48 protein-coding genes, 1 tRNA gene, 1 pseudogene and 1 riboswitch (2 of these 51 cut by a window edge) are annotated in these 57671 nt (G+C 71.3%); of the genes and pseudogenes, 27 read left to right on the plus strand and 23 right to left on the minus strand.

Annotation, left to right across the window (positions count from 1 at the left end; genetic code table 11):
* Positions 1-140, plus strand: the 3' portion of a protein-coding gene (locus tag ACFV5H_RS02245) for an MFS transporter (protein ID WP_385047070.1). 1093 nt of this gene lie to the left of the window's left edge; only the last 140 of its 1233 coding nucleotides appear in the window; its start codon lies beyond the left edge, outside the window; its stop codon occupies positions 138-140.
* 103 nt (positions 141-243) lie between these two features.
* Here ACFV5H_RS02245 and ACFV5H_RS02250 read toward each other — a convergent pair whose 3' ends face one another.
* The 3 genes from ACFV5H_RS02250 to ACFV5H_RS02260 form a co-directional block, all read right to left on the minus strand.
* Positions 244-1899: a long-chain fatty acid--CoA ligase gene (locus tag ACFV5H_RS02250; RefSeq protein ID WP_385047067.1), complete on the minus strand. Its 1656-nt coding sequence runs from the start codon at positions 1897-1899 to the stop codon at positions 244-246.
* Positions 1900-2026: 127 nt separating this feature from the next.
* The gene (locus ACFV5H_RS02255; protein ID WP_085571229.1) at positions 2027-2593 is read right to left on the minus strand and encodes a SigE family RNA polymerase sigma factor; all 567 of its coding nucleotides are present in this window, start codon (positions 2591-2593) and stop codon (positions 2027-2029) included.
* A 240-nt stretch (positions 2594-2833) separates the two neighbouring features.
* The gene (locus tag ACFV5H_RS02260) at positions 2834-3157 is read right to left on the minus strand and encodes a hypothetical protein (protein ID WP_385047065.1); all 324 of its coding nucleotides are present in this window, start codon (positions 3155-3157) and stop codon (positions 2834-2836) included.
* 372 nt (positions 3158-3529) lie between these two features.
* Here ACFV5H_RS02260 and ACFV5H_RS02265 point away from each other — a divergent pair, with 372 nt between their 5' ends.
* The 4 genes and pseudogenes from ACFV5H_RS02265 (at position 3530) to ACFV5H_RS02280 (ending at position 7056) form a co-directional block, all read left to right on the plus strand.
* Positions 3530-4402 carry a bifunctional DNA primase/polymerase gene (locus ACFV5H_RS02265; RefSeq protein WP_385192340.1) on the plus strand — a complete coding sequence of 291 codons (873 nt, stop codon included), beginning with the start codon at positions 3530-3532 and terminating at the stop codon, positions 4400-4402.
* 73 nt (positions 4403-4475) lie between these two features.
* Positions 4476-4904: pseudogene (locus ACFV5H_RS02270) on the plus strand (hypothetical protein); the annotation flags it as partial.
* A gap of 446 nt (positions 4905-5350) precedes the next feature.
* On the plus strand, positions 5351-6529 hold the full coding sequence (locus ACFV5H_RS02275; RefSeq protein WP_385192342.1) for a hypothetical protein: 1179 nt from the start codon (positions 5351-5353) through the stop codon (positions 6527-6529).
* A gap of 47 nt (positions 6530-6576) precedes the next feature.
* Positions 6577-7056 carry a hypothetical protein gene (locus ACFV5H_RS02280; RefSeq protein WP_385047056.1) on the plus strand — a complete coding sequence of 160 codons (480 nt, stop codon included), beginning with the start codon at positions 6577-6579 and terminating at the stop codon, positions 7054-7056.
* A 77-nt stretch (positions 7057-7133) separates the two neighbouring features.
* Here the strand turns inward: ACFV5H_RS02280 and ACFV5H_RS02285 are convergent.
* Positions 7134-7220: transfer RNA gene (locus tag ACFV5H_RS02285), tRNA-Ser, on the minus strand.
* A 64-nt stretch (positions 7221-7284) separates the two neighbouring features.
* Positions 7285-8817, minus strand: a complete 1533-nt coding sequence (locus tag ACFV5H_RS02290; RefSeq protein WP_385192345.1) for a S1C family serine protease — start codon at positions 8815-8817, stop codon at positions 7285-7287.
* Between the two features lie 288 nt (positions 8818-9105).
* Here ACFV5H_RS02290 and ACFV5H_RS02295 point away from each other — a divergent pair, with 288 nt between their 5' ends.
* The 3 genes from ACFV5H_RS02295 (at position 9106) to ACFV5H_RS02305 (ending at position 11864) form a co-directional block, all read left to right on the plus strand.
* Positions 9106-9936: a glycerophosphodiester phosphodiesterase gene (locus ACFV5H_RS02295; protein WP_385047050.1), complete on the plus strand. Its 831-nt coding sequence runs from the start codon at positions 9106-9108 to the stop codon at positions 9934-9936.
* A gap of 166 nt (positions 9937-10102) precedes the next feature.
* Positions 10103-10747 carry an ATP-binding protein gene (locus ACFV5H_RS02300; protein WP_073933392.1) on the plus strand — a complete coding sequence of 215 codons (645 nt, stop codon included), beginning with the start codon at positions 10103-10105 and terminating at the stop codon, positions 10745-10747.
* A 151-nt stretch (positions 10748-10898) separates the two neighbouring features.
* On the plus strand, positions 10899-11864 hold the full coding sequence (locus tag ACFV5H_RS02305; protein ID WP_385047047.1) for a DUF5926 family protein: 966 nt from the start codon (positions 10899-10901) through the stop codon (positions 11862-11864).
* Between the two features lie 817 nt (positions 11865-12681).
* Here the strand turns inward: ACFV5H_RS02305 and ACFV5H_RS02310 are convergent.
* A complete protein-coding gene (locus tag ACFV5H_RS02310; protein ID WP_385047044.1) occupies positions 12682-13347 on the minus strand; it encodes a bifunctional DNA primase/polymerase in 666 nt (221 codons plus the stop codon).
* A 504-nt stretch (positions 13348-13851) separates the two neighbouring features.
* Between ACFV5H_RS02310 and ACFV5H_RS02315 the strand changes: the two genes are divergently transcribed.
* Together ACFV5H_RS02315 and ACFV5H_RS02320 are read left to right on the plus strand one after the other, a co-directional pair.
* On the plus strand, positions 13852-15366 hold the full coding sequence (locus ACFV5H_RS02315) for a PP2C family protein-serine/threonine phosphatase (RefSeq protein WP_385192348.1): 1515 nt from the start codon (positions 13852-13854) through the stop codon (positions 15364-15366).
* A 100-nt stretch (positions 15367-15466) separates the two neighbouring features.
* Entirely contained in the window at positions 15467-16924 is a 1458-nt protein-coding gene (locus ACFV5H_RS02320; RefSeq protein ID WP_385047038.1) for an aminopeptidase P family protein, read from the plus strand.
* A 79-nt stretch (positions 16925-17003) separates the two neighbouring features.
* Here ACFV5H_RS02320 and ACFV5H_RS02325 read toward each other — a convergent pair whose 3' ends face one another.
* Complete coding sequence (locus tag ACFV5H_RS02325) at positions 17004-17468, minus strand: ATP-binding protein (protein ID WP_385047035.1); 465 nt, start codon at positions 17466-17468, stop codon at positions 17004-17006.
* 220 nt (positions 17469-17688) lie between these two features.
* On the opposite strand from ACFV5H_RS02325, the gene ACFV5H_RS02330 reads away from it, so the two are divergent.
* From ACFV5H_RS02330 to ACFV5H_RS02370, 9 genes are all read left to right on the plus strand, one after another.
* Positions 17689-18486 carry a hypothetical protein gene (locus ACFV5H_RS02330; RefSeq protein ID WP_385047032.1) on the plus strand — a complete coding sequence of 266 codons (798 nt, stop codon included), beginning with the start codon at positions 17689-17691 and terminating at the stop codon, positions 18484-18486.
* A gap of 181 nt (positions 18487-18667) precedes the next feature.
* The gene (locus tag ACFV5H_RS02335; RefSeq protein WP_385047030.1) at positions 18668-19423 is read left to right on the plus strand and encodes a YcnI family protein; all 756 of its coding nucleotides are present in this window, start codon (positions 18668-18670) and stop codon (positions 19421-19423) included.
* A 93-nt stretch (positions 19424-19516) separates the two neighbouring features.
* Positions 19517-20173, plus strand: a complete 657-nt coding sequence (locus ACFV5H_RS02340) for an SCO family protein (RefSeq protein WP_385047027.1) — start codon at positions 19517-19519, stop codon at positions 20171-20173.
* Positions 20170-20619, plus strand: coding sequence for a copper chaperone PCu(A)C (locus tag ACFV5H_RS02345; protein WP_385047024.1), 450 nt, complete (start codon positions 20170-20172; stop codon positions 20617-20619). The genes ACFV5H_RS02340 and ACFV5H_RS02345 overlap by 4 nt, the downstream gene beginning before the upstream one ends.
* Positions 20620-20632: 13 nt before the next feature.
* A complete protein-coding gene (locus ACFV5H_RS02350) occupies positions 20633-22537 on the plus strand; it encodes a copper resistance CopC/CopD family protein (RefSeq protein WP_385192351.1) in 1905 nt (634 codons plus the stop codon).
* Positions 22538-22543: 6 nt separating this feature from the next.
* Positions 22544-23830 (plus strand): iron uptake transporter deferrochelatase/peroxidase subunit, encoded by a 1287-nt coding sequence (efeB, locus tag ACFV5H_RS02355; protein ID WP_385192354.1) that lies wholly within the window; start codon positions 22544-22546, stop codon positions 23828-23830.
* 70 nt (positions 23831-23900) lie between these two features.
* Positions 23901-24833 (plus strand): prephenate dehydratase, encoded by a 933-nt coding sequence (gene pheA, locus ACFV5H_RS02360; protein ID WP_385047015.1) that lies wholly within the window; start codon positions 23901-23903, stop codon positions 24831-24833.
* Positions 24834-25370: 537 nt separating this feature from the next.
* Complete coding sequence (gene serS, locus ACFV5H_RS02365; RefSeq protein ID WP_385047012.1) at positions 25371-26648, plus strand: serine--tRNA ligase; 1278 nt, start codon at positions 25371-25373, stop codon at positions 26646-26648.
* Positions 26645-27457 carry an HAD family hydrolase gene (locus ACFV5H_RS02370; protein ID WP_385047009.1) on the plus strand — a complete coding sequence of 271 codons (813 nt, stop codon included), beginning with the start codon at positions 26645-26647 and terminating at the stop codon, positions 27455-27457. Before serS ends, ACFV5H_RS02370 begins: the two co-directional genes overlap by 4 nt.
* 445 nt (positions 27458-27902) lie before the next feature.
* On the opposite strand, the gene ACFV5H_RS02375 is transcribed toward ACFV5H_RS02370, so the two are convergent.
* Genes ACFV5H_RS02375 through ACFV5H_RS02390 form a run of 4 tightly spaced genes read right to left on the minus strand, consistent with a single transcriptional unit; the run spans position 27903 to position 31428 of the window.
* The gene (locus ACFV5H_RS02375; RefSeq protein WP_073933376.1) at positions 27903-28622 is read right to left on the minus strand and encodes an ABC transporter permease subunit; all 720 of its coding nucleotides are present in this window, start codon (positions 28620-28622) and stop codon (positions 27903-27905) included.
* A gap of 10 nt (positions 28623-28632) precedes the next feature.
* Positions 28633-29544, minus strand: a complete 912-nt coding sequence (locus ACFV5H_RS02380) for an ABC transporter ATP-binding protein (protein WP_385047006.1) — start codon at positions 29542-29544, stop codon at positions 28633-28635.
* Positions 29541-30455, minus strand: a complete 915-nt coding sequence (locus ACFV5H_RS02385) for an ABC transporter permease (RefSeq protein WP_385047003.1) — start codon at positions 30453-30455, stop codon at positions 29541-29543. The genes ACFV5H_RS02380 and ACFV5H_RS02385 overlap by 4 nt, the downstream gene beginning before the upstream one ends.
* Positions 30445-31428, minus strand: coding sequence for an ABC transporter ATP-binding protein (locus tag ACFV5H_RS02390; RefSeq protein WP_385047000.1), 984 nt, complete (start codon positions 31426-31428; stop codon positions 30445-30447). Before ACFV5H_RS02390 ends, ACFV5H_RS02385 begins: the two co-directional genes overlap by 11 nt.
* A 158-nt stretch (positions 31429-31586) precedes the next feature.
* On the opposite strand from ACFV5H_RS02390, the gene ACFV5H_RS02395 reads away from it, so the two are divergent.
* The 4 genes from ACFV5H_RS02395 (at position 31587) to ACFV5H_RS02410 (ending at position 35969) form a co-directional block, all read left to right on the plus strand.
* Positions 31587-33347, plus strand: a complete 1761-nt coding sequence (locus tag ACFV5H_RS02395) for an SDR family oxidoreductase (protein WP_385192357.1) — start codon at positions 31587-31589, stop codon at positions 33345-33347.
* A gap of 132 nt (positions 33348-33479) precedes the next feature.
* Entirely contained in the window at positions 33480-34028 is a 549-nt protein-coding gene (locus ACFV5H_RS02400) for an RNA 2'-phosphotransferase (RefSeq protein WP_385046994.1), read from the plus strand.
* Between the two features lie 63 nt (positions 34029-34091).
* Entirely contained in the window at positions 34092-34994 is a 903-nt protein-coding gene (locus tag ACFV5H_RS02405) for an LLM class flavin-dependent oxidoreductase (RefSeq protein WP_385046991.1), read from the plus strand.
* Positions 34995-35081: 87 nt separating this feature from the next.
* Entirely contained in the window at positions 35082-35969 is an 888-nt protein-coding gene (locus ACFV5H_RS02410; protein ID WP_385046988.1) for an HAD hydrolase family protein, read from the plus strand.
* 1 nt (position 35970) lies between these two features.
* Here the strand turns inward: ACFV5H_RS02410 and ACFV5H_RS02415 are convergent, their stop codons facing one another.
* From ACFV5H_RS02415 to hisC, 5 genes are all read right to left on the minus strand, one after another.
* The gene (locus ACFV5H_RS02415; protein ID WP_385046985.1) at positions 35971-37023 is read right to left on the minus strand and encodes a M23 family metallopeptidase; all 1053 of its coding nucleotides are present in this window, start codon (positions 37021-37023) and stop codon (positions 35971-35973) included.
* 150 nt (positions 37024-37173) lie between these two features.
* The gene (gene cydD, locus ACFV5H_RS02420) at positions 37174-40668 is read right to left on the minus strand and encodes a thiol reductant ABC exporter subunit CydD (protein ID WP_385046982.1); all 3495 of its coding nucleotides are present in this window, start codon (positions 40666-40668) and stop codon (positions 37174-37176) included.
* Positions 40669-40680: 12 nt separating this feature from the next.
* Entirely contained in the window at positions 40681-41685 is a 1005-nt protein-coding gene (gene cydB, locus ACFV5H_RS02425; protein WP_385046980.1) for a cytochrome d ubiquinol oxidase subunit II, read from the minus strand.
* Positions 41686-41705: 20 nt separating this feature from the next.
* The gene (locus ACFV5H_RS02430) at positions 41706-43211 is read right to left on the minus strand and encodes a cytochrome ubiquinol oxidase subunit I (RefSeq protein ID WP_385046977.1); all 1506 of its coding nucleotides are present in this window, start codon (positions 43209-43211) and stop codon (positions 41706-41708) included.
* Positions 43212-43450: 239 nt separating this feature from the next.
* On the minus strand, positions 43451-44530 hold the full coding sequence (gene hisC, locus ACFV5H_RS02435) for a histidinol-phosphate transaminase (protein WP_385192359.1): 1080 nt from the start codon (positions 44528-44530) through the stop codon (positions 43451-43453).
* A gap of 441 nt (positions 44531-44971) precedes the next feature.
* Here hisC and ACFV5H_RS02440 point away from each other — a divergent pair, with 441 nt between their 5' ends.
* From ACFV5H_RS02440 to ACFV5H_RS02450, 3 genes are all read left to right on the plus strand, one after another.
* Positions 44972-46084 carry a LacI family DNA-binding transcriptional regulator gene (locus tag ACFV5H_RS02440; RefSeq protein WP_385046970.1) on the plus strand — a complete coding sequence of 371 codons (1113 nt, stop codon included), beginning with the start codon at positions 44972-44974 and terminating at the stop codon, positions 46082-46084.
* Between the two features lie 553 nt (positions 46085-46637).
* On the plus strand, positions 46638-47729 hold the full coding sequence (locus ACFV5H_RS02445; RefSeq protein ID WP_385046967.1) for a metallophosphoesterase: 1092 nt from the start codon (positions 46638-46640) through the stop codon (positions 47727-47729).
* 183 nt (positions 47730-47912) lie between these two features.
* Complete coding sequence (locus tag ACFV5H_RS02450; RefSeq protein WP_385046965.1) at positions 47913-48782, plus strand: hypothetical protein; 870 nt, start codon at positions 47913-47915, stop codon at positions 48780-48782.
* Positions 48783-48875: 93 nt separating this feature from the next.
* Here ACFV5H_RS02450 and ACFV5H_RS02455 read toward each other — a convergent pair whose 3' ends face one another.
* The 3 genes from ACFV5H_RS02455 to thiC form a co-directional block, all read right to left on the minus strand.
* Complete coding sequence (locus ACFV5H_RS02455; RefSeq protein WP_385192362.1) at positions 48876-50336, minus strand: VWA domain-containing protein; 1461 nt, start codon at positions 50334-50336, stop codon at positions 48876-48878.
* Between the two features lie 266 nt (positions 50337-50602).
* Complete coding sequence (locus ACFV5H_RS02460; RefSeq protein WP_385046959.1) at positions 50603-51706, minus strand: hypothetical protein; 1104 nt, start codon at positions 51704-51706, stop codon at positions 50603-50605.
* Between the two features lie 283 nt (positions 51707-51989).
* Positions 51990-53801: a phosphomethylpyrimidine synthase ThiC gene (thiC, locus tag ACFV5H_RS02465; protein WP_385192365.1), complete on the minus strand. Its 1812-nt coding sequence runs from the start codon at positions 53799-53801 to the stop codon at positions 51990-51992.
* A riboswitch (TPP riboswitch) is annotated at positions 53794-53983 on the minus strand. (Overlaps the previous gene by 8 nt.)
* 72 nt (positions 53984-54055) lie before the next feature.
* Here thiC and ACFV5H_RS02470 point away from each other — a divergent pair.
* Positions 54056-55486: a YibE/F family protein gene (locus tag ACFV5H_RS02470; RefSeq protein WP_385192367.1), complete on the plus strand. Its 1431-nt coding sequence runs from the start codon at positions 54056-54058 to the stop codon at positions 55484-55486.
* A gap of 67 nt (positions 55487-55553) precedes the next feature.
* On the opposite strand, the gene ACFV5H_RS02475 is transcribed toward ACFV5H_RS02470, so the two are convergent.
* The 4 genes from ACFV5H_RS02475 to ACFV5H_RS02490 form a co-directional block, all read right to left on the minus strand.
* The gene (locus ACFV5H_RS02475; RefSeq protein ID WP_189557243.1) at positions 55554-55988 is read right to left on the minus strand and encodes an SsgA family sporulation/cell division regulator; all 435 of its coding nucleotides are present in this window, start codon (positions 55986-55988) and stop codon (positions 55554-55556) included.
* Positions 55989-56086: 98 nt separating this feature from the next.
* Positions 56087-56917 carry an IclR family transcriptional regulator gene (locus ACFV5H_RS02480; protein ID WP_385192369.1) on the minus strand — a complete coding sequence of 277 codons (831 nt, stop codon included), beginning with the start codon at positions 56915-56917 and terminating at the stop codon, positions 56087-56089.
* A gap of 193 nt (positions 56918-57110) precedes the next feature.
* Entirely contained in the window at positions 57111-57323 is a 213-nt protein-coding gene (locus ACFV5H_RS02485) for a DUF5326 family protein (RefSeq protein ID WP_361746897.1), read from the minus strand.
* Between the two features lie 149 nt (positions 57324-57472).
* Positions 57473-57671 carry the 3' portion of a cupin domain-containing protein gene (locus ACFV5H_RS02490; RefSeq protein ID WP_385046948.1) on the minus strand. Its footprint extends 119 nt past the window's final position, so 199 of the gene's 318 nt are visible here — the last part of the coding sequence; its start codon lies off the right edge, out of view — the gene reads right to left on this strand; it ends in the stop codon at positions 57473-57475.

Here is a 57671-nt window from a genome sequence, read left to right on the forward strand (position 1 = left end):
TCGTCTCCGGCTTCGCCGGCGGCGCCACCGCCTCGGCCCTCGCGGGCACCGCCTTCACCCACTTCGGCTGGGGCGGGGTGTCGGCGGTGGCGGCGGTCTGGCTGGCGCTGGGGTGGGGGAGCACGGCGGTACGGCGGTGACAGCCGTCGTCGTACGACTCACCCGTCCACCGGTGGCGGAGCCGCACGCCGCCGGGTAGTGAGGTTCCGCCTCACCGCCCGGCGCATCCGGCGTACGCCGGTGTCAGAGCCGGGTGACGTCCAGCTCCCCGGCGGCGTACTGCCTGCGCAGCACCTTCTTGTCGAACTTGCCGACGCTGGTCTTCGGCACCGACGTGATCACCGTCCAGCGCTCCGGAAGCTGCCACTTGGCGATCCTGCCCTCCTCCAGGAGGAAGGCCCGCAGGGTGGTGAAGTCGGCGGTGGAGCCCTCCTTGAGGACGACCGTGGCCAGCGGGCGCTCGCCCCACTTGTCGTCCGGGACGGCGACGACGGCGGCCTCGGCGACGTCCGGGTGGGACATCAGCGCGTTCTCCAGCTCGACCGAGGAGATCCACTCGCCGCCGGACTTGATGACGTCCTTGGCGCGGTCGGTGAGGGTGAGGAAACCGTCGGCGGAGATCGTCCCGACGTCACCCGTCTTCAGCCAGCCGTCCTCGCTGAACTTGTCGGCGGGGCGCAGGGGCTCGGCGTCGGGGCCGTTGTAGTAGGCGCCGGCGATCCACGCGCCGCGCACCTCCAGCTCGCCCGCGGACTCGCCGTCCCAGGGGAGGCGTTCGCCGCCGGGGCCGGTGAGGCGGGCCTCGACGCCGGCCGGGAAGCGGCCCTGGGTCAGCCGGTAGGCGAACTCCTCCTCGGTGCCCACGGCGTGGGCCGGCGGGCGGGCGATGGTGCCGAGCGGGGAGGTCTCCGTCATGCCCCAGGCGTGGCAGACCCGCATGCCCAGCTTGTCGAACGCCTCCATCAGGGAGGGCGGGCAGGCGGAGCCGCCGATGGTGACCTGGGTGAGGGAGGAGACGTCCCGGGGCTTGGCGGTCAGCTCGGCGAGCAGCCCCTGCCAGATGGTGGGGACGGCGGCGGCGTGGGTCGGCTTCTCGCCCTCGATCATCTCGGCGAGCGGGGCGGGCTGCAGGAAGCGGTCCGGCATCAGCATGTTGACGCCGGTCATGAAGGTGGCGTGCGGCAGGCCCCAGGCGTTGACGTGGAACTGCGGGACCACGACCAGCGAGGTGTCCTGGTCGGTCAGGCCCATCGACTGCGCCATGTTGACCTGCATGGAGTGCAGGTAGATGGAGCGGTGGCTGTAGATCACGCCCTTGGGGTCGCCGGTGGTGCCGGAGGTGTAGCACATGGCGGCGGCGGCGCGCTCGTCCAGCTCCGGCCAGTCGTAGGCGACGGGATGCCCGGCGAGCAGGTCCTCGTACTCGTGCACCCGCGCGGTGGTGTCCGCCAGCGCGGAACGGTCGCCGGGGCCGGAGACGACCACGTGCTCGACCGTCTTCAGGTGCGGCAGCAGCGGCGCGAGAAGGGGGATCAGCGAACCGTTGACGATGACCACCCGGTCGGCGGCGTGGTTGACGATCCACGCGAGCTGCTCGGCCGGGAGGCGGAGGTTCAGGGTGTGGAGGACGGCGCCCATGGAGGGGATCGCGAAGTACGCCTCGACATGCTCGGCGTTGTTCCACATGAGGGTGGCGACCCGGTCGTCGCCGGTGACACCGAGCTCGTCGCGCAGGGCGTGGGCCAGCTGGGCCGCCCGGGCGCCGATCTCCGCGTAGGAACGGCGGTGCGGTTCGCCCTCGCCGGTCCAGGTGGTCACCTGTGAGGTGCCGTGGATCGTCGACCCGTGGGTCAGGATCCTCGAGATCAGCAGCGGTACGTCCTGCATGGTGCTCAGCACGGGGCGTCCTCCTGGGCGACATTGCCTGCGCGGGGGTAAGGGTTGCGCTGATTCTGCGCACATACCGCGCGGTATGTCACTAGGGGAGCGAATGATCGATCACACCGCGTCGGCGGACCGGCGCGCGTCAGCCGCGGACGAGCCCCAGTTCGGCGTCCTCACGGAGCTTGCCGAGCGCCCTCGACACGGCCGACTTCACCGTGCCCACCGAGACGCCGAGCACCTCGGCCGTCTGCACCTCGCTGAGGTCCTCGTAGTACCGCAGCACGACCATCGCCCGCTGCCGGGCGGGCAGCCGCATGATCGCCCGCCACATCGCGTCGCGCAGCGCCTGCTGCTCGGCCGGGTCGTCGCCGCCGGGCACCGGGTCGGGCTCGGGCAGCTCGTCGCAGGCGAACTCGTCGACCTTGCGCTTGCGCCACTGCGAGGTGCGCGTGTTCAGCAGCGCCCTGCGCACATAACCGTCGAGCGCCCGGTGGTCCTCTATGCGCTCCCAGGCGACGTACGTCTTGGTGAGCGCGGTCTGCAGCAGGTCCTCCGCGTCGCTCGGATTCCCGGTCAGCGACCGGGCGGTACGCAGGAGCACCGGCTGGCGAGCCCTCATGTACGACGAGAACGACGGGTACGGGAGGGTCTGCGCCGCTGTCGCTGGAGTGGCGGCTTTCGAAGCGCTGGTGCAGACGGGTGTGGTCATGGCTCAACGCTATGAGCGGGGCCGGTCCGGCGGATCGCCCGCAGGTCCCGAAGGCACGTCCCCCTCAGGTTGTAGGGGTGGGGCCGGCTGCACCTCCTGGAGGTGGACCAGCGGGTGAGGGGTACTGCGGGTCGGCCCCTGAGGGACCGCCCCCGGAACGTCCGGGCGACGGCACCGAAGCACCGCCGTCCGGACGCCCCCCACCCCACGAAGCACACCCGCACGGTCAGGGCGCCGGCCTCACCACAGCGGGGTGAAGCCGATGACCACGTTGTCGTTGCCCTGGTTGACGGTCGTGAAGGCGGAGCCGGTGACCTGGGCGGTGTTGTTCTGGTTCGTGGCGCCGGATCCGGTGGCCTGCTGCTGCGAGGTGGCCGAGTTGCCGAAGTTGTCGCCGCCGACACCGCTGCCGAGGGCGTCGGCCTCGGAGCTCGTGGCCGTCGCGTTCGATCCGTCGTCCGCGAGGGCACCGCTGTCCGCCACCGCGACGCCGCTGAAGAGGGCGGCCGCGAGCGGCAGGGCGGAGACCGCGGCGATGACGCGGGCGGTACGGATGCTTGCCATGTTGTGTTCCCTCCAGAACAAGGACGCACCGGCCCATGACCGTGTGTGGCTCATGACCGTGCGTGCGTGAAGTACGGCTGTCACCAGGGAAGTTGTCCCCCCGCCCCGGCGGTGTGCACGACGTCGCGAGATCAGGATTGCCCAGGGAGTCCCCGGCGAACCACCCCGGACGCCGTCATTCGCACGCAAGCGTGACGACAAGGCGATAAACCCGGACGTGCCCCTTGAATCCCACCCCTTTCCGATAGGACTCCCCGCCCCGCTCCCCGTAAGGGACGAAGCGTTCCGCCACCTTTCCCGCCCACGCCCCGCCCCGGAGCGCCGCACGCTCCCCCTCTTCCCATCCTCGAACATGTGTACGAACATGGAGGCATGGCCACCACCGACCGGCAGGCCGCGACCCTGGCCCTCGCACACGCCCTGTCAGCCGCCGAACGCGGACTGGCCGTCATCCCCCTGTCCCGGACGAAACTCCCGGCCCTGCGCTCCCCGCACCACGACGACCCGGAGCCGTTGAGCCCGCCCTGTCACGGCGAGTGCGGCCGCTTCGGCCACGGCGTCCACGACGCCTCCACCGACCCCGCCCGCATCCGCGCGCTGTTCGCCGCCGCGCCCCGCGCCACCGGTTACGGCATCGCCTGCGGACTGCCCCCGCATCACCTCATCGGCGTCGACCTGGACACCAAGACCGGGACGGACTCGTTCGCCGCCCTGCGCGAACTGGCCCGACGCCACCTGTTCACGATCCCCGCCACGGTGATCGTCCTGACCCCGAGCGGCGGCCGTCACCTGTGGCTGAGCGGCCCGCCGGACGTCGTCGTCCCCAACTCCGCGGGCCGGCTGGCCCCCGGCATCGACATCCGGGGCGCCGGCGGCTATCTCGTCGGCCCCGGTTCCCACACCGACCACGGCCCGTACACCACCGCTCCGGGCACCGCGCGTCTGCCCCCGGCGCCCTGCCCGCCCGCCCTCCTGCGCCTGCTCCTCCCACCGCCCCGCACCCACCCCCCGACGCCCCCGTCGGCCGGCGGACACGGCCAGGGCCTGGTCCAGTTCGTCCTCGCGGCACACGAGGGCCAGCGCAACACCCGCCTGTTCTGGGCGGCCTGCCGCGCCTACGAGGACGGAATCGGCCCGGCCCTGGTGGACCCCTTGGTCGGCGCGGCCCTCAGCACCGGCCTGTCCGAACGCGAAGCCCGCGCGACGATCGCGTCGGCGGCACGAATGACGGGGCACCGCCCCTGACCGCCCTCGTCCGTCTCCTGCGCCCCCGGAAAACCGAAAGACCCCGATGCACCACCGCTCCGAAGTGCCGACCATGTCACTCGCCCGCGTCCTCCTCGGCTCCGGCCGCTCGGTCGACCTCTCCGAGCTGCGGATGTCGTCGACGTACGGCGGACCGCTCGAGGGCTACCCGTGCAAGCCCCTCAACGACAGGACGATCGACTGGCTGCTCCGGTCCGCCGAGCGCGCCTTCCCCGGCACCCCGGTCCACCTGATCCCGCCCCCGCGCGAGTACCCCGACCAGTACACGGGTGCCTTCGGCCCCGTGGAGGTGCTGCCCGCCGTGACGTGCGTCGGCAGCTTCCGGTCCGAGGCGCTCGACCCGGCCCACGACCGCTCCCTGCACCGCTCCCGCCTCACCGTCGTCCGGTTCCAGCCCTCCCCGCGCGTACCGTCCGGCTGCGACGCGGAGCCCTCGCTGCGGGACCTGCCCTGGGAACGGCCGGCCGAGGACGGAGAGCTCCAGAGGCCGCCGCTCGGATCATTCCGGGCGCGCGGAGTGACGGTCCCGCGCGGCGATGCACACGTACGGAGTGGCGACAGCCTGAACCTCATCACACGTACGGGTGAGTGTCAGGCCCCATCACCGGGGTACGAAGCCGCTGCCCCGGCCTCTGTGAAGATCACCCCCAGCAATGGCCCGAGATTAGAAAAAGCCTGGTGACAGGGGATCGGACGAAAGAAAACGATGCCACGGGAGACGTTTTCGATCAGCTGCTATCAGCAGCGTGCGCGTGTCTACAGCGACCCAAACGTCCTGATTGTTCAGAATGTTACTCACTGCCCCAGTTGAAACTATGAAGTTTCGTTGCCGAGGAGCATGACATGCAGGTTCGCAGGTGGCTCCCAGACCAGCCCACTCGTATCGGCCGTCACGACTGGCCGGACGAGGGGGACAACGGAACGCACATGCGACTGCGAGCCGGCTCCATCGTGGTACTGGACCGGCAGGGGTGGCGGATCCTGGAGATCAACGGCTACCCGAGCAACTGGTGGCCGGACTCCTACGAGAAGGCCTGGCGCGACCACGTGGAACTGTGGTGGCACGCCAACGAACTGCGACGGGCCAACAACCAGGCGGTCAAACCGGCCCCCGAGCGGGCCGAGTTCTACAAGCGCCCGGTGGTGCTGGTGCTGCGCAACGAGAACCTGCCCCGCTCCACACCGAAGCACTGGTGCGCCCCCGCCAGCCACGACTGGCGGGTCCTCCCCGAGCACTATGCCGTCTGCCGCGCCTGCGGCGAGCTGCCGCCCTGCCACCACGGGGAGTACCGATGGGAGGGCGGTCCCCGCTGGCCGGAGCAGGACGGCGGCATCCCGCTCATGGTGCCTGAGGGCTGCTGCATGGGGTGCGCCGAGCCGATCAGGCCGCGGGTGCGTACCGTGCGCTTCCCGGGCCCGAACCTCTGGTACCCGGACCTGGGGGAGGACACGGCCGTCTTCCACGCCCGCACGGCCTGCGCCGACCAGGTCGACCGCTACCGCATGCAGTGGCAGGCCGAGTACAACCCGCGCTCCTCCGCCCACCCCGCCACTCCTTCGTTCCCGGGTTTCGAGCACTTCGTGCTCCCCCGCACGCGCCACGCGCCGGACGTGTCCCCGCACGACCGGCGGACCCCCCAGGACCCGCACCGGCCGGAAGCGGAGGAATGCGCCTCCGTGACCGGCGACTTCGGCGCCTTCCCCGCCCCGTTCGACGGACGCCGGGCAGACCCGGTAACCGGCACACCGCCGACCGCACCGCCGACCGCACCGTCGGCACCCCCGACCGCGTCCGAGCCGGCACACCAGCCGGCACCCGCGGTCTCCGGCACACCCGCGGCGGACCCGACGGCACCGGGGCCCCTTCCCGCGGCAGGTACGAGCGTGCCCGCCACCGCGCCGGCCGAGGCGCCCGCACCCGCGTCCCCTTCCCTCGAAGGCCTCGGGCCGGCCCTCCGGTCCGCGCAGGAACTGGACCTGGCGCTGACAGGAAGCCCGTCCTTCCACAACGCCGAACAGGCGGCCCGGGTGATCGAGGAACTCACCGCCGCGGTCCGCAACATCGCGCTCTGCCTGAACAACCCGGCCACCCGCGAACGCCCCTGACCCGCACTCCCCGGCCGGCAGGTTCCCGCACCGGTACGTTGTCCGGCATGGCCACCCAGATCATCACCTTGGTCGGCGTCCTCATCGGCGCCCTGACGTCCTACTTCGCGACGGCCATGGCCGAGCGGACCAAGTTGCGGCACCTGATGGCCACCCGGTGGGACGAGCGAAAGCTCGACACGTACATCGAGTACGTGTCGTGCATCAAGGAGATCCAGAGGGCCGCCATGGACGCCGGGCGGGCCCGTGACCAGGGGAAGGACCCATCTGACGCGCTGACCGAGATGGAGGGGAACGAGAAGAGGAGATCGGTCCTCTTCGAGACCTTCGTCCTGCTGAGCGACGACAAGGCCGCCACCGCCGCACACGCCGTCAACCAGCGGACCTGGGAACTCCTCGGAACAGCACGCGTCCCCTCGAACGGGACAGCCGAACTTCGCCCGATCCCCTTGGTGGAGGCGCTGAACGTCCTCCATGAAGCAGCAAGATCGGACCTGACGATATCCAGCGGCGCCCCCACCCACTGAAGCGCGCACGAGCACCACGACACACAACGGCCCCCGACCGTGCACCTGGTCGGGGGCCGTTCTCACTGCTCCTCGCGCGGAGGCGGTGGGATTTGAACCCACGGTGACATCGCTGCCACGACGGTTTTCAAGACCGTTCCCTTCGGCCGCTCGGGCACGCCTCCCCGCGCCGGCCGGTGATCGGCGGCGCGGGGACAAGGGTAACGGGTTCGGGGTCCGTGGGTGAGGTCAGCTGTCGCCCGTGCGGGAGCCCAGGGTGAGTTCCGTGGTGTGTTCCTTGCCGTCGCGCTCGTAGGTGATCGTGACCTCGTCGCCCGGTTTGTGGGTCCAGATCTCGCCGATCAGGGTGGGGCCGGAGTCGATGACCCGGTCGTCGAGCTTGGTGATGACGTCGCCGGGCTGCAGGCCGGCCTTGTCGGCGGGGCCGCCGGGGTCGACGGGCTCGGAGCCGCCCGCGCCCTGCTCGGTGATCTTCGCGCCGCCCGTAGCGTCCTCCAGGGAGACCGACGCGCCGATCTTGGCGTACACCGGCTTGCCCGTCTTGATCAGTTCCTGGGCGACGTACTTGGCCTGGTTGATCGGGATGGCGAAGCCCAGGCCGATCGAGCCGGCCTGCCCCGTGCCGAATCCGCCGTTGCTGGTGGACTGGATCGCGGAGTTGATGCCGATCACGTTGCCCTGCGCGTCGAGCAGCGGACCGCCGGAGTTGCCCGGGTTGATGGACGCGTCGGTCTGCAGGGCGCTCATGTACGACGCCTGGCTGCCGGTGCCGTCACTGGAGGCGACCGGGCGGTTCTTCGCGCTGATGATGCCCGTCGTCACGGTGTTGGACAGGCCGAAGGGCGCGCCGATCGCGATCGTCGAGTCGCCGACGGCCACCTCGTCGGAGTTGCCCAGGGGAAGGGGCTTCAGGTCCGAGGGGGCGTTGTTCAGCTTGATGACCGCGACGTCGTAGCCCTGTGCGTGGCCGACCACCTCGGCGTCGTACTTCTTGCCGTCGGGGAAGGTCGCCGTTACCTTGCCGCCGTCGACGGCGTCCGCCACCACGTGGTTGTTGGTGACGATGTGGCCCTCTTTGTCGAAGACGAAGCCCGTGCCGGTGCCGCCCTCGCCGCTGCTGCTCTCGGCCTCGATGGTGACCGTGCTCGGCAGCGCGTTGGCGGCCACGGCGGCGACCGTGCCCGGGTCGCGCTTCACGTTGCCGCCGCTGGTGGACGCCGAGACGGTCGTCGAGCCGTTGCTGTCGTTCTCCTTGGCCAGCGTGTAGCCGAGGCCACCGCCCGCGCCACCCGCGACCAGTGCGGCCACCAGGACCGCGACGAGCAGACGGCCGCGCCCGCCGCCGTTCTTCGGCGCCGGCTGCTGGTAGGAGGAGCCCCAGCCGCTCGAACCGTGCCCGGCACCGCCGTCGCCTTCGCCGCCACCGCCGTACGACGGGGTGGACGGCGGCGGGGGCGGGGGCCAGGAGGCGTCAGGGGTGGAGGAGGAAGGGGTGGGGTCCTGGCCTCCGTGGGCGCCCTGGCTTCCGTGGGCGCCGTGCGGGCCCCAGCCGGTCTCGCCCACCGGGGTCTGGGGGCCGGAGCCGTATCCCTGGCCCATGTTCTGTACGGGCGCCTGCGGCGGTGCGGACGGGGCCGGGTCCGGAGCCGCTCCCGGGGCCGGGTGCCCCTGGTGCGCCGAAGCAGCGGGAGCATCCACCGGCGCGGGCGGCGGTACGGACGGCGCCGGGGGTACCGCGGTGCCCTCGTTCTCGGTGCTCACAGCTTCTCTCCTCGATCCACGGCTGTTGTTGTCGGTCGCACTCGGTCACGCTCGTTCACGCCCGTCCACGAGTCCGGCGCGATGCAGCTGTGCATGTCTCTTTGTATGACGTCAGCTTTTCCCACAGGCCGTCAGGGCACCATAAGCCGTTCCTGTGGGTCCGGAGTCATTCTTTATATAGGGCATTACTCATGTAAGGCGCGCCACTCGATGCCTCCGACCGGACGGCGACACCGTTCACTCCACTCCGGGCACCCGTCTACCCGTGCACGGTGGCACCATGACGCGGTGACCCACGCACGGCAGCACCTGACCCAAGTCGTCGCGCACCGCGGGGCCTCCGAGGACGCCCCCGAGCACACCCTGGCCGCGTATCGCAAAGCGATCGAGGACGGTGCGGACGCGCTCGAATGCGATGTGCGCCTGACCGCCGATGGTCATCTTGTGTGCGTTCACGACCGTCGCGTCAACCGTACGTCCAACGGGCGCGGTGCGGTGTCGACGCTCGAGCTCTCCGATCTGGCCGCCCTGGACTTCGGCTCCTGGAAGAGCCGCGACGCCTTCGGGGGGCCGCGCGTCGAGGAGCCCGACTGGGAGCACCGCCCGGAGGACAGGGAGGCCACCTCCGTCCTCACCCTGGAGCGGCTGCTGGAGCTGGTCTCCGACGCCGGGCGCCGGGTCGAGCTGGCGATCGAGACCAAACATCCCACTCGGTGGGCGGGACAGGTGGAGGAACGGCTGCTGCTCCTGCTCAAGCGGTTCGGCCTCGACGTGCCCGCCGCCGCGGAGGACTCCCCGGTGCGCGTGATGAGCTTCTCCGCGCGGTCGCTGCACCGCGTGCGTGCCGCCTCGCCGACGCTGCCCACGGTCTATCTGACCCAGTTCGTCTCGCCGCGGCTGCGCGACGGACGCCTGCCCGCCGGCGTACGGATCGCGGGGCCCTCGATCCGCATCGTGCGCAGCCACCCCGCGTACATCGAGCGCCTGAAGCAGTCCGGGCACCAGGTGCACGTGTGGACCGTGAACGAGCCGGAGGACGTGGACCTCTGTGTGCGTCTCGGTGTGGACGCCATCATCACCAACCGCCCTCGCGCGGTGCTCGACCAGCTCGGCCGCTGACCGCGCGGCGCACCATCCGCCCCACCGGCCCCAGGAGCAGTGCGCACGAGTCTTGACCCCGTGCCCGACTCCGGCGCATCCTCGCATCTCGGCCACAGCGACGAAATCCAGCCACATGGCTACGGGGAGTGCTCCGGCGCGTTCGGTGCGTATTCGCTCGCTTGGAGTGCGTCACCGCTCACGGATCGACCGGTTTCCCGTTCGGGCCCATGGGGCATCCACACCGTGGCGTGGGGCGAAGGAGGTCTCGGGGGTGGCGTTGGTGGTGGCACAGGAGGTGCCCACGTCGTCGAGCATGGCCGTACCCCATGGCCCTGCGGGCGTGGGACAGGCGAGGCGCCGTATGCGCGCGCAGCTGCGCGACGGCGGGGTGGCGGACCCGGTCATCGACGACGCCGTACTGATTCTTTCCGAGCTGCTGAGCAACGCGTGCAAACACGGCCGGCCGCTCGGTGACGCCCTGGCCGGGGACGGGGACGTACGCGCCGCCTGGCGGGTGGACCCGTGCGGACGGCTCGTCGTGGAGGTCACGGACGGCGGTGGCCCGACCCGTCCGGCTCCGGCCACCCCGTCGGTCACGGCGCACGGCGGACGGGGACTGAACATCATCACCGCGCTGGCCGACGACTGGGGCGTACGCGACGAGGTGCCGGGCGAGGTCACGGTGTGGGTCGTCGTCCACGACGACGTGTACGACCCGGACGCCGGAGCCGGGCACCGGCGCGAGGACTTCGCCGCACGGGTGACGGCGCCCGCGGTCTCCCGCATACCCGGGCTGGACTTCGCGGACGTCTTCGACGACCTGGACTGAGGGCGGCCCCGGCCGGGGAGACGGCGCCGGTTCGGCGCGGTGTCCCCGGTGTCCACAGGTCGGCACGTCGTCCACAGGTTCCCGTCGGCCGTGGCGTGAACGGCTAGGCTCGCGCCCGTACGAGACGAGCCGTAACCGGGAGACACCCACGATGGCCAAGAAGCGACCCCAGACGAAGGCCAAGCGCCCGCAGCTCACGGACGGGCAGATCCCGGTCGTCGGCGCCCGCGAGCCCTGCCCGTGCGGCAGTGGCCGCCGTTACAAGGCCTGCCACGGCCGTGCCGCCGCGCACGCGGTGACCGAGCTGGTGCACCGCCCGTTCGAAGGCCTGCCCGGCGAGTGCGACTGGGTGGCGCTGCGCGAGCTGGTGCCGGCCGCTACCGTCGGACTGACGCTCAAGGACGGCCTGCCCGAGGGCGTCCCGTCGGTCACGCTGGCCACGGTGCTGCCGATGGCCTGGCCCGCCCTGCGCCGCGACGACGGTTCGGTCCTGCTCGGCCTGCAGAACGACACCTCCTCCGGCGACATCAGCCGCGATCTCGCCGACACCCTGCAGCGTGCGCTCGCCGCCGACCCGGGCACCCCCGTGCAGGCCCGGCGCGCCCCCGCCGACGGTCCCCGGCTGCAGGAGCTGCTCGACCCCGAGGGCGCTTTCGAGCCGGTCGTGCACAGCGGGTTCGAGTTCTGGGTCCCGGACCCGGAGAACGCCACGCCGGACGTCACCGCCTCCCTGGAGCGGGCCAACGCCGCGGCCATCCCGACCGTGAAGCTGACGGGCGTGGACTCGGCGTACTGGTGCGAGACGCCCGAGAAGAACCATCTGCGGTGGGTCATGCCGTACCCCGAGGAGCAGCTTCTGGACGCTCTCGCGCGGCTGCACGCGGCGGGCGGCTCCTCCCTCGGTGAGGGCACCCGCCTCGTGGGCTCCTTCCGCGCTCACGGGCTCACCGTGCCCGTCTGGGACCTGCCCAGCGGGGTCGGCGCCGAGGACGTGGAGAAGCCGGCGGCCGAGTTCGCCGAGCGGCTCGCCGCCGCGCTGGCAACGGACGCGCCGCTGACCGCCGACGAGCGCCGCGCGCGCGGCGGCCTGACGAACCGCCAGGTCACGTTGAGCTGAGGCCCGGCCGCACCCCCGGTTCCGCCGGTCGCCCGGCCGGCGGAACCGCCCCGTCACGCACCATCGGCACGCTGCGCAACTCCCGGCGCGGGCAAGCCAGTCGGTGACCGGAAAAGCCGAGTTCGAATTTGCGAACCGCCGATCTCTTGTTACCGTTCCAGTAGCCCGGTTGCTGGTGCATCCCCCGTCGCCAGCAACCGGGTCTTTGCGTGTCGGCCACCGTTCACGGAACGCGTTCGCCCGTCAACCGCCCGTTGTCATAGGGGAGTTGTTTCCGGAGCGCGACGGCTGCGGTCCCCTTACGACGTCGGCCTCGACCACCCCGCCGAGCCGGCCCGGCGTCTCGCGCGTGGCAGCCCGTTCACTGCGCGGCGTCTCCGTCGCCGGATCCCCACCGGATCCCATGAGGCCGGGTACGGCGTCCCAGACCCCGCCGGTGGCGTTGCGGTGGTGAGTCCACGCCCAGAGGTCCCGCCCTTGCGCCGGCACGCCGGTCCACGCCTCCATGCCGCCGGGGAAGGGGAGGAGAGCACGGGACCACGCCGCACGGCGGCATCACGCCGACGCCGCGCGCGGCGGTCCGTGCGGAACCGGTGTGCTCCCCGGACCCGGACGGGTTTCCCTCGCCGGCGGCAGCGGCACCTTGACGTCCCGCGCGCGGTGGGCCGTACCGCACCGGCTCGCCCGCAGGCGTGGCCCCCGCCCCCGTCACGGCAGCACACGACCGCGCAGATCGCCACGGCGCCCGCGAGGCGCGCGGACACCCCGGTCCGGGAGGAGAGACCGCTCCCCGGCCGGGATGCCGTGCGCGCACCCGCTACATCTCGGGCGCGCTCACACCCGTACGAGTGAGGGCGTCGACCACGGCGTCCACCACCGCCTCGACATCGGGCACCCACGGCGAGGCGGAGCCGGGCAGCGGCGCGCGCTCCCAGCGGATCTCGCCCTGCGCGGTCTCGGACGGGGGCAGCGCGAGGTAGCCGCCCTCGCCGTGGAAGCGGAGGGAGCCGGGGACGAAGTCCTTGGCGTACAGCAGCTCGCCCAGCTGCTCCATGGAGTACGGCTTCACCAGGATCGACCAGCGGGCCGGCGAGGCGACGACCGGGCCGAGCCGCATGCCGTGGCGGTCGAGCGCGGCGAGGGCGCGGGCGGCCGGCAGTGCGGGCAGGGACACCGCGCAGGGGGCCTTGCCTCCGGTGGCGAGGACGATCGGCGCCGTCGGCCGGTTCCCCCACCACCAGCGCACCATGCGCGCGTCGGTGGTGGCGGCGAGGAGGCCGGGGTCGAACGGGTGGGCACCCGGCACCGTGCACTCGGGGTCGGGGCAGGCGCAGCGGGACCTGCCCTGCGGGTCCGCCGCCACGCCCGGGAGTACGGGCCACTGCCAGTCCGTGGCGAAGGTCAGGGCCGCGCCGATCAGATCGGGCCCTCCGTCGCCGCGCCGGGACAGGAGCCTGCGTCGCCTTCCGAGGATCTCGCGCATGAGCGCTCGTTCCTTTCCGTTGCACGCCTGGCAACACCGTGGTCCAGATCACGTCATGTGTCGATCACTTCACTGTGCGTACCTATGGGCGCATCACACCCCCGCGCCGGGCAGGGGGTACCCCTATGGGCCGAGCACGGGCTGCCTCCGCGGCCGTTCCACCCGTACCGCGTCTATCAGAAGTACGGGCGTGGCGTGGGGGTGGCGAAGTCTGGCGTTTGCCGTCGCACGTGGTTCTCTCCGCCTCCGCCACGGGAGGATGGGGCACGGTCGTCGGTGGTTAAGACGCCCGGGTCCGTCGCCAGGTTCCCGAGCGGTTCCCAACCGCCCCTGGTCTTCACCGAGTACGTACCCATCACGACCGTTGTGACGCTCCGTCGAGCAAGGCCAGTCGACCGCAATATGCCTCCCCCTGAGGCAGTTTCAAGCCAACTTCACATTTCGGCAAGGGGTCTGCGGGGACTTCTCTCCAATCCCACGGACACCAGGAATACCGGCAGGACAATGCTGGACATCTCCTCACGAGTACGTGTACATGTGGAGACACTGCCGGCGACGCAGAATGACATGGGGGTTTGCGATGCTTTTGAGCAGTACGTACCGGTCGGAAAGCCGGACACCATGAACGCTCCGCACCCTCCGAAAGTGGCCGGAATCGATTCAACGGTTCCCTCACCCGCACACACTGTCGCGTCCGTCACCGCGGGTACCTCCCCGGCTCCCCCGGCAAACCCCCAGAACGCACCGGGCGCGCTGCTCCAGGACCGGCTCGCCGGCTGGGTCTCCGACCTCACGACCCTCCACGAACTCACCGAACGCCTGGCCCGCGCGAGCACGCTCGACGAGGCGCTCCAGGAGCTGCTGCGCGCGGGAGCCGCCCTGGTGGGCGCACGGCGCGGGCTCGTCACCCTGGAACCCGTCGACGGCCTCGGCCCGGCCACCACCATCGGCCTGGGACTGGCCCGCGCGGATCTCGGCCACATGGAGACGGTGCCGCGCGGCTCACTGCCGTACGGCAGGATCCTCGACGGACTGCCCGGCGCCGACGACGGCATCGCCGAACCCGACCTGTTCGCCGAGAAGGGACTCGACCCCCGGCACCGCGAGGTCGCCGCCCGCCTCGGTTACGCCGCCAGCTTCGCCCTCCCCCTCGCCACCGGGACCGCCGGGCGCCTGGGCGCCGCGGTGTGGCTCTACGACGAGCCGGCCGAGCCGTCAAAGCGGCAGCGCCACCTCGTGGGCCTGTACGTCCGTCACGCCGCCGAGCACCTGGCCCGGCTCCTCGAACTCGAGCGCACGCGCGTGTGCATGGCCACGATGGCCGAGGAACTGCTGCCCTCCCGTCTCCCCCGGGTCGCCGGCGTCCGGCTCGCCGCGCGGCACCGCACCTCCCCGCGCGGGGGCGGCGACTGGTACGACGCGCTGCCGCTCCCGGACGCGGCCCTCGGTCTCGCCGTCGGGTCCGTCACCGGTTCGGGGCCGAGCGCGGTCGCGGCGATGGGCCGGCTGCGGGCGTCGCTGCGCGCGTACGCCGTGATGGAGGGCGAGGACCCGGTCGCCGTCCTGTCCGACCTGGAGCTGCTGCTGCGGCTCACCGAACCGGCCCGGTCGGCCACCGCCCTGTTCGGCTACTGCGAACCCGCGCTGCGCCGGATCACCCTGGCCGGCGCCGGGCACAGTCCGCCGCTGCTGCTCGGCGAGCGCCGCACCGAGTTCGTCGAGACGTCGGTCTCCGCTCCGCTGGGCATGCTCGCCTGCTGGGAGGCGCCGAGCGTGGAGGTCCAGGCGGAGCCGGGGGAGACGGTGCTGCTCTACACCGACGGGCTGCTGCACCGCACCGGCGACCCGACCGACCGCGCCTTCGCGCGGCTGCACACCGCGGCGGCGGGGGTGCCGAAGGCCCTGCGCCACGACCCCGGCGCCGTCGCCGACCACGTCCTGCGCGCGGTGCTGCCCGAGGGCGCGGACACGGCGGACTCCAGGGAGGACGTGGTGCTGCTGGCGGCGCGGTTCGAGTAGCCGTCCCGTCCCTCTCCGCTACCGGTCCGTGCCCCATTCGGCCGTTTCCGCCCGACCGTACGATGGGGGGTGGTCCAGTGCCGTATCAAGGAGGATGACCGTGGCCGAGGAGCTGCCGGAGACCCCGGAGACTGCCGAGGAAGAGCCCGTCAAGCAGCGCAAGAACGGCCTGTACCCGGGCGTGTCCGACGAGCTGGCCGAGAGCATGAAGAGCGGCTGGGCCGACACCGAGCTGCATGATCTGCGGCCGATCCCCCAGGCCGCCGAGACCGCCGCCCGCCGCGCGGCGCTCTCCGCCCGCTTCCCGGGTGAGCGTCTGGTCGTCCCCGCGGGCAACCTGAAGACGCGTTCGAACGACACGGAGTACTCCTTCCGCGCGTCGGTCGAGTACGCGTACCTCACCGGCAACCAGACCGAGGACGGCGTCCTCGTCCTGGAGCCCACGGCCGACGGCCACAAGGAGACGATCTACCTCCTGCCCCGTTCCAACCGCGAGAACGGCGAGTTCTGGCTGGACGGGCAGGGCGAGCTGTGGGTCGGCCGCCGGCACTCCCTCGCCGAGGCCGAGCAGCTGTACGGCATCCCCGCCTCCGACGTCCGCGAGCTGGCCGGCGCGCTGCGCGAGGCCACCGGCCCGGTGCGGGTGGTGCGCGGGTACGACGCCGGGATCGAGGCGGCGCTGACCGACAAGGTCACCGCCGAGCGCGACGAGGAGCTGCGCGTCTTCCTCTCCGAGGCGCGGCTGGTCAAGGACGACTTCGAGATCGGTGAGCTGCAGAAGGCCGTCGACTCCACCGTGCGCGGCTTCGAGGACGTCGTGAAGGTCCTCGACAAGGCCGAGGCCACCAGCGAGCGCTACATCGAGGGAACGTTCTTCCTGCGCGCCCGTGTGGAGGGCAACGACGTCGGCTACGGCTCCATCTGCGCCGCCGGACCGCACGCCTGCACCCTGCACTGGGTGCGCAACGACGGCCCGGTCCGCTCCGGTGACCTGCTGCTGCTCGACGCGGGCGTGGAGACGCACACGTACTACACGGCCGACGTCACGCGCACGCTGCCGGTCAACGGCACGTACAGCGAGCTGCAGAAGAAGATCTACGACGCCGTGTACGACGCCCAGGAGGCCGGTATCGCGGCGGTGAAGCCGGGCGCCAAGTACCGCGACTTCCACGACGCCGCCCAGCGCGTGCTGGCCGAGCGGCTCGTCGAGTGGGGCCTGGTCGAGGGCCCGGTGGAGCGGGTGCTGGAGCTGGGTCTGCAGCGCCGCTGGACGCTGCACGGCACCGGTCACATGCTCGGCATGGACGTCCACGACTGCGCCGCCGCGCGGACCGAGACGTACGTCGACGGCACGCTGGAGCCCGGCATGGTGCTCACCGTCGAGCCGGGTCTGTACTTCCAGGCCGACGACCTGACCGTGCCCGAGGAGTACCGCGGCATCGGTGTCCGCATCGAGGACGACATCCTCGTCACGGCGGACGGCAACCGGAACCTGTCCGACGGGCTGCCCCGGCGGTCGGACGAGGTCGAGGCGTGGATGGCGGCCCTGAAGGGCTGACGTACCGCGCGACGGCCGGGCACGCGCGCGTGCCCGGCCGTTCCCGTCGCCGCACCGCGGTTCGCTACACCGCGACTCGCTACACCGCGACGAGCGGGGCGTCCTCGCGCCACTTGAGGATCTTGTCGAAGCTCACCACCGCGCCGCCGCGGCCCGGCTTGTTGCCGATGTGGACGTGGTCGGCGAGCTCCCGGATGAGACACAGGCCCCGTCCGTGCTCCGCGTCGGACGGCGCGGGACGGGCCGGCGGGCGGGGGCGGCTCCCGGTCGCACCGGGGAAGCCGGGGCCCGCGTCGGCGACCTCGATGCGGCACTTCTCGCCGTCGAGATAGGCGGTCACCCGGAACGCCTCCGAGGTGCCGCCCCGCGCGGTGTCCCCGCCGTGCTCGACCGCGTTCGCGCAGGCCTCGCTGAGGGCGACGGAGAGGTCGTAGGAGACGTCGGGGTCGACGCCCGCGGTCTCCATGGTGCCGAGCAGCAGGCGCCGGGCGAGCGGCACGCTGGCGGCGTCGCGCCGCAGATGGAGTGACCACCAGATGCTCATGCTCCAGCCTCCTGGCTGCGGCTCGACATACCGTTACGTATTGCCCTGAGTTCTCATCCGTAAGCGTGGAGTTGACGTGACACCGCCCATATGGCGGGTGTGTCGTGGATCCGATCGGTGTATGTGGGGCGTGTCGTAGCAGATGTGATCTTCCGGTCGTACCTCATCTTGCGGACCTGCCGTACGACGGCCGGTGGGCCGGTGCGATGATGAGCGCGCCATGTCTGCCCCCCACCCGTGTACGACACGCTCCGGACGAGGCCTCCGGATCCTGCGGGCCGCGGTGTTCGCCGCGGTCTGCGTCGTGCTGGCCGGGGCAGGGCACACGCTCGCCTCCTGCACCGCCGTACCGCTGTGGACCCTGGGCGCGGGCTTCCTCGGGGTCCTCGCGGTCGCCGCGCCGCTCTCCGGACGCGCGCGGTCGCTGCCGGGGATCGCGGTGCTGCTGGCCTGCGGCCAGACGGCCCTGCACACACTGTTCGGCCTGGGGCAGCACGGCACGCCCGCCACGGGTTCGTCGTCCGCGCTCTCCGACGCCGCACTGGTCGAGCGGGCCGCGCGGCTGCTGTGCGGGACCACCGCGGCGGGGCTCAGTCCCGCGCAGGCCGAGCGCGTCCTCATCGACGCGCGGGTCCACCACGCCGGGGCCGCCACCCACGCGGAGACCGCCGCGGACGCCCCGGCGTCCCTGCTGCCGTCACTGCCGATGCTGCTCGGCCACGTCCTCGCGGCGCTGGCCGCGGGATGGCTGCTGCGCCACGGTGACCTGGCCCTGCTGCGGCTGGCAGAACTGTCGGCGCACGGTGTCGCCGAGGGGGCCCTCGTACGGTCCCTCCGCGCGGCGCTCGCCCTGGTGCGTGCTCTGCGCTCCGGGCTCCCGGGAGCACCGGAAGGGACCCCGCGCATGGCGCGCACCGCGCTGTTCGCCCCGCTTCCGCCCCGTTCCGCCGGACTGCACCACACGGTGATCCGCCGGGGCCCGCCGGCCGCCGGCACCGCACTCGCTCTCGCCGCCTGACGCAAGGCGACCACCACTCCGGGTTTTCTCGGCCGAGGAGAGGGGCGCCGGCGTGCGGCACGCGCGCGTGCGGCCGTTTCCGTGTGCGCCCGGCCGTCCTGCCCGAAGGGCCCGTCCGGCCGTACGCGCGGCACATCCCTCACCGTCAGTGAAACCTCAACCGAAGCGGAGTGCTTCTGCCATGAAGGCTTCCCGTATCGCCGCCGCCGTCGCCGTCGCCGGTGTCGCCGTTCTCGCTGTGTCCACCCCTTCCTTCGCGCACGTCAGCGTGCAGCCGGAGGGCGAGGCCGCGAAGGGCGGCTACGCGGTCGTCGGCTTCAAGGTCCCCAACGAGCGGGACAACGCCTCGACCACCAAGCTCGAGGTCACCTTCCCCACGGACCACCCGCTGGCGTCCGTGATGCCGCAGCCGGTCGAGGGCTGGGACGTCAAGGTCACCACGTCCAAGCTGGACAAGCCGCTGGAGATGCACGGCAAGAAGATCGACGAGGCCGTCTCCAAGGTCACCTGGACCGCCAAGGGCGACGGCATCGAGCCCGGCTTCTTCCAGAAGTTCCCGGTGTCCGTCGGCACGTTGCCCGAGGACGCCGACGAACTCGTCTTCAAGGCCCTGCAGACGTACTCCGACAAGGAGGTCGTCCGCTGGATCGAGGTGCCGCAGGAGGGCCAGGAGGAGCCCGAGCACCCGGCCCCTGTGCTCACCCTGTCCGAGGCCTCCGAGGACGGCCACTCGCACGGTGCCGCGGACGACGACAAGGCCTCCGACGACGCCGCGGCGGCCGAGAACGCCTCCGCCCAGACCTCCGCCTCCGACGACGAGGGCGACTCCGGCGGCACGGACACCACCGCCCGCGTCCTGGGCGTCGTCGGCATCGTGGTCGGCGCCGCGGGCGTCGCCTACGGCGTCCTCGCCGGTCGCCGGCGCACCACCGCCTGACCACCTCCCTCTTCTTCAACGGCGCGCACCGGGCCGCCCACGGCCCCGTGGCCTCCCGGTGCGCGCCGGAGCACTCACCTCTCAGGACCATTCATGCGCAAGAAGACCTTCGCGGCCGCGGCCCTGCTCGCCGTCGCCTCCCTCACCCTCTCCGCCTGCGGGAGCGGGTCCGGCGACAGCGGCGACCCCGTCGCCGTGGTGTCCGAGGAGGCCGGCGCCCGGAAGGCGGCCACCGTCCTCGACAAGCCGTTCGAGAAGCCGGACCTCGTCCTCACCGACACCGACGGCGAGGAGTACGACCTCCGCGAGCAGACCGCGGGCCGGCCCACGCTGATCTACTTCGGCTACACGCACTGCCCCGACGTCTGTCCGCTGACGATGAACAACCTCGCCGTGGCCAAGAAGCAGCTGTCCCAGGAGCAGCAGGACGAGCTGCGGATCGTGTTCGTCACCACCGACCCGGAGCGTGACACCTCCGCCGCGCTGGGCAAGTGGCTCAAGGGCATCGACTCCCAGGTCGTCGGCCTGACCGGCGACTTCGACACCATCCAGGCCGGTGCCCGCACCCTCGGCATCTCGATCGACCCGCCACGCAAGGACGACAACGGCAAGACCGTCTCCGACCACGGCACCCAGGTCATCGCCTTCTCGCCGAAGACCGACGGCGGGTACGTCCTCTACGGCGAGGACGCCACCGTCGAGGACTACACCAAGGACCTCCCCGAGATCATCAAGGGCGAGAACCCGTGAGGCGCCCGGCAGCCGCGGCCCTGGTCGTCGCCGGGGCGCTGGCCCTGGCCGGCTGCGGCGGCTCGGACGGCGGTGCGGCGGAGCTGTCCGTCGGCTCCGCGTACATGCCGCAGCCGATCTCCGACATGGCCGCCGGCTTCCTCACCATCACCAACGACGGCGACTCCGCGGACCGGCTGACCTCGGTCAGCAGCGACGTCGCCGACCAGGTCACCGTGCACGAGACCGTCGACGGGGCCATGCAGGAGGCCGAGGCCCTCGACATCCCGGCCCACGGCAGCCTGGTGCTGGAGAGCGGCGGCAGCCATCTGATGTTCGAGCAGCTGAAGCGGAAGCCGAAGCAGGGTCAGAAGGTCTCCGTCGAGCTGCGCTTCGCCGAGTCGGACCCCGTCACGGTCGAGATCCCGGTGAAGCCCGCCACCTACACCCCGAAGACCGGACACTGAGGGAGACACCCCTGTGACCCAGACCATCGCCCCCCGCGTGCGGACCCTGGTGCTGCTGCTCCTGGCGGTCCTCGGCGCGCTCCTCGCCGGAGCCGCTCCCGCCTCCGCGCACGCCGCGCTGACCGGCAGCGATCCCGGGCAGGGGGCGGCGGTCGACACGGCGCCCACCCAGGTCTCGCTCACCTTCTCCGAACAGATCGCGGTGAGCGCCGACGCCGTGCGCGTCCTCGACCCCAAGGGCAAGCGGGTCGACAAGGGCGACCCGGCCAACCTCAGCGGCACGACGTACACCGTGCGGCTGCTCAGCGGGCTGCCCGACGGCACCTACACCGTGGCCTACCAGGTGGTGTCCGCGGACAGCCATCCCGTCGCCGGTGCCTTCACCTTCTCCATCGGCGCCCCTTCCGAGACCTCCGTCTCCGCCTCCGCGCAGGCCTCCGACGACGGCCTGGTCGGCTGGCTGTACGGCATCGGCCGCTACGTGTCGTACGCCGGCTTCGCCGTCATGGCCGGCGGGGCCGCCTTCGTGCTCGCCTGCTGGGGGCGTGGCGCCGGGGTGCGGGCGGTGCAGCGGCTGGTCGTCTCCGGATGGCTGGCGCTCACCGCGGCCACGCTCGCGCTGCTGCTCCTGCGCGGCTCCTACACCACCTCCGGGGCGGTCGGCGACGTCTTCGACCTGTCGCTGCTCGGGGACGTGCTCCAGACGAAGACCGGCGCGGCACTGGTGTCCCGGCTGCTGCTGCTCGCCGCGGCGGCCCTGTTCATCGCGGTGCTGTTCGGCGCCTACGACAAGCGGGAAGCCGAGGAGAAGCGGGACCTGACCTTCGGACTGGCGATCGGCGGGATGGTCGTGGCGGCCGGGATCGCCGCGAGCTGGGCGATGTCCGAGCACGCCTCCCAGGGACTCCAGCCGGGTGTCGCCATGTCCGTCGACGTGCTCCACCTGCTGGCCGTCGCCGCCTGGCTCGGCGGACTCACCGCCTTGCTCGTCGCGCTCTACCGGGCGCCCGCCGGCACCCCGGTCGACCGGGACGCCGTCCAGCGGTTCTCACGGCTCGCCTTCGGCAGCGTGGTGGCGCTGGTCGTCACCGGCGTCTACCAGAGCTGGCGACAGCTCGGCTCCTGGTCGGCGTTCACCGACACCCGGTACGGGCAGCTGCTGCTCGCCAAGATCGGGCTCGTGGTGGTGATGGTCGCGATCGCCTCGATCTCGCGGCGCTGGACGGCGCGGCTGGCGGAGGCGTCGGCCCCGGCGGCGCGCGAGGAGGAGAAGAAGGAGAAGCAGCCGGCAGGGGCAGGCAAGGCCACCGGGGCCGAAAAGGGCGGCGACGCCCGGGCCGCTCAGCTCGCCCGGCAGCGGGCCGCGATGGAGAGCGCCCGGCAGAAGCGGCTGCGCGACGCCGACCCCGACCGCTTCGGTCTGCGCCGCTCCGTACTCGCCGAGGCGGGCATCGCCGTCGTCCTGCTCGCCGTCACCACCGTGCTGACGCAGACCGAGCCGGGGCGCACCGAGCAGGAGGCCGCGGCGGCCACCTCCGCCTCGTCCTCGTCGTCCGCCCCGACCGGCCAGGGCACCGGCGCGGTGACGCTGAACATGCCCTTCGACACCGGCGGCGAGAACGGCAAGGGCGTCGTCACGGTCGACCTCGACCCCGCTCGGGTCGGCGACAACGACATGCACGTCTATGTGGAGGGCCCGGACGGCCAGGCCGTCGACATCCCCGAGGTGAAGGTCGCCTTCACCCTCTCCGCCAAGGACATCGGGCCGCTGCCCGTCGTCCCCGACCACATCACCACCGGACACTGGTCGGCGAGCGGAGTACAGATCCCCATGACGGGCGACTGGAAGGTCGAGGTGACCGTGCGGACCTCCGACATCGACCAGGTGACCGTCTCGAAGAACACGAAGATCGGCTGAACCACCATGGCTGACCAGACCCTTCCGCAGGCCCGGACCTCCGGGGCACCCCAGGAGGAGCCCGGGGACCGGACCACCGGGAACGGCATCTCCCGGCGCCGGCTGCTCGGCACGGCCGGTGCCACCGGGCTCGTCCTCGGGGCGGCGGGCGGGGCCGCGGGATACGCGGCGGCGCCCGCCGGAGCCACCCCGCTGACGTCGGTGGGCGACAGCCGGGTCGAGTTTCACGTGAAACATCAGCCCGGCATCACCCAGCCGCTCCAGGCCCGCGGCCATCTCATCGCCTTCGACCTCGCCCCAGGGGCCGGACGCAAGGAGGCTGCCGCCCTGCTGCGCCGCTGGTCGGACACCGCCCGTCGGCTGATGGCGGGCGAGGCCGGCGCGCAGGACGACACCGGCGTGGCCCGTGACGCCGGCCCCTCCTCACTGACCCTCACCTTCGGCTTCGGCCACAGCTTCTTCGCGCGCACCGGTCTGGAGAAGCAGCGCCCGGTCGCCCTGGACCCGCTGCCCGACTTCTCCTCCGACCATCTCGACAAGACCCGCAGCAACGGCGACCTGTGGGTGCAGATCGGCGCCGACGACGCCCTCGTGGCCTTCCACGCCCTGCGCGCCGTCCAGAAGGACGCGGGCTCGGCGGCGAAGGTGCGCTGGCAGATGAACGGCTTCAACCGCTCACCCGGCGCCACCGCTCACCCCATGACCGCCCGCAACCTGATGGGCCAGGTCGACGGCACCCGCAACCCCAAGCCCGCCGAGTCCGACTTCGACGAGCGGGTCTTCGTCCCCGGAAAGGGCGAGCCGGCCTGGATGGCGAACGGCTCCTACGTCGTCGTACGTCGTATCCGCATGCTGCTGGACGACTGGGAGAAGCTGCCGGTCAAGGAGCAGGAGAGCGTCATCGGGCGCCGCAAGTCCGACGGGGCGCCGCTGTCCGGGGGCACCGAGACGTCCGAGATGGACCTGGAGAAGACGGATTCCCGGGGCAACCTGGTCGTCCCGATCAACGCCCACGCGAGGATCACCCGGCCCGACCAGAACGGCGGCGCCGCCATGCTCCGCCGCCCGTTCTCGTACCACGACGGCATCGACGCGGACGGGGCGCCGGACGCGGGGCTGCTGTTCATCTGCTGGCAGGCCGATCCGCTGCGCGGCTTCGTGCCGGTGCAGCGCAAGCTCGACCGGGGCGACGCCCTGACGCCGTTCGTCCGCCACGAGGCGAGCGGGCTGTTCGCGGTGCCGGGCGGCGCGGCGGAGGGAGAGTATGTGGGGCAGCGACTGCTGGAGGGGTGAGAACCGTCCCGTGTCACCCCTGAGGGCTCTGGCGGAGCTGCCGTCGGCCGGGGCCCATTAGGGTGAGGTCATGCCAGCGAGCTATGCGTATCTCGGACCAGAGGGCACCTTCACCGAAGTCGCCCTGCGCACGCTTCCCGAGGCGGCCACCCGTGAGCTGATCCCGTACGTGTCCGTGCAGTCCGCGCTCGACGCGGTGCGCGTCGGCGAGGCCGAGGCCGCGTTCGTCCCCATCGAGAACTCCGTCGAGGGCGGTATCACCACCACCCTCGACGAACTGGTCGCGGGCACCCCGCTGATGATCTACCGCGAGGTGCTGCTGTCGATCACCTTCGCGCTGCTCGTCCGGCCGGGCACCAGGCTGTCGGACATCAAGACGGTCACCGCCCACCCGGCCGCCCAGCCGCAGGTCCGCAACTGGCTCAAGACGCACCTCCCGGACGCCGTCTGGGAGTCGGCCGCCTCCAACGCGGACGGTGCGCGGCTGGTCCAGGAGGGCCGGTACGACGCCGCCTTCGCCGGTGAGTTCGCCGCCGCCCGGTACGGCCTGGAGGCCCTGGAGACGGAGATCCACGACGCGGAGAACGCCCAGACCCGGTTCGTGCTGGTGGGCCGCCCCGCCCGGCCCGCCGCGCCCACGGGCGCCGACAAGACGTCCGTCGTGCTGTGGCAGCGCGACGACCACCCCGGTGGGCTGCGCGACCTGCTGGGAGAGTTCGCCACCCGTGGCATCAACCTGATGCTGCTCCAGTCCCGGCCGACCGGTGCCGGGATCGGCAACTACTGCTTCTGCATCGACGCCGAGGGACATATCTCGGACCGTCGGATGGCCGAGGCGCTGACGGGGCTCAAGCGGATCTGTCTGCAGGTGCGCTTCCTCGGTTCGTACCCGCGTGCGGACGTACGTCCCGGGGAGGTGCTGCCGCCGTTCCCCGGGACGTCGGACGAGGAGTTCGTGGGGGCGGCGGACTGGGTCGCACGGTGCCAGGACGGGCGGTTCTGACAAGACCGGCCGGTCCTACCTGCTGATTTTCGTTGTCCACAGAAGTTATCCACAGGTCCGCTTCTCCATCTGGGGACAAGTCGACACCGAAGCCCCATCCAGTCGACAAATCGCTCCACAGCGCATGACCTTGTTCATCACCCCGCACATCCCCCTTCGTCCACCCTTTTCCTTTGGTCAACCCTTTGGGGTGAGCCTTTTCCACTCAAAAGTGGGGAGGAGGGGAGTTTGTCCTGGGAATCCTCGGCTTTGATCAGACGTTTCGGAGCGATCAATTCCGGAGTCCACAGACCTTCCCCACACCCTGTGGATAACTCCCCGAGAGTGTGGATACCTGTGGACAACCGAAGCCCAAGTTCCGTGCCGCGCAAGGAATCCTGGTCAACCGACGTCCCGCGAACTGACCCGTTCCAGGGGGAGCGCCCCATTCATTGACCTTGCGGAACATTCTGCGCAATTCCCTCATAACGGCACGTGCGTCGCCGCACCGCAATAGTGAGTCGTGAGGCGTCACCCCGCACCGGTAGCCTTGACCGCGTGATTGACCTTCGCCTGCTTCGTGAGGACCCCGACCGTGTGCGTGCTTCGCAGCGCGCCCGTGGAGAGGACGTCGCGCTCGTCGACGCCCTCCTGTCTGCCGACGAGCGGCGCAGGTCGTCCGGCGTCCGCTTCGACGAGCTGCGCGCCGAGCAGAAGTCGCTCGGCAAGCTCATCCCCAAGGCGGCCGGTGACGAGAAGGCCGAGCTGCTGAAGCGGGCCGGCCAGCTCGCCGCCGACGTCAAGGCGGCCGACGCCGACCGCGACACCGCCGCGAGCGAGACCCAGGAGCTGCTGCTCAGGCTGAGCAACCTCGTCCACCCCGACGTGCCCGTCGGCGGCGAGGAGGACTTCGTCACGCTGGAGACACACGGCGACATCCGTGACTTCGACGCCGAGGGCTTCGCGCCCAAGGACCACCTGGAGCTCGGCCAGCTCCTCGGCGCCATCGACGTCGAGCGCGGCGCCAAGGTCTCGGGCTCCCGCTTCTACTTCCTGACCGGCGTCGGCGCGCTGCTCGAACTCGCCCTGGTGAACGCCGCGATGGCGCAGGCCACGGCCGCCGGCTTCACGCCGATGCTGACCCCCGCGCTGGTGCGCCCCCAGTCGATGGCGGGCACCGGCTTCCTCGGCCAGGCGGCCCAGGACGTCTACCACCTCGACAAGGACGACCTCTACCTGGTCGGCACGTCCGAGGTGGCGCTGGCCGCGTACCACATGGACGAGATCATCGACGCCGACCGGCTGCCGCTGCGGTACGCGGGCTTCTCGCCCTGCTTCCGCCGCGAGGCCGGCTCGCACGGCAAGGACACCCGGGGCATCTTCCGCGTGCACCAGTTCGACAAGGTCGAGATGTTCTCGTACGTCGCCCCGGAGGACTCCCGGGCGGAGCACCAGCGGCTGCTGGAGTGGGAGAAGCAGTGGCTGACCTCGCTGGAGCTGCCGTTCCGCGTGATCGACGTCGCCTCGGGCGACCTGGGCTCCTCGGCCGCGCGTAAGTACGACTGCGAGGCGTGGATCCCGACCCAGGGCAAGTACCGCGAGCTGACCTCGACCTCGGACTGCACCGAGTTCCAGTCGCGCCGGCTGTCGATCCGCGTCCGTGAGGACAAGAAGGTGCGCCCGCTGGCCACGCTCAACGGCACGCTGTGCGCCGTACCGCGCACGATCGTGGCGATCCTGGAGAACCACCAGCAGGCCGACGGCTCCGTGCGCGTGCCCGAAGTGCTGCGTCCGTACCTGGGCGGCCGGGAGATCCTGGAGCCGGTCACCAAGTGAGCACCACCCCCGCGCCCTTCCCGTACCGGCTCATCGCCACCGACCTCGACGGCACGCTGCTGCGGGACGACCACTCGGTCTCCCGCCGCACCCGTGACGCGCTCGCCGCGGCCACCGCGGCGGGCGCCGCACACATCGTCGTCACCGGCCGCGCGGTGCCCTGGACCCGTCCCATACTCGACGACCTCGGCTACGAGGGCCTCGCCGTCTGCGGCCAGGGCGCCCAGGTGTACGACGCCGGGGCGCACCGCCTGCTGACGTCGGTGACCCTGGACCGGCAGCTGGCCGGAGTGGCGCTGGCCAAGATCGAGGCGGAGACCGGCCCGCTGTACCTGGCGGCGAGCCGCGACGGTCTGGACGGCGAGGTGCTGGTCGGTCCCGGTTACGAGGTCGTGGGCGGGCTGCCCGCGACCCCGTTCACGGACGCGTCGGACCTGTGGACGGCGCCCCTGAACAAGCTGTACATCCAGCACCCGACGCTGACCTCGGACGAGCTCGCCGACGCGGCCACCCGCACGGCGGGCGGGTTCGTCACCGTCACCATGGCGGGCGAGGGCATCGTCGAACTGCTCCCGCTCGGCCTGTCCAAGGCCACGGGGCTGTCACTGGCGGCACGCCGGCTGGGCATGAAGGCCGCGGAGACGATCGCCTTCGGCGACATGCCCAACGACATCCCGATGTTCGCCTGGTCCGCCCACGGCGTGGCCATGGCCAACGCCCACGAGGAACTGAAGGCGGTGGCCGACGAGGTGACCACCTCCAACGAGGACGACGGCATCGCGGTAGTGGTGGAGCGGCTGCTCGCGTGACTGCGGGCAATCGTGCCTCCCCTCAGTGCCCAAAGGGCCTGGGAGGTGCCCCCAGCGGCACGGGTGGGCGGCGGGGGCACCTCCCGCTCATGGGGGTCCTTCCCGCTCGAGCGAAGTCGAGAGTGGGGGGCACTCCGCAGGCGCAGGGCTGCGCAGCCCCACCCGCCCCGCCACAACGAAGTCGGGAAGGGCGGCCCACGCGACTGACTGCGCGTGCTCGAAGCGGCCGCCCCGGGCAGTTCCCCGTACGGGCGGACTCAACGGAGCAGTAGGGACGACTCCGGAGTCAGCCACGGGCTGCCCTGACAGGAGTGGGACGTGCCGTGCATGGACACCGTCCCGCTCCCCTCCCCGCAGATGACGCCGGACTTTCCCGGCGATGCGGACACAACCACTCTGCCCGCCGGGCAAGCCGGACGCCACCGAATAAACACGCGAGGGCTCCTCACTCCTCGCCGGCGAGCGTCAGCGACCGCAGCTTCTGCCCGGCGTACCAGGTGGCCAGCACGGTGACCGCGGCCAGCAGCACCGTCGCGGTCGTCAGACCCACGTCCGAGGTGACCAGGTCACCCCCGGAGACCTTCTGCGCCACCGCCAGCGACCACTGCTGGACGCTCAGCGTGCGCGCGCCCGGCACCAGGGAGCCGAACAGCGCCTCCCAGACCAGCGCGTAGACCAGCCCGAACACCACCGCGTGCCGCGAGACCGTGCCGAGCAGCAGGAAGAGCGCCGCGTACGCGATGGAGGCGACCAGCGCGGCCACGGTGTAGGCGACGGCGACCTGCTGGCCGTTGCCGTTCAGGATGAAGCCCGCGATCAGGGTCGGCACCGCCGAGAACACCATGGTGACGGCGATCGCGACGATCAGCTTGGTGTAGATGATGGTCGGCCGCTTGATCGGCTTGGACAGCAGGTAGACCACCGAGCCGTCGTCGATCTCGGGACCGATGGCTCCGGTTCCGGCGATGACACCGATGATCGGCACCATGGTGGCGAGCGCGAGCCCGCCGAGGACGTCGGCCGCGGTCTGGTCGTCGGCGCCGGCGAGGGCGCGCACCGCCAGGGAGATCGCGATCAGCAGCAGGGGCAGGGCGCCCAGGATGAGGGCCCGGCGACGGCCGAGCAGGGCCCGGTAGGTGAGCCGGGCGACTGTGGGGTCGTACATCTTCGGCCTCCTACGCGGCGACGAGATACGAGAAGACGGACTCGAGGGACTCGTCGGACGGCGAGACCGTGAGCAGCCGGATGCCGTGCTCGCGCGCGACCTTCGGCAGCAGGGCGGTGAAGCGGCCGAAGTCGACGGCCTGGATGCGCAGCGCGCCCTCGGCGTGGTCGACCTCGATGCCGGACGTCGACGGGTCGGCGATCAGCGCGGCCGCGAGGGCGCGGTCGTCGCTGGAGCGCACCAGGTAGCGGTGCGGGCGGTCCGTCATCAGGCGGCGGATCCTGCGGAAGTCACCGCTGGCCGCGTGCCGGCCGGCGACGACGACCTCGATGTGCCAGGCGAGCTGTTCGACCTCTTCCAGGATGTGGGAGGAGAACAGCACGGTGCGGCCTTCGTCGCCCATCCGCCGCAGCAGGTCCATGAGCTGCATGCGCTGACGCGGGTCCATGCCGTTGAAGGGCTCGTCGAGGAGGAGCAGCGACGGCTGGTGGACCAGCGCGGACGCCATCTTCACGCGCTGCCGCATGCCCTTGGAGTACGTGGCGATCTTGCGGTCCTGCGCGTACTCCATCTCGACCGTGGCCAGCGCCTGCTGGGCGGCCTTGGCACCCAGACCGTGGAGTTCGGCGTTGGCGAGGACGAATTCGCGGCCGGTGAGGAAGTCGTACATCGCCTCGCGCTCGGGAACGATGCCGATGTGCCGGTAGATGGCCTCGTTGCGCCACACCTGCTGTCCGTCGAGGGTGACGGTGCCGGTGGAGGGGGCGAGGAAGCCGCCCATCATGTTGATGAGGGTGGACTTCCCGGCGCCGTTGGGGCCGAGCAGACCGGTGACGCCGGGGCCGATGGTCATGGTGATGTCGTTGACGGCGACCACGTTGCCGAACCAGCGGGAGACGTGGTCGATGCTGAGCGTGGTCACAATCCCACCTTCTTGTAGCGACGCACCAGGAGGCCGTAGCTCGCGGCGATCAGGCCGAGGGTGAACAGGACGTAGACGACGCCCTCGGCGTTGCTCGGGCCCACCCCGCCCGGGAAGGCGGAGCTCGCTCCCAGGAAGGCGGACTGCACGCCGTCGATGAGGGTGATCGGCGAGAACAGGCCGATCCAGGCGATGCCGTCGCCGCTGTTCTGGGTCTCCGCGATCGCCTGGAGGGTGGAGACCGCACCGTAGGAGATGGTCAGTACGGCGATGACGGCCGCGATGCCGAAGCCGCGGCGCGGGGTGACCGAGGCGATGACCAGGCCGATGCCGGCGAAGAGCAGCGAGAGCAGTGCCACGGAGACGAGTCCCTGCGCGAATCCCTTGGTCTGGTCGGTGAAGTCGAGCTCGGCCAGCAGCGCGCCGATGTACAGCACCAGCAGGGGAGCGGCGGTGAGGACGAACAGGGCCGACGCCAGCGCGGCGAACTTGGCGCGTACGTAGTCGGCGGTCTCGATGGGCCGCGAGAAGTACAGCGGTACGGTCTTGAAGCGCAGGTCGCGCGAGACGGACTGGGGCGCCTGCGAGGCGACGTACAGGCTGATGACGGCCTGCATGACGATCGCGTAGCGGGTGTAGTCGAGGGGCAGTTCCTTGGTCTTGGTGGCGACGGCGACGGCCACCATGATGGCGGCGGGCACGCACATCACCACGAACAGCAGCATCGGCAGCACCTTGGACTTCACCGAGCGGCCGAGGCCGTAGGCGCCGCGCAGGGACTGCGAGTACAGCGAGAGCCTCGCGTAGGAGCGGCCGAGGCGCGGGCCGTCGTAGGAGCGGTAGCCGATGTTGTGGATACGGGTGTCACCCGATGCAGTGGCTGGTGTCTGCATGGACTGCTCAGTTGCCATGGCCGACCGCCTCCTTCCGCTGCGCGTCGCTGTCCGCGTCGTCCTTGAAGACCTCGGAGATGTGGTGCCGGCGCTGTTCCATGCGCACCAGGCCGAGGCCGAGGTCCGCGATGACGTCGCGGACCAGGTCGTAGGTGTCCTCGCCCTGCGCGGTGAGCAGCAGGATGTGTCCGGCGCCCGGCAGTCCGCTGCCGTCCTCGACGGTCACCCCGCGCGCGTGGAGCGCGTCGCGCACCGCGCGGGTGCCGTCCGGGTGCTCGTCGGTGTCGGTGACCTCGATCGCGAGGGTCGTGGTGTTCTGGGTGAAGTCCGTGGTGGAGCTGGAGCGCAGCAGCTTGCCGCCGTCGACGACCACGACGTGGTCGCAGGTGCGCTCCAGTTCGCCCAGCAGGTGGGAGGTGACCAGGACCGAGATGCCGAAATCGGTGTGGATGCGGCGGATCAGGCCGAGCATCTCGTCGCGGCCGACCGGGTCGAGGCCGTTGGTGGGCTCGTCCAGGAAGACCAGCCGGGGGTCGTGCACGAGGGCCTGCGCGAGCTTCACCCGCTGCTTCATGCCGGTGGAGTAGCCGCCCATGGGGCGGTAGCGCTCCTCGTAGAGGCCGACGTGGCGCAGGGTGTCCGCGGTGCGCTCCCGCGCGGCGGTGGGCGGCAGGCCGGACATGCGCGCCATGTGGACGACGAACTCGGTGGCCGAGACGTCCGGCGGCAGGCAGTCGTGCTCCGGCATGTAGCCGACCCGTTCACGGATGGCGGCGCCCTCGGTGGCGACGTCGAGTCCGAGCACTTCGGCGCGGCCCTCGGTGGCGGGGGACAGACCCAGCAGGATCTTGATCAGTGTGGACTTGCCGGCTCCATTGGCTCCGACGAGTCCGGTCACACCGGGCCCGACGTCCACGGAGAGCCGGTCAAGAGCGGTCACCCGGGGGAACCGCTTGCTCAGGCTTTCGGTCACGATCACAGTCACGTCCATGACACTAGTGACCCGTACCACTCCGGTCGTCAGACCGGAGAGCCGTCTTGGTGTCCGTCTGGAGTCGTACGGGCCCGTAGGGGAGCCCTGCCTGAGAGTTATGCACAGGCTCCGGGGCACCGTTGACGGGCTCCGCGACAACTGCCACATTCGCCGGTGTGACGGGACTGAGGGGGGCGCGGGAGCGCCGGGTGCGTACGGGCGGGGTCGAGCTGTGCGTGGCCGAGCTGGGTGAGCGCGGGCGGCCGACGGTCGTCCTGGTGCACGGCTACCCGGACAGCAAGGAGGTGTGGTCGGAGGTCGCGTCCCGGCTCGCCGAGCGTTTCCACGTCGTGGCGTACGACGTCCGGGGCCACGGCCGGTCCACGGCGCCGCGCCCGCTGCGCGGCGGGTTCACCCTGGATAAGCTGACCGACGACTTCCTGGCCGTCGCCGACGCGGTCAGCCCGGACCGGCCGGTGCATCTGGTGGGGCACGACTGGGGTTCGGTGCAGTCCTGGGAGTTCGTCACGGTCGGGCGCACCGCGGGGCGGATCGCCTCCTTCACGTCGATGTCGGGGCCGTCGCTCGACCACTTCGGGCACTGGATCAACCGCCGTCTGAAGCGGCCCACCCCACGCCGGGTCGGCCAGCTGCTGGGCCAGGGCGCCAAGTCCTGGTACGTGTACCTGCTGCACACGCCCGTGCTGCCCGAACTCGCCTGGCGCGGCCCCCTGGGCAGACGCTGGCCGCGGATCCTGGAGCGCGTCGAGAAGGTGCCCGCCGGCGGCGGCTACCCGACCCCGTCCCTGCCGTCGGACGCGGCCCACGGGGCCTGGCTCTACCGGGACAACGTGCGTCCCCGGCTGCGCAGCCCGCGCGCGGACGCCCACGCGCACGCGCCCGTGCAGCTCATCACGCCGCTGGGGGACGCTTTCCTCTCGGAGCGGCTCCACGAGGACCTGGAGCTGTGGGCGCCGCGGCTGACCCGGCGGACGCTGCCGGCCCGGCACTGGATCCCGCGCACCCGCCCCGACCTGCTGGCGACGTGGATCGGCGAGTTCGTGGCGTCCGTGGAGGACGGCCGGCCGGAGGTGACGCCTCCGGGCCGGTACGCCGACCGCTTCGGCGGGCAGCTGGTCCTGGTCACCGGGGCGGGCAGCGGGATCGGGCGGGCGACCGCGCTCGCCTTCGCGGAGGCGGGCGCGCGCGTGCTGGCGGTCGACCGGGACGCGGAGGCCGCGGCCCGTACCGCCGGGGAGGCCCGCGGTCGCGGAGCGGCGGCGGCCTGGGCGGAGACGGCGGACGTGTCCGACGAGCAGGCCATGGAGAAGCTCGCCGAGCGGGTCACCACCGAGTACGGCGTGGTGGACGTGCTGGTGAACAACGCCGGCATCGGGCTGGGCGGCTCCTTCTTCGACACCACCCCGGAGGACTGGAGGAAGGTCCTCGACGTCAATCTGTGGGGGGTGATCCACGGCTGCCGGCTCTTCGGGCGGCGGATGGCCGAGCGCGGACAGGGCGGCCACATCGTCAACGTCGCCTCGGCGGCGGCGTTCCAGCCGTCCAGGGCGCTGCCCGCCTACAGCACGTCCAAGGCGGCGGTGCTGATGCTGAACGAGTGCCTGCGGGCGGAGCTGTCGGGCCGGGACATCGGTGTGACGGCGGTGTGCCCCGGTTTCGTGAACACCTCCATCACCTCCACCGCGCGCTTCGCGGGTGTGGACGCCGAGGAGGAGCGGCGGCTGCGCAAGCGGGCGGCCCGCCTGTACGGACTGCGGAACTATCCGCCGGAGAAGGTCGCCGCCGCGATCCTGCGGGCGGTGGCGCGTGACGAGGCGGTGGTGCCGGTCACCCCGGAGGCACGGACGGCGTACGCGCTGTCGCGGTGGATGCCGGAGGTGCTGCGGAGGATCGCGCGGGTGAAGCCGCCGATGTGAGGCCGGCCGGTGTGAGGCCGGTTGTCCACAGTGAGCGCCAATTCTCCTGTGGATAACCGTACTTGGCTGTGGATCAAACCTCTGGAGCTAAATCGATCGCGTGATGCGCGTCTCTCCCGGCAATCTGGACGGATGGATGAAAGACGCACCGTGAAGGTGTCGAAGTACCTCTCCAAGCATCTGCGCCATCAGCCCGAGAGGATCGGGCTCGCCCTCGACGAGGGCGGCTGGGTCGAGATCGAGGCGCTGATCGCCGCGGCGTCCGCGCACGGCTTCCGGTTCACCCGGGAGGAACTGGACCATGTCGTCGCCGCCAACGACAAGCGGCGCTTCGCCGTCGAGGGCACCCGGATCCGCGCCAGCCAGGGCCACAGCGTCGAGGTCGACCTCGGCCTGGCACCGGCCGTCCCGCCGCCGTACCTGTACCACGGCACCGTCGCCCGGAACCTGGAGGCGATCCGCGCCGAGGGGCTGCGGCCCATGAACCGGCACGACGTGCACCTCTCCGCCGACCGCGAGACGGCGACCCGCGTCGGCGCCCGCCGGGGCCGCCCGGTCGTGCTGTCCGTGGACGCGGCCGCCATGCACCGGGACGGCCATGTCTTCCACATGAGCGCCAACGGCGTGTGGCTGACCCGGGCCGTGCCGAGCCGGTATCTGCGGTTTCCCGCGAGCCACTGAGGCGGAACACGGACGGCGTGATCGTTTCACGTGAAACACGGCTCGCCGCATAGGCTCGGTGACATGACTCTGCGCCTGAGCACCGTGATCCTCCCGTACCGCCGCTGGCACGAAGGCAGCCGTGAGGCCTGGGAGCGCGCCGAGGAACTCGGTTTCCACACGGGGTACACCTACGACCACCTGTCCTGGCGCACCTTCCGGGACGGCCCCTGGTTCGGCGCCGTTCCCACCCTGACCGCCGCCGCGGCCGTGACCGACCGGATGCGGCTGGGCACGCTGGTGACCTCGCCGAACTTCCGGCACCCGGTGACCCTCGCCAAGGAGCTCATCTCCCTCGACGACATCTCCGGCGGGCGCGTCACGCTCGGGATCGGCGCGGGCGGCACCGGCTTCGACGCCACGGCGCTCGGCCAGGAGCCCTGGACACCCCGCGAGCGCGCCGACCGCTTCGCCGAGTTCGTCCCGCTGCTCGACCGGCTGCTCACCGAGGACTCGGTGTCGTACGAGGGCGACTTCTACGCGGCGCACGAGGCGCGCAACATCCCGGGCTGTGTGCAGCGGCCCCGGCTGCCGTTCGCCGTGGCGGCCACCGGACCGCGCGGACTGCGGCTCGCGGCACGCCACGGGCAGGCCTGGGTGACCACGGGCGATCCCCGGCTGTACGAGAACGGCACGCCCGAACAGTCGGTTCAGGCCATTCGCGGCCAGGCGGAGAAGCTGGCCGACGCCTGCGCCGAGCTGGGCCGGGACGTGACCGGGCTGGACAAGATCCTGCTCACCGGATTCACCCCGGACCGGGGCCGTCCGCTGGAGTCCCTGGACGCCTTCGTCGACTTCGCGGGCCGCCACGCCGAGCTGGGATTCGCCGAGATCGTGATCCACTGGCCCATCCCCGACTCGGACTTCGCCGCGGACCGGAAGGTCTTCGAACGGATCGCCATGGAGGCGCCGGCGCAGCTGCGGTGACCCCGGCTGCCCCGGGGTGCGGGAAAGACCGCTGGTGACGGCGGTAACCACTCAGATGTGCGGAGTCCCGCACGGCCGTGCGGGCATATGCGGGACAATGACCGGGTGACCTCAGCGACCCGACAGCCCGAGACCCAGGCAGCCCCCACTCGACCGCGGCTCATCGCCACCGACCTCGACGGCACCCTGCTGCGCGACGACAAGTCGGTGTCCCCGCGCACCGTCGCCGCGCTCGCCGCCGCCGAGGAGGCGGGCATCGAGGTCTTCTTCGTCACCGGCCGCCCGGCCCGCTGGATGGACGTCGTCAGCGACCACGTCCACGGTCACGGCCTCGCCATCTGCGGCAACGGCGCGGCCGTCGTCGACCTGCACGGCGGCCCCGGCGCGCACCGCTTCGTGAAGGTGCGCGAGCTGCCCCGGAGGAACGCGCTGGACGCCGTACGGCTGCTGCGCGAGGCGGCGCCGGGCACGGTGTACGCCGTGGAGCAGACCTTCGGCTTCAACCAGGAGCCGGCGTACCCGAAGCTGCACATGGAGGTCCCGGACACGCTCGCTCCCGCCGAGGAGCTGCTGGCCCCGGACTCCCACACCGCCGGCGAGCCGGTGCTCAAGATCCTCGCCCACCACCCCGATCTCGACCCCGACGCCTTCCTGACCCTGGCCCGGCTCGCCGTCGGCGACCGTGCCAACGTCACCCGCTCCAGCCCCAGCGCCCTGCTGGAGATCAGCGGCCCCGAGGTGTCCAAGGCCAGCACGCTCGCCCTGTGCTGTGCCGAGCGGGGCATCTCGCACGAGGAGGTCGTCGCCTTCGGTGACATGCCGAACGACGTCGAGATGCTGACCTGGGCCGGCCGTTCCTACGCGATGGGCAACGCCCACCCGGACGTGATCGCCGCCGCCTCGGGCCGCACGGTCGCCAACAACGACGACGGGGTGGCCGTGGTGATCGAGCGGCTGCTGAACGAGCACCCGTAGCTCAGAGCGACACCCCGTGCCGCGCCAGCCACGGCACGGGGTCCACCGCCGACCCCGTCTCCGGCGTGACCCGCACCTCGAAGTGCAGATGCGGGCCCGTGGAGTTGCCGCTGGTGCCGGACTGGCCGATCCACTGTCCGGGTTCGACCCTCTCCCCCTGGTCGACGGCGACGGCCGCAAGATGGGCGTACTGCGTGTAGTAGCCGCCCGCGTGCCGGATCACGATCTCGATGCCGAAGGCGCCCCCGCAGGACACCTTCACCACCTCCCCGGCGCCCGCGGCCCGCACCGGCGTGCCGATCGGCACCGCGAAGTCCTGCCCGGTGTGCCGGTTCGCCCACCGGGCACCGCCGCTGCCGTAGGAGGCGGACAGTTCGTACGTCTCCACCGGCGCCACCCAGCTGGTGGTGAACCGCGTCCTGGGCCGGTCGAGACGGACCGCGCCGCGACAGGCGCCGGCCGCGACGGAGGCGTCCGCCTGGCCCTGGAGTTTCCACCGCGCCGCTTCGAGCTTCCGCTCGATGCCCTGTCGCAGGGTGGCGAGCTCCGTGTTCCGCTCTTCCAGTCTCTGCCATGCCGCCGCGGCCTTCGCCTCGTCGCGGGCGAGCCGGGCCTCGGCCCGCTCGCTCTTGCCGATCGCATTGTCGAGCGACATCTCCGCCTGTCGCACCACCCGCTGACCGCGCATCAGCTCTTCGGGGTCGTCGGCGAGCAGCATGTGCGCGGTGAGCGGCAGCCCGCCGCCGTCCCGGTACTGGGAGCTCGCGATCCGGCCCAGGTCCTCGTGCAGCACGGCCATCTCCCGCCGCTCCCGGCCGAGCCGCTCCTCCAGCCGCTGCCCCTTGGCCCGCTGCTCCTCGGCCTCGCGCCGGCCGGCCTCGTACCGCTCCGTCGCCGCCGCCGCTTCCTCGTACAGCCGCGCCACCTCCGCGCTGACGCCGGACACGGAGCCGTGACCGGGGGCGTGGTCGCCGTCGGCGGGCCGGGCGGCGACCACGGCGAGCGCGCACAGCAGCACGGCGGTGAGCAGCGGATGGCGGCGGGTGAAGCGCATGACTGCGATCCTGGCCCCCACCCCGGCGCACGGCCCTGTTCATGTCGTACACATGGGGGACCACTGGCCCCGTACGGACCAGCGATACCGCCGAACAGCCGTCTTTCTCTCCGCGCTTGACGTCCCGTCACGCGGAAGGCGTCCACCGGGCTAGCGTGCCGCCACCAGGAGTCCGGCCTGCTCCTCCCGGCGTGCCATCGCCCGCAACGGACCGGCGGCGGCCACCAGTTCGGCGTACGGACCGCGCTGCACCACCCGTCCCTCGTCCAGCACGACCACCTCGTCCACCGCCTCCAGACCGGCCAGCCGGTGGGTGATGAGCAGCGTCGTACGGCCCTCGGTGGCGGCCAGCAGGTCGGCGGTGAGCGCGTCGGCGGTCGGCAGGTCGAGGTGTTCGGCGGGTTCGTCCAGCACCAGCACGGGGAAGTCCGCGAGCAGCGCCCGGGCGAGGGCCAGCCGCTGCCGCTGGCCGCCGGACAGCCGCGCCCCGTGCTCGCCGACGAGCGTGTCGAGCCCGTCGGGCAGGCCGTCGGCCCACTCCAGCAGCCTGGCCCGGCGAAGAGCGTCGCGCAGTTCGTCCTCGGTCGCGTCCTTCCTGGCGAGCAGCAGGTTCTCCCGTACCGAGCTGTTGAAGAGGTGCGCGTCCTGCGCGCACAGTCCGACCAGCCTCCGCACGTCGTCGCCGTCCAGGGCGTACGCGTCCACCCCGGCCAGGGTGTAGGCGCCCGCGTCCGGGTCCAGGAACCGCAGCAGCGCCTGCGCGAGGGTCGTCTTCCCGGAGCCGGACGGGCCGACCACCGCGATCCGGCGGCCCCGTTCCAGCGTCAGGTCCACCCCGGCGAGCGCGTCCCGGTCCTGCCCGGGGTGCCGGGCGGCCAGCCCCTCGACCACGAGCGGGAACGGCGACGCGGGCGCCTGCCGGGGCGCCTCCGGTTCCCGTACGGGCACCGGGGCGTCCAGGACCTCGTACACGCGCTCGGCGCTCCGGCGCACCCGCTGCCGGTACTGCACGGCGAGCGGCATCCCTAGGACGGCCTCGAACGCGGCCAGCGGGGTGAGGACGACGACGGCGAGGGCCACACCGTCCAGCCGGCCGGCGGCCACGGCCTGGACGCCGACGAGGGCGGCGCCCGCGACGGTCAGTCCGGAGACCAACGCGGTGAGCCCGTCGCCGAGCGCGGTGGCGGTGGCGGCGCGCGAGGCGATCCGGGTGAGCGTGCCGTCGGCCCGGCGCGCCTCTGCGGCCCGCGCGGGCAGGGCACCGGCGACGGTCAGCTCGGCGGTGCCGGTGAGCAGATCGGTCACGCGGGTCGCGAGGACGCCCCGCGCCGGTGCCAGCCTGCGCTCCGCACGCCGGGCCACGGCACCGGTCAGCAGGGGCACGCCGGCGCCCGCCGCGAGCAGCCCGGCCGCGAGGACGGCCCCGGCCTCGGGCAGCAGCCAGGCGGTGAAGCCGACGGACAGGGCGGAGACGGCGACGGCCGCACCGGCCGGCAGCAGCCAGCGCAGCCAGTAGTCCTGGAGCGCGTCCACGTCGGAGACCAGCCGGGAGAGCAGGTCGCCCCGGCGGGTGCCGCGCAGTCCGGCGGGCGCCAGCCGCTCAAGGCGCCGGTACACCGCGACCCGGGTGTCGGCCAGCATGCGCAGCACGGCGTCGTGCGACACGAGCCGCTCGGCGTAGCGGAACACGGCCCGGCCGATGCCGAAGGCGCGGGTCGCCGTCACGGCCATCATCAGATACAGCACGGGCGGCTGCTGGGAGGCCCGGGAGATGAGCCACCCGGAGGTCGCCATGAGCCCGACGGCGCTGCCCAGGGCGAGGGTGCCGAGCAGCAGCGCGAGGGTGATCCTCCCCCGCCGGGCGCCGGACAGGGCACGGACGCGGGCGAGGACACCACCCGGGACCGTGTCCGCCTCGGGACCGGCGGACCCGCTGACCGGTACGGGGCCGGCTTCCGCGGCCGACGCGGGGTCGGCCGCCCGGCGTACGGGCTCCCCGTGGACGCCCGCGGGAGCCGGCTCGGCGAGCCGCACCACCCGGTCCGCGACGGCCAGCAGCGCAGGCCGGTGCACCACGAGCAGCACCGTCCGTCCGACGGCCAGCCGCCGCACCGCCGCCACGACATCGGCCTCGGTGGCGCCGTCCAGCGCGGCCGTCGGCTCGTCGAGCAGCAGGACGGGCCGGTCCGCGAGGAACGCACGGGCCAGCGCGAGCCGCTGCCGCTGCCCGGCCGACAGTCCCGTTCCGTCCTCACCGAGCACGGTTTCGGCACCGTCGGGCAGCGCGTCCACGAACTCCAGCGCCCCGGCGTCCCGCAGGGCGCGCCGCACGGCGTCGTCGTCCGCGTCGGGCCGGGCCAGCCGTACGTTCTCGGCGATCGTCCCGGCGTACAGGTGCGGCCGTTGCGGCACCCAGGCGACGCGGCCGTGCCACTCGGCGAGGTCGAGTCCGGCGAGGTCGGCTCCCCCGATCCGCACCCGGCCCCCGGTGGGGCGGACGAACCCGAGCAGCACGTTCAGCAGGGTCGACTTGCCCGCGCCACTCGGTCCGACGAGCGCGACCGTCTCCCCAGGGGCGACGGTGAAGGACACGCCCGTCACCGCGTCCGTGGACCGGCCGGGGTGGCGGACCGTCACGTCCTCGAAGGCGAGGGCACCCGTCGGCACCGCCGCCGTCCCCGGCGCGGGCACGGGCGTCTCCAGTACCGAGAAGATGTCCTCAGCCGCTCCCAGCCCTTCCGCCGCCGCGTGGTACTGGGCGCCGACCTGCCGCAGCGGCAGATATGCCTCGGGCGCCAGGATCAGGACGATCAGACCGGTGTAGAGATCCAGCTCGCCGTAGACGAGCCGCATTCCGATCGTCACGGCGACCAGCGCCACCGACAGCGTGGCGAGCAGTTCCAGCGCAAAGGAGGAGATGAAGGCGATCCGCAGTGTCCGCATGGTCGCCCGCCGGTACTCGGCGGTGATCCGGCGGATCGACTCCGCCTGCGCCTTGGCCCGTCCGAAGACCTTCAGCGTCGGCAGTCCTGCGACGACGTCCAGGAAGTGGCCCGACAACCGGGACAGCACCAGCCACTGCCGGTCCATCCGGGACTGGGTGGCCCAGCCGATCAGCACCATGAAGACCGGGATGAGCGGCAGGGTGCCCACGATGATCGCCGCCGAGACCCACTCCTCGGTGACGATCCGCGCCAGCACCGCCACCGGGACGACCACCGCGAGTCCCAACTGGGGGAGGTAACGCGAGAAGTAGCCGTCGAGGGCGTCGACCCCACGGGTGGCCAGGGCGACCAGCGATCCGGTGCGCCGGCCGTCCAGCCACCCCGGTCCCAGCGCCGTCGCCCGCTCCAGCAGCCGCCCCCGCAGCTCCGACTTGACCGCGGCGCTCGCCCGGTGCGCGGCCAGCTCGGTCAGCCAGCCGACCAGCCCGCGGCCGGCCGCGACGACGACGAGAAGCAGCAGGGGGGTGCCGAGTCCACCGGCGGACAGCCCGTCCTGGAACGCGCCCACCACGATCTCGGCGATGAGCATGGCCTGGGCGATGACCAGCACCGCCCCGAAGGCCCCCAGGCCGACGACCGCCGCCAGGAAGCCACGGGTGGCGCGGGCGTACCGGAGCAGGCGCGGATCGATCGGTTTCACGTGAAACACACCTCAGTGCACGGGATCGGCGATGTGCTGGGTGCCGATCCGCTTGCGGAACACCCAGTACGTCCAGCCCTGGTAGAGCAGCACCACCGGTGTGGCGATCACCGCGAGCCAGGTCATGATCTTCAGGGTGTAGGGACTGGAGGAGGCGTTGGTGACGGTCAGGCTCCAGTCGGCGTCCAGGGTGGACGGCATGACGTTCGGGAACAGCGTCAGGAAGAGCATCGCCACCGCGGCCACGATGGTGAGGCCGGACAGGGTGAACGACCATCCTTCGCGGCCCGCCCGGTTCGCCAGCAGGGCTGCGACCAGTGCGGCGACCGCCACGACCAGCGCGACCAGGCTGCTGCCGTCGCCGCGGTCGGCCTGGGTCCACAGCAGGAAGGCCGACGCCAGTACGGCGGTGACGAGACCGACGCGCAGGGCCAGCCTCCGTGCCCGCTCCCGGATCTCACCGACCGTCTTCAGCGCCGTGAACACCGTGCCGTGGAAGGTGAACAGCGTCAGCGTGACCAGGCCGCCCAGCAGGGCGTACGGGTTGAGCAGGTCCCAGACGTTGCCCACGTACTCGAACTCGGCGTCGATCTTCACGCCGTGCACGATGTTCCCGAAGGCCACGCCCCACAGGAAGGCCGGGAGCAGCGAGGTCCAGAAGATCGCCGTCTCCCAGTTGCGCTGCCAGTTCTCCTCCGGCCGCTTGGCCCGGTACTCGAAGGCGACACCGCGGACGATCAGACAGACCAGGATGAGCAGCAGCGGCAGGTAGAAACCGGAGAAGAGGGTGGCGTACCACTCGGGGAAGGCGGCGAAGGTCGCGCCGCCGGCCGTGAGCAGCCACACCTCGTTGCCGTCCCAGACGGGGCCTATGGTGTTGATCAGTACCCGCTTCTCGGCGCGGTCGCGGGCGAGCAGCCGGGTGAGGATGCCGACCCCGAAGTCGAAGCCCTCCAGGAAGAAGTAGCCGGTCCACAGGACGGCGATCAGGACGAACCAGACGTCGTGCAGTTCCATGACGGTGCAGCTCCCTCGGCCTAGTACGAGAAGGCCATCGGCCTGTCGGCGTCACGGTGGTCGCCGCCGAGCTTCGTGGGCGGGTTGAGGTCGGAGTCACTGAGCTCGGGCGGGCCCGCCTTGACGTACTTGGCGAGCAGCCTGACCTCGATGACGGCCAGGACGGCGTAGAGCAGGGTGAAGACGGACATCGAGGTGATGACCTCGGCCGTGGAGACACCGGGGGAGACGGCGTCCTCGGTCCGCATCACTCCGTAGACGACCCAGGGCTGCCGGCCCATCTCGGTGAAGATCCAGCCCCAGGCGTTGGCGATCAGCGGGAACGCCATGGTCCACAGCGCCAGGAGCCAGTACAGCCGGGTGAGCCGGGAGCCGAGGGGCTGCTTCAGCAGCACCAGGTGCGGGACCTCGTCCTCGCCGGTGCGGTGGGCGGCCGGGAGCAGGAACTTCTTGCGGGTGAGCCACAGGCCGAGCAGACCGAGCGAGAAGGAGGCCATGCCGAAGCCGATCATCCAGCGGAAGCCCCAGTAGGCGACCGGAACGATGGGCTTGTAGTCGCCGGGGCCGAACTTCTCCTGGAGGGCCTCGTTGGTGTCGTTGATGCCGGGCACGTACGACTCGAAGTCGCTGTGGGCGAGGAAGGACAGCAGGCCGGGGATCTCCAGGGCGACCTTGTTGTGGCCCTGGTCGACATCGCCGTAGGCGAACACGGAGAACGGCGCCGGTTCCTCGCCGTCCCACAGGGCCTCGGCGGCGGCCATCTTCATCGGCTGCTGCTCGTACATGACCTTGCCGAGGGTGTCGCCGCTGATCGCGGTGAACAGTCCGCCGACGGCCAGGGTGACCAGGCCGAGCCGGAGCGAGGTCCGCATCACCGGGATGTGCTTCTTGCGCATCAGGTGGAAGGCGGCGATGCCCACCATGAAGGCGCCGCCGGTCAGGAAGGCCGCCGAGAAGCTGTGGAAGACCTGGTTGAGGGTGGTGTTCTGGGTGAGCACCAGCCAGAAGTCGGTGAGCTCGGCCCGGCCCTTCTCCTCGTTGATCCGGTAGCCGACCGGATGCTGCATCCAGGAGTTGGCGGCGAGGATGAAGTACGCCGACAGCAGGGTGCCGATCGAGACCATCCAGATGCAGGCCAGGTGGATCCTCTTGGGCAGCTTGTCCCAGCCGAAGATCCACAGCCCGATGAAGGTGGACTCGAAGAAGAAGGCGATCAGGGCCTCGAAGGCGAGCGGGGCACCGAAGACGTCACCGACGAACCGCGAGTAGTCGGACCAGTTCATGCCGAACTGGAACTCCTGCACGATGCCGGTGACCACACCCATCGCGATGTTGATCAGGAAGAGCTTGCCCCAGAACTTCGTCGCCTTGAGGTACTTCTCCTTCTCCGTGCGCACCCAGGCGGTCTGCAGCCCCGCGGTGAGGGCGGCGAGGGAGATCGTCAGGGGAACGAAGAGGAAGTGGTAGACGGTGGTGATACCGAACTGCCATCGCGCCAGGGTCTCCGGCGCCAGAGCCAGATCCACGTCGTCGCTCCTTACTTCGCCGTGGTCGCGGCGGCCTGCTTGATCCCGTTCGTCCCCGACATCTCGGAAGAAAACGGGATGCGCTTGTGAACGCGTTCACATTCACAAGCAATTATGACCTACTGCTTTTCCGACCGGGAAGGGGGGTCCCCTGTGACGTCGACCCCTCCGCGCGCGCTTCCGGCACACACGAAGGCGGCCGGCGGGCAAGCCGCCGACCGCCTGGACATGCGCGCTGGTCAGAGCTGCCTGCGGAAGCCTTCCGTCACCTTCAGGAAGATGTCGTTCGCCTCGGTCTCGCCGACCGTGACCCGCACGCCCTCCCCGGGGAACGGCCGGACGACCACACCCGCCTGCTCACACGCCTGCGCGAACGCCGCCGTGCGCTCCCCCAGCCGCAGCCAGACGAAGTTGGCCTGGGTCTCGGGCACCGTCCAGCCCTGGTCCCGCAGCGCGTCCATCACGCGGTTGCGCTCACAGACCAGCGAGCCGACCCGGCCGATCAGCTCGTCCTCGGCGCGCAGCGAGGCGATCGCCGCGTCCTGCGCGATCTGGCTCACCCCGAACGGCACCGCCGTTTTGCGCAGCGCCGCCGCCACCGGCTCGTGGGCGATGGCGAAACCGACGCGCAGCCCCGCCAGGCCGTACGCCTTGGAGAAGGTCCGCAGGACGCAGACGTTGGGCCGCTCGCGGTAGATCTCGACGCCGTCCGGCACCTCGGTGTCCCGGATGAACTCGCGGTAGGCCTCGTCGAGCACCACCAGGACATCGCTCGGCACCCGGTCGAGGAAACGCTCCAGCTCGGCCCGCCGCACGACCGTGCCGGTCGGGTTGTTGGGGTTGCAGACGAAGACGAGCCGGGTCCGGTCGGTGATCGCCTCGGCCATCGCGTCCAGGTCGTGCACATCGCCCGGGGTCAGCGGCACCTTGACCGAGGTGGCACCGCTGATCTGCGTGATGATCGGGTACGCCTCGAAGGACCGCCAGGCGTAGATCACCTCGTCGCCCGGGCCCGCCGTGGCCTGCACCAGCTGCTGGGCGACACCGACCGATCCGGTGCCGGTGGCCACATGGGACACCGGGACGCCGAAGCGCTCGGACAGCTCGGCCATCAGCGCCGTACAGGCCATGTCCGGGTACCGGTTGAAGGAGGAGGCCGCGGCCGTCACGGTCTCCATCACGCCCGGCAGCGGCGGATAGGGGTTCTCGTTGGAGGACAGCTTGTACGCCACCGGTCCGTCGGCCGCCGCCGGCTTGCCCGGCTTGTACGTGGGGATCCCCTCCAGCTCGGCGCGCAGCTTGGGGCTCGTCTCGCTCACCGCAGTCCTCCTCGCGAAGACCGGCGGCACCTGTGTCCGCCGCCGACATCCAATACTGCTCACCTTAAGAGGATTCGCCGCCGCTGCGTAGAGGAGCGGCGGATGCTCACGCCTGCCTCGTACGCCACAGCGGCAACAAGGGCAACGTAACCCGAAGGTGTACGAATGGCGTGCGGGCCAGGGGCGCGCCGTACATATATCTACGCGCCGGTGGCTTGCGCCGTGGCGCGCGTCCCCCGTGCAGGTGAGTTGAGACCTCTTCGCAACATCGCACCCACGGCAGGCTCGCATGCGCCGACACGCCAGCTCCTGGCATGGGAACGTTCAACGTCCTTTACTTCCAAGGCAATTGGTTATAAATGATCATGCAGAAACGTGCCTGTCGATGCGTGCATATGCGTCCGCCCTACCCCACCGCATGAGCCCTACTATCGGCTCGCCATGACAGCAGCAGGGAAGCACCAGGTGAGCCGCGCGGATACCTCACGCCGAAGCAGCCGGCCGGAACGAGCGGGCATCAGGGACGTGGCCGCCGCCGCCGGAGTCTCCATCACGACCGTCTCCGACGCCCTCAACGGCAAGGGCAGGCTCCCGGACGCCACCCGGCGCCACGTCCGCGAGGTGGCCGACAGACTGGGGTACCGCCCCTCGGCCGCCGCCCGTACGCTCCGCACCGGAAAGTCCGGACTCATCGGCCTGACCGTGACGACGTACGGGGATGAACCTTTCACCTTCACCGAGTTCGCGTACTTCGCCGAGATGGCGCGCGCCGCCACCTCCGCCGCGCTCGCCCGCGGCTACGCCCTCGTCATCCTGCCCGCGACCTCCCGCCACGACGTGTGGTCCAACGTCGCCCTGGACGGCACGGTCGTCATCGACCCCTCCGACCAGGACCCGGTCGTCAGCGAGCTGGTCCGCCAGGGCTTACCGGTCGTCTCCGACGGCCGCCCGGCCGGCTCGCTGCCGGTCACCGCCTGGGTCGACAACGACCACGAGGCCGCCGTGACGGGCATCCTCGACCACCTCGCCGACGCCGGCGCCCGCCGCATCGGCCTGCTCACCGGCACCACCACCGACACGTACACCCACCTGTCGACCACCGCGTATCTGCGCTGGTGCGAGCGTGTGGGCCAGGACCCGGTCTACGAGGCCTACCCCGCGCACGATCCGTGCGCGGGCACCGTCGCCGCCGACCGGCTGCTCGCCCGCCCCGACCGGCCCGACGCCGTCTACGGCCTGTTCGATCCGAACGGCACCGACCTGCTCGCCGCCGCCCGCCGCTACGGCCTGCGCGTCCCGGACGACCTGCTGCTCGTCTGCTGCAGCGAGTCCGCGGTCTACGCCAACACCGAGCCGCCCGTCACCACGCTCTCCCTCAAACCGCGTCGCATCGGCACGGCGGTGATCCAGCTGCTCATCGACGCCATCGAGGGGGTCGACTCGGACCAGCCGGTGGAGCAGGTCATACCGACCGAGCTGATCGTGCGGACCTCCTCGCAGCGGCGTCCGCCTCGTACGACGGTCAGCCCGCCGAGGTCGCCGAAGGGGTCGTGAGGCGGGGAGCCCGCTCGGGGTCGCATCGTGGGTCGGGGGTGTGGTGGTGCGGCGAGGCCGCCGTAGTCGGGCTCGTACCGTGCCGCCACGGTGGGCCGGGGTGGGGACCGGGTGTGCGGCGGCCTCCGCCGCACCACCACACCCCGCTCCCGTGGATCGGCGCCTGCGGGAGCCCTGGTGGCCGGGGCAGGGGCCCCGGTGGGGTGTGTCGCCGTCGGGGTGTGGAGCTTCCGCTTCCGGAGGGGGGAAGCGGCAGTTCCGCGGCATCCCCGGGGGAGAGGAACGAAAGGGCTCTCCGGTCGCCCCTCCGGGCGAAACAGGTGGGCCCCCGGAACACGACGGTGGCCGGTCACTGGCGGAAAGTGCGCGGCAGGGACGAGTCCAGGGCGGACGAAGACCGGCTCAAACGGGGCGAAAGCCGCGGCGAACCGGAGTCTTGCTCTGATTCACCACCCCTGGGTCATCACACGGCGCGATCCGCATTCCTATGATGGGCCCACGACACCGCGGGCCGCTGCGACCAGGCAGTCCGACGCGGTGCAGAAGCGGCGCGATGGTGGAGGGGTCGATGACTCAGGGGGCCGGTCAGGGACCCGAGGTGGAGCGGACGGCGACGTTGCGCGACTTCCGGGTGCCCGCGTACGTCCACGAGACCGGTCCGTACGCCCAGAGCACACACCCCGGCGACGTCGTCCCGCCCTCCGAGGAGACCTACCCGGAGGGATACACACCCACCCAGCGGGACCTCCCCGTCATCAATCGGGGTGACACTGTTCAGGTGACCGTCGACCCCGCGTCCGTCCCCGCCCCGCAGCCCGCCACCGGCCAGGGACCGCTGTACGTGGTCGGCGACGTCCACGGCTATCTCGACGAACTGGTGGCCGCCCTCCAGGAGCAGGGCCTGCTCGACTCGGCGGGCCAGTGGTGCGCCGGCACCGCGCGGCTGTGGTTCCTCGGCGACTTCACCGACCGCGGCCCGGACGGCATCGGCGTCATCGACCTCGTGATGCGGCTGTCCGCCGAGGCCGCCGCCGCCGGCGGCTACTGCAAGGCCCTCATGGGCAACCACGAGCTGCTGCTGATCGGCGCCAAGCGGTTCGGCGACACCCCCGTCAACTCCGGGGCCGGCACCGCCACCTTCCAGGCGGCCTGGCTGCTCAACGGCGGGCAGAAGACCGACATGGACCGTCTCCAGGACCACCACCTGCAGTGGATGTCCCGCCTCGACGCCGTCGAGGCGGTCGACGGCCATCTGCTGCTGCACTCCGACACCACCGCCTACCTCGACTACGGCCGCTCCATCGAAGAGGTCAACGACACCGTCCGCGAGACGCTCACCCGCAACGACGCCGACGAGGTCTGGGACCTGTTCCGCAAGTTCACCAAGCGGTTCTCCTTCCGTGACGAGGGCGGCGCCGACGCGGTGCGCTCCCTGCTGGATACGTACGGCGGCACCCGGGTCGTTCACGGCCACAGCCCGATCCCCTATCTGACGGGCCAGGTCGGTTCCGAGGACGGCGAGGACGACAGCGGCCCCGTGGTCACCGGACCTCATGTCTACGCCGACGGACTCGCCATCGCGATGGACGGCGGGGTCACCATGGCCGGAAAACTGCTGGTCCAGCAACTGCCGCTGGTCGTCTGACGGTTCAGCGGGCCGTGCCCGTGCGGCCCGCAACCGCCCCGTGCACGTGCCAATTTCGGTAAACCCCCTGTCACCGCGCGCCGTCACCGCTCTACCATCGGCTTATCCGTAGCAGGCTCCCCTCCGTTTCTGCCCGACGGCTCGTCAGCATGCCGAGCCCCAAGCCCTACGGAGCATCGGGGGATGCACATGAACAGCGTTCCGCAGCACCTGCTGAGCGAGGACCGCCAGGAATACCAGCGGATTCTCGATGAGGCGCTGCGCTCCGCACCACACCACCCGGAACTGGCCGCGGTCGGACAGCGGCTCAACTCGGAACAACTGCGCACGATGGCACTCGACGCCACGGCGATCATCACGACGGCTGCGGCGACCGAGTACCAGCACTATGTGAAGGTCCGCGAGGAACGGCGCCGGCCACCGGAGTCGTCCATCTCGTCCGTCCGCGAGTCCGGCTCCACCGAACCGGGCACGAACCCGATGGGGCTCGCCGCCACCATGGGAGAGGTCGCCGAGACCACCGGGGCCGGTGCCGTCGCCGTCGTCGCCGTCCTGGCACCCGTCCTGGCCGGAACCGCGGCCGCGATCTTCCTGCTCGTCGGCTACATCCTGCGGATGCTCGACCCCGACGCCGCGTTCGCCCGGACCATGCTCACCACGGGGTGGGTGTTCGGCGCGGTGACGGCGGTCGCCATCCTCGTCGCCGCCGTGGGCCTGCTGCTCACCGCACTGCGCAACAAGCCCTCGGCGCTCGGCAGGTCGTACGACGAACTCGACGAGGAAGTGACCCTGGCCAGGGACGCCTGGCGCGAGGCCCTGCTGGAGCGGGGGATCCTGCCGTTCCTGCGGGACGCGCTCACCGACCCGGCGACGGTCACCGCGCTGCAGCACACGGCGCCACCCCCGCCGACCAGCCGTATCCCGCACCTGGGGTACGACCGGCCGGGCTTCTCCAGCCCGGGGGAGGGAGCGGCCCGTGGCACACGGCCGAGCTACTCCAGTCCGGACTACTCGAGCCCGGACTTCGGGGGACCGGAGCACCAGCCGGAGTAGCCGGGCGGCCCGTCCGTCGGCTTGCGCTCTCCGTACCGGAGGCGCGAGCCGGATGGACGGATCCGGCGACGGGCCGGACGGTCGGGCCGGGTCTCAGAGGATTCCCGCCCGTCCCGCGGCCGTGATCCACTGCGGGAACTCGGAGAGCAGACGGTCGTACAGCTCCGCGTCCGGCACGGTGCTGATGTCGTCGACGGCGAAGAACCCGACGTTGTCGACGCGGCGTCCCGGCAGCGTGTCGAACCGCTCCAGCACACCGTAATGGGACTTGCCCAGCCCAACGAACTGCCAGAAGACCGGTTCCTCCACCGCCTCACGGAGCTCGTGCTCGATCTCCTTGTTGCGGTAGACGCCGCCGTCGGAGAAGAACAGGACGAGGGTCGGAGCGGACGCGGGATTGCCCCGGACGAACGCCCGCACCTCGGCGATGACCTTCTGCTCCTCGTTCTGGATGCCCACGTCCCGCATGTCGACCTGGCTGGGCTCCAGCCCTTTCTTCCGCCCGCGCCGGAACAGGCCCACCTCCCCCACCCGCACATGCAGCCGCAGCCACTCGGGAAGCTCCCCCAGCCGCAGATCCGGCAGCCGGGCCGGGTTCGAGGCGAACGTCCAGGCCTGCATCTCGCCGTCGTCGTCCAGCTGCGCGGCGACCGCCGCCATCCGCTCGACGACGTCGGCCACGACCCCCTTGGAGTACAGGAAGGACATGGACCCGGAGGCGTCGAGTACGAGGATGACGCGCGCGGTGACCTCGGCGGCCCCGTGCTTGCGCAGACTGACCGCCACCTGTTCCTTGCGCAGCGACAACCGCTTGCGCATGTCGACGGGCAGCCTCTCCTCGCCCTTGGTGAGCCGCGGAGCACCGGGGTGGGGGTGGGGCACGGCAGACTGCTGGGCGGGCGCGACCGGCACGGCGGGAGGCACGGACGGGGGCGGCGGAACCGGGGCCGAGGTGGCCGCGGGCGAGACCGGCGGGACCGGAGGCGTGGTGGCCGCGGGGGAGGCGGACGAGGCCGGGGGCGCGTCGTCCACGGTGATGCCGAAGTCCGTGGCAAGACCCGCGAGCCCGGAGGCGTACCCCTGCCCCACCGCCCGGAACTTCCACTTCCCCTGCCGCCGGTACAACTCGCCGCCGATGAAGGCGGTCTCCGTCCCCGCCGCCATGTCGAACCGGGCCAGCTCGGTCCCCGCCCCGGCGTCGAGCAGCCTGAGCACCAGTCCGGGCACCTGCCCGAACGTCCCGCCGTCCGCCGACGCGCACAGCACGATCCGCTCGACCACCCCTTCCACGGCCCCCAGATCCACCTCCACGGTGTCGGTCGTGTCCCGCGCTCCGCGCTGTTTCCCGAGATGCGTCACGGCGCCGGACGTGTGACGAGGCTGGTTGTAGAAGACGAAGTCCCCGTCGTCCCGCACCCGCCCGGCCTCCGTGAGGAGCAGCGCCGAGGCATCGATGTCGGGCACACCGGCCCCGGCCGCCCAAGCGAGCTCAACGCGCACCACGCGGGCATCGACGGGAAGATTGGACCCCTTGCTCATCGGACTCGCTGTCATGGGGCCAGTCTGCCCACCCGCCCCGGCGAAGGGGAGGGGCCACCACACCTGCCGCGCTGCGGAAGCGGCACCCACGGCGGGCACCGCCTCCGCGCCGCCTGCGGCGAACGCCCGGCCCGTGATCGGCAGGCGCACGCGGTTGCCCGTGGCCGCGAACCCCTTCGGCTTCCGGGCCGCACCCTCCTCGGTCTCGTCCCGGCTTCCGCCGTGTTCACGACGGATGTCCCGGGGGATCTCCATCGATGACCGCACGAGGCCGGTGTGCACTACAGGCGGCGGAGAACCTGCGCCTCGACCCGTTCGACGGTCGAGCGGCTGAAGGCGTGCACGAGAGCGAGGTGGAACAGCGCGGGTGCCGTCGCCGCCCACCGGTGGACGCGGTCCTCCCGCAGCAGGTACCTGACCACCGTCGCCGGACGGAAGGGGACGAAGTCGATGGTCCGGTGCTCCCACCGGTCAGCCACGCCCCGGCTCATGCGCGTCTGGAGGCCCGTGCTCCCGAGGTCCTTCAGCCGTGCGTGGAAGTGGGCGCTCCAGCCCCGGCCGTCCACGTCCAGCACGAAGGCCAGGAGGTCGAGCGAGTATTCGTGGGGCTCCAGGGACAGTTCCTCCCGCATTCCGCGGCGGGCCACCGCGTGGAGATCAGGTGCGTTCCTCCCGGAGGAATCGATGTGTCTCGACAGTCCCTCGTTGACGGAGGAGTTCCAGACGCCCGGTGCCGTACGGACCCGATCGCTGCGTCGGGTCACCACGAGCATGTCGTCGGCGGTGACCACCGCGACATTGACGCCCAGGCTGCACTGCAGGAAGGAGGGGGCCTTCAACGGCTCGTCCGGATCCAGGTAACGGGACCGGGGCGTCGTACCGTCCGGAAGCCGGCGGTCGAGTTGTCGTGCGGCCAGGAAGGTGTAGTAATCGGTCGGACGGAGCCTCAGGTGCACCTCGGACTTCTCTTCGAGAGCGGTACGGGAGACGTCCAGGGAATCGACGGCGTACCGCGGACCGTTCCACAGCGGAGCTCCTCCCTCCGTTTGCAGCCGCTCGCTCTCCTCGGCTATCTCGTCCCGCCAGCCGGTCATGTCCGGAGGCAGTTCCACCTCGTCGTCCAGTACGTGGACATGAATGGCCTCGGGCGATATGGGAGTCTCCCCGTCGCCTTCGACGATCAGTGCGGGGGTGTGCAACGGCCCGAGGGAGAAAGCCCGCCAGGCGGGACCCGACTCCTCCCGGCGCCCCAGGCTCCGTATCACGCTCGTCGAACGCCTGCGGAGCCGGAACCACGCGTCCTGCAGGGGCTGTTGGAACAACACGGCGAACAACATGCCGAGCACGGCGCCCACGACGCCGTTGAGTACATCGATCCCGTCCATGGTCAGCGACAGTAGAGATCATGACGTGGCCGAGCGCCATCGTGCTGCTTCCGTTATGAGGCCGCTCCCCCACGCAGGCGCGGGAACCTGAGCACGGAGTGAGGCGAGAGGTACCCGGTCGGTCCGACGGTTCGGCGCGCACGGCGTTGCCCGCCGCTCCACGACCAGGACCCGGGCGGCGACCCGGTGGGGCTCCGCCGGTACCCGCACGACACCACGAGATGACGGAGCCGGAGCATCCGGTCCGGTGCGCGGCACACCGGACCGGATGCCCGAGAAGGACTCAGTCCGCCAGCGGGAGGTACACCCGGTTGCCCGCCTCGGCGAACTCCCTGGACTTCTGGAGCATGCCCTCGGCGATCTCCTCGGGGGAGACCCCCTCGGCCGCCGTACCGCCGAACCGCTCCGTGATGCTTTGGCTGATCTTCATGGAACAGAACTTCGGGCCGCACATCGAGCAGAAGTGGGCCGTCTTGGCGGGTTCCGCCGGCAGGGTCTCGTCGTGGAACTCGCGTGCCGTGTCCGGGTCGAGGGCGAGGTTGAACTGGTCCTCCCACCGGAACTCGAAGCGGGCGTCGGACAGCGCGTCGTCCCACTCCTGGGCACCCGGGTGGCCCTTGGCGAGGTCGGCGGCGTGGGCGGCGATCTTGTAGGTGATGACGCCGGTCTTGACGTCGTCACGGTTGGGCAGGCCCAGGTGCTCCTTGGGCGTGACGTAGCAGAGCATGGCCGTGCCCCACCAGGCGATCATCGCGGCGCCGATGCCGGACGTGATGTGGTCGTACGCGGGCGCGACGTCCGTCGTCAGCGGGCCGAGCGTATAGAACGGGGCTTCATCGCAGATCTCCTGCTGAAGGTCGATGTTCTCCTTGATCTTGTGCATCGGGACGTGCCCCGGGCCTTCGATCATGGTCTGAACGTTGAAACGCTTCGCGACCGTGTTGAGTTCCCCGAGCGTGCGCAACTCCGCGAACTGCGCCTCGTCGTTGGCGTCCGCGATGGACCCGGGCCGCAGACCGTCGCCGAGCGAGTACGTGACGTCGTACGCGGCGAGGATCTCGCAGAGCTCCTCGAAGTTCTCGTACAGGAACGACTCCTTGTGGTGCGCCAGACACCACGCGGCCATGATCGAGCCACCGCGCGAGACGATGCCGGTCTTGCGGTTCGCGGTGAGCGGCACGTACGCCAGGCGCACGCCCGCGTGGACCGTCATGTAGTCCACGCCCTGCTCGGCCTGCTCGACGACCGTGTCCTTGTAGATCTCCCAGGTCAGTTCCTCGGCCCGGCCGTCGACCTTCTCCAGGGCCTGGTAGAGCGGCACGGTGCCGATGGGGACGGGGGAGTTGCGCAGCACCCACTCGCGGGTGGTGTGGATGTTCCGGCCGGTGGAGAGGTCCATGACCGTGTCGGCGCCCCAGCGGGTCGCCCAGGTCATCTTCTCGACCTCCTCCTCGATGGAGGACGTCACCGCCGAGTTGCCGATGTTGGCGTTGACCTTCACCAGGAACCGCTTGCCGATGATCATCGGCTCGATCTCCGGGTGGTTGACGTTGGTCGGCAGCACCGCACGGCCCGCCGCGATCTCCTCACGGACCACTTCGGGCGCGACGTTCTCCCGGGTCGCCACGTACTCCATCTCGGGTGTGATCTCGCCGCGGCGCGCGTACGCCAGCTGTGTGACCGCCTGGCCCGCGCGGCCCCGGCGCGGCAGGCGCGGCCGGCCGGGGAACACGGCGTCCAGATTGCGCAGGCCCCCGCGCGGAGAGGTGTGCTTGATCCCGTCGTCCTCGGGACGGACGGGACGGCCCGCGTACTCCTCAGTGTCGCCGCGGGCGGTGATCCAGTTCTCCCGCAGCGGGGCCAGGCCCCGGCGGACGTCGGTGTCGACGAGCGGATCGGTGTACGGGCCCGATGTGTCGTACAGCGTGACCGACCGCCCGTTGGTGAGGTGCACCTGACGGACCGGCACCCGCAGGTCGGGGCGTGTGCCCTCGACGTACGCCTTGTGCCAGCCGATGGACTTCCCGGCCTCCGTGTTCTCCTCCTGGGCGGAGTTCTGCGTGGAGGCAGGCGTGCGTGCGTCCTTGTTGGTCATGAGACCTACTCCCTACGCCGGCATTACCCGGTAACAGGTTCGGCGGTCGACGCAGCGGTTTCCGTCTGCCGACGTTCCGTGGGAAACATCACTCGCCTTCGGTGATGTTTCATGTGAAACGTCGCTGGGACGGAGGTCAGCGCCCTCTCAGCCCGGTGCTCCGAGCTCCCGCGTGTACAAAAGCGACTCCACGCTAGCGTCATTTCTGGCGCGGTGAACAGAGGGCCCCATCCCGTTCTTGCGATGATCGGGCGGTGACCCCCACTCAACCTCCTCCGTTTCCACCGCCCGAACCGTCACGCGCGCCCGGCGCCGGAGACGGCGGCGGCCACGCCCACGGGCACGCCCATGGGCACAGCCACGGTCACGGCCCGGCGGCGCCCGTCTCCCAGCACCTGCGCAAGGTCATCGCGGCGATCCTCATCCCGTTCGCGGCGGCGGTGCTGATCGGGCTCGCCGTGCTGTGGCCGGGCGGCGCCCCGGCGCACGAGCGCACCGGCGTCGGTTTCGACCGGCAGACGCAGCACGCCACGGTCACCAAGGTGGTCGAGCTGAGCTGTCAGTCCGTCAACGCCTCCGGAGGCGTACCGACCGGCGACACCTCCACCGCCGAGGGCTCCTCCGCCCAGCAGCAGGCGGACGGCGCCTGCAAGAAGGCGACGATCCGGGTCGACACCGGTGACGACAAGGGCCGTACGTTCAACGAGATCGTGCAGCCGGACCAGTCCCGGCAACTGCACGAGGGCCAGAAGGTCGTGGTGGCCTACGAGCCCTCCGCGCCCGAGGACCTCCAGTACTCGGTCACCGATGTGAACCGGCGCTTCCCGATGGCGCTGCTCGCGGGCATCTTCGCGCTCGCCGTCGTGGCCGTGGGACGGCTACGCGGCGTCATGGCGCTGGTCGCACTGGCGATCAGCTTCCTGGTGCTCAACTTCTTCATCCTGCCCGCGATCCTGCAGGGGTCGAACCCACTGGTCGTGGCGGTGGTGGGGGCGAGCGCGATCATGCTGATCGCGCTGTATTTGTGTCATGGGCTGTCGGCGCGTACGTCGGTGGCGGTGCTCGGCACACTGATCTCGCTGCTGCTGATCGGCTTCCTGGGTTCGGTGTTCATCGGGTGGGCCGCACTGACCGGCAACACCGACGACAACACCGGTCTGATCCACGGGCTGTATCCCGGGATCGACATGAGCGGTCTGCTGCTGGCCGGCGTCATCATCGGTTCGCTCGGTGTCCTCGACGACGTGACGGTCACCCAGACGTCCGCGGTCTGGGAGCTGCACGAGGCCAACCCGTCGACGGGCTGGCGCGGGCTGTACCGCGCGGGCATCCGCATCGGCCGCGATCACATCGCGTCCGTGGTCAACACGCTGGTCCTCGCCTACGCGGGCGCCGCGCTGCCGCTGCTGCTGCTGTTCTCCATCGCGCAGAGCAGCGTGGGGACGGTCGCCAACAGTGAGCTGGTCGCGGAGGAGATCGTACGCACCCTGATCGGCTCGATCGGCCTGGTGGCCTCGGTGCCGGTGACCACGGCCCTGGCCGCACTGGTGGTCTCGGCCGACCGCCCGACGGCTCAGGCACGGGCGCAGGGAGCCGGACCGGCACAGACGCAGGGAGCCGGGCAGGCACCGGAGGCGCGGCCGGCCGTGGGGCGCGGCGGGCGGGGCAGACGCCGTAAGCGCTGATGTCCCGCGTGGCGGGCGGAGCGCGCTGAAGCGTTCCGCCACCGGTCCACCCGACTGGCGTAACGCTTCAGCCGGCGCTCTGCTCCGCCAGGATCCGGTCCAGTGCGTCGTCGAGGTGGGCGTCGAAGTCGGCGAGCGCCCCCTCCTGGCCCAGTGGCACCAGCTTGTCGGTGCGGTCGAGGAAGGCCACGAGCGGCGCCGTCGACGAACGGAACAGTGCCTGGTCGCTGCCGACCTGAAGCCGGATCAGCACCTCGCCCAGCATGTCAGGATCCACCGGCGAGACGCGTACGTCACCCTCCCCGCACGGCCGTCCGACGCCGTCGATCAGCAGCTCCCGGCCGAACGCCCAGGTCACGGGGGCGTCCCCCGGCAAGTGGAAGGTCAGCCGCACGGCGTAGGGATCACAGGTGTCGTAGCGGAGCTCCACCGGGATGCGGAAGGACAGCTCCTCCGACACGAGAAAGCTCATCATGACCTCTGCCTGTACGGATTCGCGCATCGCCTACCCCGTCATTCGCCACGGACTGGCCGGGCATGGACCCTGACACCAGAGGGAATCTTGCTGAACGTACACAGCAGATCACAAGGAGTGAGTTTTCAGATACTGATAGACAGCGTGAGTGACCCGACGAAATGCTCCATCTCGGCCTGCAGTCGCTGTGCTGCGGGGACGAGCCGGTCGGCCTGGTGCGTGGGCAGCGAGATGGCCACCGACGCGGCCACGGAGCCGACGGTGACGGGGATCGCCGCGCAGACCGTGCCCAGCACGTACTCCTGACGCTCCATCACGGGCCCCATGCGCCGCGTCCGCTCCAGGCGCCTCAGCAGGCTGTGGTCGTCGCGCACGGTGTACGGCGTGACGGACCGCACGGGGTGGCGGTCGAGGTGGTCACGGCGGGCGTCCTCGTCGAGCTGGGAGAGCAGGCACTGGCCGATCGCGTGGGCGTGTCCGGTCTCCCGGAAGTCGGCCCACTCCTCGACCGCGGGGTGGGCGGGGGTGTCGGAGACACAGACGACGTCGATCTCGCCCTCGCGGTACACGGCGTAGTACACGGGGGCTCCGATCGCGTCCCGCCAGCGGGCGAGGGTGTCGGCCACCGTGCTGCGACGTTTCTGCTCCGCTCCGCTGCTGCTCAGCCGCTCCGCCGCCTCCCCCAGGAAGAACAGCCCCTTGTCGCGGCGCAGATAGCCCTCGTGCACCAGGGTGCGCAGCAGGTGGTACGTGGTGGGGAGCGCCAGTCCGGTCTCGCGGGCCAGTTGTTTGGCCGGAGCCCCGTAGCCGTGCCCGGCGACGGTCTCCAGCAGGCGCATGGCTCGCTGGACGGAGCCGATGAGCGTGGCGGTGGGCGGCGGTGCGGGTGGCGCCGGCGAGCGGGGCTGCGGGGGGACCGCGGTCAGCTGCGCGGAGCCGGTGCCAGTCGTGGCCAAGGGTCACTCCCGAAACGCGAGGGGGCAGCCCGTGCGGGGAACACGGGTGGGGGTTGCCGCTCGCGGGGATCGTCCCCGCGTCGAGTTCCGGACTCTAACGGGCTGTCACCGCGTGCGGACGGCCCGCCGGAGAAACTTCCCCCGCCCGAGGGAACCGGTGATTCCTGTTACCGCTTCACCGGTCCCCCTCGGCTCACCAGTCGCTGCGCGACGAGGAACTCGATGTGAACTTCCGTACGACGTAGATCAGTCCGCCGACCAGCGCCACGAAGACCAGCGCCTTGAAGAGCAGTCCGATCACGAAGCCGACCACGCTCGCTATCAGCCCGCCGAACACGACCAGGGCGATGACCGGCACCGCGATCCACTTCACCCACCACGGCAGTCCCGCGAAGATCTCTCGCATCGCCCTCGTCCTTACCTCTCCGCCCGCCGAGTGCCGGGTCGTGTCGATGATGTCCTGCACTCGATGCTAGGGCGGCGGGTGCTCCGGCGGAGGGCTCGGAGCCCTTGTCCGTCCCTGACCGTTCCCCTAGGGAACCCCGACGGCGCCCCTCAGCTCTCGGGGGGAGAGAACACCACCAGAACCCGCAGGTCCTCGCTGATGTGGTGGAACCTGTGGGCCACTCCGGCCGGTACGTACACGACGCTGCCGCGTGCCACCTGGGTGGTCTCCATGCCGACGGTGATCGCCGCGCGGCCGCTGACGACGAAGTACACCTCGTCCTGACTGTGCGGCTGCTGCGGGTCCTGG

Origin of the sequence: Streptomyces sp. NPDC059787, from assembly GCF_042732315.1 — a bacterium.
In the GTDB taxonomy this organism is placed as follows: Bacteria; Actinomycetota; Actinomycetes; order Streptomycetales; family Streptomycetaceae; genus Streptomyces; species Streptomyces atrovirens.

Excerpts from the sequence above, each read along its gene's own strand:
- thiC (WP_385192365.1), bottom strand. The coding sequence starts at position 53,801 with ATGACCAACAAGGACGCACGCACGCCTGCCTCCACGCAGAACTCCGCC.
- ACFV5H_RS02280 (WP_385047056.1), top strand. The coding sequence starts at position 6,577 with ATGGCCACCCAGATCATCACCTTGGTCGGCGTCCTCATCGGCGCCCTG.
- ACFV5H_RS02340 (WP_385047027.1), top strand. The coding sequence starts at position 19,517 with ATGCGCAAGAAGACCTTCGCGGCCGCGGCCCTGCTCGCCGTCGCCTCC.
- pheA (WP_385047015.1), top strand. The coding sequence starts at position 23,901 with ATGCCAGCGAGCTATGCGTATCTCGGACCAGAGGGCACCTTCACCGAA.
- ACFV5H_RS02310 (WP_385047044.1), bottom strand. The coding sequence starts at position 13,347 with ATGCGCGAGATCCTCGGAAGGCGACGCAGGCTCCTGTCCCGGCGCGGC.
- ACFV5H_RS02385 (WP_385047003.1), bottom strand. The coding sequence starts at position 30,455 with ATGGCAACTGAGCAGTCCATGCAGACACCAGCCACTGCATCGGGTGAC.
- ACFV5H_RS02265 (WP_385192340.1), top strand. The coding sequence starts at position 3,530 with ATGGCCACCACCGACCGGCAGGCCGCGACCCTGGCCCTCGCACACGCC.
- ACFV5H_RS02405 (WP_385046991.1), top strand. The coding sequence starts at position 34,092 with ATGACTCTGCGCCTGAGCACCGTGATCCTCCCGTACCGCCGCTGGCAC.
- ACFV5H_RS02410 (WP_385046988.1), top strand. The coding sequence starts at position 35,082 with ATGCGGGACAATGACCGGGTGACCTCAGCGACCCGACAGCCCGAGACC.
- ACFV5H_RS02330 (WP_385047032.1), top strand. The coding sequence starts at position 17,689 with ATGTCTGCCCCCCACCCGTGTACGACACGCTCCGGACGAGGCCTCCGG.
- ACFV5H_RS02390 (WP_385047000.1), bottom strand. The coding sequence starts at position 31,428 with ATGGACGTGACTGTGATCGTGACCGAAAGCCTGAGCAAGCGGTTCCCC.
- ACFV5H_RS02445 (WP_385046967.1), top strand. The coding sequence starts at position 46,638 with ATGGTGGAGGGGTCGATGACTCAGGGGGCCGGTCAGGGACCCGAGGTG.
- ACFV5H_RS02455 (WP_385192362.1), bottom strand. The coding sequence starts at position 50,336 with ATGACAGCGAGTCCGATGAGCAAGGGGTCCAATCTTCCCGTCGATGCC.
- ACFV5H_RS02460 (WP_385046959.1), bottom strand. The coding sequence starts at position 51,706 with ATGGACGGGATCGATGTACTCAACGGCGTCGTGGGCGCCGTGCTCGGC.
- ACFV5H_RS02475 (WP_189557243.1), bottom strand. The coding sequence starts at position 55,988 with ATGCGCGAATCCGTACAGGCAGAGGTCATGATGAGCTTTCTCGTGTCG.
- efeB (WP_385192354.1), top strand. The coding sequence starts at position 22,544 with ATGGCTGACCAGACCCTTCCGCAGGCCCGGACCTCCGGGGCACCCCAG.
- ACFV5H_RS02485 (WP_361746897.1), bottom strand. The coding sequence starts at position 57,323 with ATGCGAGAGATCTTCGCGGGACTGCCGTGGTGGGTGAAGTGGATCGCG.
- ACFV5H_RS02440 (WP_385046970.1), top strand. The coding sequence starts at position 44,972 with ATGACAGCAGCAGGGAAGCACCAGGTGAGCCGCGCGGATACCTCACGC.
- ACFV5H_RS02275 (WP_385192342.1), top strand. The coding sequence starts at position 5,351 with ATGCGACTGCGAGCCGGCTCCATCGTGGTACTGGACCGGCAGGGGTGG.
- ACFV5H_RS02325 (WP_385047035.1), bottom strand. The coding sequence starts at position 17,468 with ATGAGCATCTGGTGGTCACTCCATCTGCGGCGCGACGCCGCCAGCGTG.
- ACFV5H_RS02375 (WP_073933376.1), bottom strand. The coding sequence starts at position 28,622 with ATGTACGACCCCACAGTCGCCCGGCTCACCTACCGGGCCCTGCTCGGC.
- ACFV5H_RS02450 (WP_385046965.1), top strand. The coding sequence starts at position 47,913 with ATGCACATGAACAGCGTTCCGCAGCACCTGCTGAGCGAGGACCGCCAG.
- cydB (WP_385046980.1), bottom strand. The coding sequence starts at position 41,685 with ATGGAACTGCACGACGTCTGGTTCGTCCTGATCGCCGTCCTGTGGACC.
- ACFV5H_RS02260 (WP_385047065.1), bottom strand. The coding sequence starts at position 3,157 with ATGGCAAGCATCCGTACCGCCCGCGTCATCGCCGCGGTCTCCGCCCTG.
- ACFV5H_RS02400 (WP_385046994.1), top strand. The coding sequence starts at position 33,480 with ATGGATGAAAGACGCACCGTGAAGGTGTCGAAGTACCTCTCCAAGCAT.
- ACFV5H_RS02305 (WP_385047047.1), top strand. The coding sequence starts at position 10,899 with ATGGCCAAGAAGCGACCCCAGACGAAGGCCAAGCGCCCGCAGCTCACG.
- ACFV5H_RS02415 (WP_385046985.1), bottom strand. The coding sequence starts at position 37,023 with ATGCGCTTCACCCGCCGCCATCCGCTGCTCACCGCCGTGCTGCTGTGC.
- ACFV5H_RS02335 (WP_385047030.1), top strand. The coding sequence starts at position 18,668 with ATGAAGGCTTCCCGTATCGCCGCCGCCGTCGCCGTCGCCGGTGTCGCC.
- ACFV5H_RS02315 (WP_385192348.1), top strand. The coding sequence starts at position 13,852 with ATGCTGGACATCTCCTCACGAGTACGTGTACATGTGGAGACACTGCCG.
- ACFV5H_RS02255 (WP_085571229.1), bottom strand. The coding sequence starts at position 2,593 with ATGACCACACCCGTCTGCACCAGCGCTTCGAAAGCCGCCACTCCAGCG.